Source organism: Clostridium pascui, from assembly GCF_016908015.1.
Classification (GTDB): domain Bacteria; phylum Bacillota; class Clostridia; order Clostridiales; family Clostridiaceae; genus Clostridium_AK; species Clostridium_AK pascui.
This window is the reverse complement of record NZ_JAFBDB010000005.1, coordinates 288,358-346,028: the sequence shown is the minus strand read 5'-3', so window position 1 is coordinate 346,028 and position 57,671 is coordinate 288,358. Positions and strand designations below refer to the sequence as shown.

At 30.6% G+C, this 57,671-nt stretch carries 55 protein-coding genes and 4 riboswitches (1 of these 59 running past the window's edge); of the genes, 46 read left to right on the top strand and 9 right to left on the bottom strand.

Annotation, left to right across the window (positions count from 1 at the left end):
- From metA to JOC70_RS14115, 10 genes are all read left to right on the top strand, one after another.
- On the top strand, nucleotides 1–300 hold the final stretch of the coding sequence (gene metA / locus JOC70_RS14160; RefSeq protein ID WP_204599540.1) for a homoserine O-acetyltransferase MetA. 606 nt of this gene lie to the left of the window's left edge; only the last 300 of its 906 coding nucleotides appear in the window; its start codon lies beyond the left edge, outside the window; its stop codon occupies nucleotides 298–300.
- A gap of 131 nt (nucleotides 301–431) precedes the next feature.
- A riboswitch (cobalamin riboswitch) is annotated at nucleotides 432–610 on the top strand.
- 692 nt (nucleotides 611–1,302) lie between these two features.
- Nucleotides 1,303–1,536, top strand: coding sequence for a nucleoside recognition domain-containing protein (locus JOC70_RS14155; RefSeq protein WP_243429141.1), 234 nt, complete (start codon nucleotides 1,303–1,305; stop codon nucleotides 1,534–1,536).
- 13 nt (nucleotides 1,537–1,549) lie between these two features.
- Nucleotides 1,550–1,978 carry a flavodoxin gene (locus JOC70_RS14150; RefSeq protein ID WP_204599539.1) on the top strand — a complete coding sequence of 143 codons (429 nt, stop codon included), beginning with the start codon at nucleotides 1,550–1,552 and terminating at the stop codon, nucleotides 1,976–1,978.
- Between the two features lie 188 nt (nucleotides 1,979–2,166).
- Nucleotides 2,167–2,351, top strand: a riboswitch (cobalamin riboswitch).
- A 223-nt stretch (nucleotides 2,352–2,574) separates the two neighbouring features.
- Nucleotides 2,575–3,933: an MATE family efflux transporter gene (locus JOC70_RS14145; protein ID WP_204599538.1), complete on the top strand. Its 1,359-nt coding sequence runs from the start codon at nucleotides 2,575–2,577 to the stop codon at nucleotides 3,931–3,933.
- A gap of 2 nt (nucleotides 3,934–3,935) precedes the next feature.
- A complete protein-coding gene (gene nikA / locus JOC70_RS14140; protein ID WP_204599537.1) occupies nucleotides 3,936–5,528 on the top strand; it encodes a nickel ABC transporter substrate-binding protein in 1,593 nt (530 codons plus the stop codon).
- Nucleotides 5,529–5,592: 64 nt separating this feature from the next.
- The gene (gene opp1B, locus JOC70_RS14135) at nucleotides 5,593–6,522 is read left to right on the top strand and encodes a nickel/cobalt ABC transporter permease (protein ID WP_204599536.1); all 930 of its coding nucleotides are present in this window, start codon (nucleotides 5,593–5,595) and stop codon (nucleotides 6,520–6,522) included.
- 3 nt (nucleotides 6,523–6,525) lie between these two features.
- The gene (gene opp1C, locus JOC70_RS14130; protein ID WP_204599535.1) at nucleotides 6,526–7,374 is read left to right on the top strand and encodes a nickel/cobalt ABC transporter permease; all 849 of its coding nucleotides are present in this window, start codon (nucleotides 6,526–6,528) and stop codon (nucleotides 7,372–7,374) included.
- Entirely contained in the window at nucleotides 7,374–8,201 is an 828-nt protein-coding gene (gene cntF, locus JOC70_RS14125) for a staphylopine uptake ABC transporter ATP-binding protein CntF (protein ID WP_341534902.1), read from the top strand. The genes opp1C and cntF overlap by 1 nt, the downstream gene beginning before the upstream one ends.
- Nucleotides 8,186–8,944 (top strand): ABC transporter ATP-binding protein, encoded by a 759-nt coding sequence (locus JOC70_RS14120; RefSeq protein WP_204599534.1) that lies wholly within the window; start codon nucleotides 8,186–8,188, stop codon nucleotides 8,942–8,944. The genes cntF and JOC70_RS14120 overlap by 16 nt, the downstream gene beginning before the upstream one ends.
- A 303-nt stretch (nucleotides 8,945–9,247) precedes the next feature.
- Complete coding sequence (locus JOC70_RS14115; RefSeq protein WP_204599533.1) at nucleotides 9,248–9,874, top strand: DUF1847 domain-containing protein; 627 nt, start codon at nucleotides 9,248–9,250, stop codon at nucleotides 9,872–9,874.
- A gap of 59 nt (nucleotides 9,875–9,933) precedes the next feature.
- On the opposite strand, the gene JOC70_RS14110 is transcribed toward JOC70_RS14115, so the two are convergent.
- Nucleotides 9,934–11,121: an MFS transporter gene (locus tag JOC70_RS14110; protein WP_204599532.1), complete on the bottom strand. Its 1,188-nt coding sequence runs from the start codon at nucleotides 11,119–11,121 to the stop codon at nucleotides 9,934–9,936.
- A 306-nt stretch (nucleotides 11,122–11,427) separates the two neighbouring features.
- Between JOC70_RS14110 and JOC70_RS14105 the strand changes: the two genes are divergently transcribed.
- A complete protein-coding gene (locus JOC70_RS14105; RefSeq protein WP_204599531.1) occupies nucleotides 11,428–12,147 on the top strand; it encodes a YjgB family protein in 720 nt (239 codons plus the stop codon).
- A 90-nt stretch (nucleotides 12,148–12,237) separates the two neighbouring features.
- Here JOC70_RS14105 and JOC70_RS14100 read toward each other — a convergent pair whose 3' ends face one another.
- Nucleotides 12,238–13,281, bottom strand: a complete 1,044-nt coding sequence (locus JOC70_RS14100; RefSeq protein WP_204599530.1) for a PocR ligand-binding domain-containing protein — start codon at nucleotides 13,279–13,281, stop codon at nucleotides 12,238–12,240.
- A gap of 363 nt (nucleotides 13,282–13,644) precedes the next feature.
- Between JOC70_RS14100 and JOC70_RS14095 the strand changes: the two genes are divergently transcribed.
- The 7 genes from JOC70_RS14095 (at nucleotide 13,645) to htpG (ending at nucleotide 21,104) form a co-directional block, all read left to right on the top strand.
- Nucleotides 13,645–14,196, top strand: a complete 552-nt coding sequence (locus JOC70_RS14095; RefSeq protein WP_204599529.1) for a DUF5317 family protein — start codon at nucleotides 13,645–13,647, stop codon at nucleotides 14,194–14,196.
- Nucleotides 14,197–14,298: 102 nt separating this feature from the next.
- Complete coding sequence (locus JOC70_RS14090; RefSeq protein ID WP_204599528.1) at nucleotides 14,299–14,766, top strand: hypothetical protein; 468 nt, start codon at nucleotides 14,299–14,301, stop codon at nucleotides 14,764–14,766.
- A complete protein-coding gene (locus JOC70_RS14085; RefSeq protein ID WP_204599527.1) occupies nucleotides 14,767–15,423 on the top strand; it encodes an accessory gene regulator ArgB-like protein in 657 nt (218 codons plus the stop codon).
- A 6-nt stretch (nucleotides 15,424–15,429) separates the two neighbouring features.
- Nucleotides 15,430–15,564 (top strand): cyclic lactone autoinducer peptide, encoded by a 135-nt coding sequence (locus JOC70_RS14080; protein WP_204599526.1) that lies wholly within the window; start codon nucleotides 15,430–15,432, stop codon nucleotides 15,562–15,564.
- Nucleotides 15,565–15,643: 79 nt separating this feature from the next.
- Complete coding sequence (locus JOC70_RS14075; protein ID WP_204599525.1) at nucleotides 15,644–17,362, top strand: bifunctional diguanylate cyclase/phosphohydrolase; 1,719 nt, start codon at nucleotides 15,644–15,646, stop codon at nucleotides 17,360–17,362.
- A 119-nt stretch (nucleotides 17,363–17,481) separates the two neighbouring features.
- Nucleotides 17,482–19,002, top strand: a complete 1,521-nt coding sequence (malQ, locus tag JOC70_RS14070) for a 4-alpha-glucanotransferase (protein WP_341534903.1) — start codon at nucleotides 17,482–17,484, stop codon at nucleotides 19,000–19,002.
- Between the two features lie 221 nt (nucleotides 19,003–19,223).
- Nucleotides 19,224–21,104, top strand: coding sequence for a molecular chaperone HtpG (gene htpG, locus JOC70_RS14065; RefSeq protein WP_204599523.1), 1,881 nt, complete (start codon nucleotides 19,224–19,226; stop codon nucleotides 21,102–21,104).
- A 38-nt stretch (nucleotides 21,105–21,142) separates the two neighbouring features.
- Here htpG and cls read toward each other — a convergent pair whose 3' ends face one another.
- Nucleotides 21,143–22,678 carry a cardiolipin synthase gene (cls, locus tag JOC70_RS14060; RefSeq protein ID WP_204599522.1) on the bottom strand — a complete coding sequence of 512 codons (1,536 nt, stop codon included), beginning with the start codon at nucleotides 22,676–22,678 and terminating at the stop codon, nucleotides 21,143–21,145.
- Between the two features lie 176 nt (nucleotides 22,679–22,854).
- On the opposite strand from cls, the gene JOC70_RS14055 reads away from it, so the two are divergent.
- From JOC70_RS14055 to JOC70_RS14040, 4 genes are all read left to right on the top strand, one after another.
- Nucleotides 22,855–23,307: a MarR family winged helix-turn-helix transcriptional regulator gene (locus JOC70_RS14055; protein WP_204599521.1), complete on the top strand. Its 453-nt coding sequence runs from the start codon at nucleotides 22,855–22,857 to the stop codon at nucleotides 23,305–23,307.
- 33 nt (nucleotides 23,308–23,340) lie between these two features.
- Nucleotides 23,341–25,263: an ATP-dependent zinc metalloprotease FtsH gene (gene ftsH / locus JOC70_RS14050; RefSeq protein ID WP_204599520.1), complete on the top strand. Its 1,923-nt coding sequence runs from the start codon at nucleotides 23,341–23,343 to the stop codon at nucleotides 25,261–25,263.
- A 53-nt stretch (nucleotides 25,264–25,316) separates the two neighbouring features.
- A complete protein-coding gene (locus JOC70_RS14045; RefSeq protein WP_204599519.1) occupies nucleotides 25,317–25,733 on the top strand; it encodes an acyl-CoA thioesterase in 417 nt (138 codons plus the stop codon).
- Between the two features lie 196 nt (nucleotides 25,734–25,929).
- Nucleotides 25,930–27,351: an MATE family efflux transporter gene (locus JOC70_RS14040; RefSeq protein ID WP_243429140.1), complete on the top strand. Its 1,422-nt coding sequence runs from the start codon at nucleotides 25,930–25,932 to the stop codon at nucleotides 27,349–27,351.
- 142 nt (nucleotides 27,352–27,493) lie between these two features.
- Here JOC70_RS14040 and JOC70_RS14035 read toward each other — a convergent pair whose 3' ends face one another.
- A complete protein-coding gene (locus JOC70_RS14035) occupies nucleotides 27,494–28,111 on the bottom strand; it encodes a TetR/AcrR family transcriptional regulator (RefSeq protein ID WP_204599518.1) in 618 nt (205 codons plus the stop codon).
- Between the two features lie 222 nt (nucleotides 28,112–28,333).
- On the opposite strand from JOC70_RS14035, the gene JOC70_RS14030 reads away from it, so the two are divergent.
- From JOC70_RS14030 to JOC70_RS14005, 6 genes are all read left to right on the top strand, one after another.
- Complete coding sequence (locus JOC70_RS14030; RefSeq protein ID WP_204599517.1) at nucleotides 28,334–30,043, top strand: methyl-accepting chemotaxis protein; 1,710 nt, start codon at nucleotides 28,334–28,336, stop codon at nucleotides 30,041–30,043.
- 143 nt (nucleotides 30,044–30,186) lie between these two features.
- Nucleotides 30,187–30,753, top strand: coding sequence for a dihydroxyacetone kinase transcriptional activator DhaS (dhaS, locus tag JOC70_RS14025; RefSeq protein ID WP_204599516.1), 567 nt, complete (start codon nucleotides 30,187–30,189; stop codon nucleotides 30,751–30,753).
- A 177-nt stretch (nucleotides 30,754–30,930) separates the two neighbouring features.
- On the top strand, nucleotides 30,931–32,523 hold the full coding sequence (locus JOC70_RS14020; RefSeq protein WP_243429139.1) for an oleate hydratase: 1,593 nt from the start codon (nucleotides 30,931–30,933) through the stop codon (nucleotides 32,521–32,523).
- Nucleotides 32,524–32,718: 195 nt separating this feature from the next.
- Nucleotides 32,719–33,774, top strand: coding sequence for an energy-coupling factor ABC transporter permease (locus tag JOC70_RS14015; RefSeq protein WP_204599514.1), 1,056 nt, complete (start codon nucleotides 32,719–32,721; stop codon nucleotides 33,772–33,774).
- Nucleotides 33,775–33,835: 61 nt separating this feature from the next.
- On the top strand, nucleotides 33,836–34,648 hold the full coding sequence (gene cbiQ / locus JOC70_RS14010) for a cobalt ECF transporter T component CbiQ (RefSeq protein WP_204599513.1): 813 nt from the start codon (nucleotides 33,836–33,838) through the stop codon (nucleotides 34,646–34,648).
- Nucleotides 34,645–35,400 (top strand): energy-coupling factor ABC transporter ATP-binding protein, encoded by a 756-nt coding sequence (locus JOC70_RS14005; RefSeq protein ID WP_204599512.1) that lies wholly within the window; start codon nucleotides 34,645–34,647, stop codon nucleotides 35,398–35,400. Before cbiQ ends, JOC70_RS14005 begins: the two co-directional genes overlap by 4 nt.
- Nucleotides 35,401–35,441: 41 nt before the next feature.
- Here the strand turns inward: JOC70_RS14005 and JOC70_RS14000 are convergent, their stop codons facing one another.
- Nucleotides 35,442–36,083: an oxygen-binding di-iron domain-containing protein gene (locus JOC70_RS14000; protein ID WP_204599511.1), complete on the bottom strand. Its 642-nt coding sequence runs from the start codon at nucleotides 36,081–36,083 to the stop codon at nucleotides 35,442–35,444.
- Between the two features lie 157 nt (nucleotides 36,084–36,240).
- Here JOC70_RS14000 and JOC70_RS13995 point away from each other — a divergent pair, with 157 nt between their 5' ends.
- The 18 genes from JOC70_RS13995 to JOC70_RS13910 all read left to right on the top strand — a co-directional run bounded on the left by JOC70_RS13995 (nucleotide 36,241) and on the right by JOC70_RS13910 (nucleotide 53,065).
- On the top strand, nucleotides 36,241–37,488 hold the full coding sequence (locus JOC70_RS13995) for an MFS transporter (protein ID WP_204599510.1): 1,248 nt from the start codon (nucleotides 36,241–36,243) through the stop codon (nucleotides 37,486–37,488).
- Between the two features lie 76 nt (nucleotides 37,489–37,564).
- The gene (locus JOC70_RS13990; protein WP_204599509.1) at nucleotides 37,565–38,110 is read left to right on the top strand and encodes a flavodoxin domain-containing protein; all 546 of its coding nucleotides are present in this window, start codon (nucleotides 37,565–37,567) and stop codon (nucleotides 38,108–38,110) included.
- 148 nt (nucleotides 38,111–38,258) lie between these two features.
- Nucleotides 38,259–38,453: a YwbE family protein gene (locus tag JOC70_RS13985; RefSeq protein ID WP_186430700.1), complete on the top strand. Its 195-nt coding sequence runs from the start codon at nucleotides 38,259–38,261 to the stop codon at nucleotides 38,451–38,453.
- Nucleotides 38,454–38,467: 14 nt separating this feature from the next.
- Nucleotides 38,468–38,707 (top strand): PC4/YdbC family ssDNA-binding protein, encoded by a 240-nt coding sequence (locus JOC70_RS13980; protein WP_204599508.1) that lies wholly within the window; start codon nucleotides 38,468–38,470, stop codon nucleotides 38,705–38,707.
- A 166-nt stretch (nucleotides 38,708–38,873) separates the two neighbouring features.
- Nucleotides 38,874–40,271 carry an MATE family efflux transporter gene (locus tag JOC70_RS13975; RefSeq protein ID WP_423880681.1) on the top strand — a complete coding sequence of 466 codons (1,398 nt, stop codon included), beginning with the start codon at nucleotides 38,874–38,876 and terminating at the stop codon, nucleotides 40,269–40,271.
- Between the two features lie 61 nt (nucleotides 40,272–40,332).
- Nucleotides 40,333–41,097, top strand: a complete 765-nt coding sequence (gene aroD, locus JOC70_RS13970; protein WP_204599506.1) for a type I 3-dehydroquinate dehydratase — start codon at nucleotides 40,333–40,335, stop codon at nucleotides 41,095–41,097.
- Between the two features lie 309 nt (nucleotides 41,098–41,406).
- Nucleotides 41,407–41,736, top strand: a complete 330-nt coding sequence (locus JOC70_RS13965) for a metalloregulator ArsR/SmtB family transcription factor (RefSeq protein ID WP_204599505.1) — start codon at nucleotides 41,407–41,409, stop codon at nucleotides 41,734–41,736.
- Nucleotides 41,737–41,749: 13 nt separating this feature from the next.
- On the top strand, nucleotides 41,750–42,124 hold the full coding sequence (gene arsD / locus JOC70_RS13960; protein ID WP_204599504.1) for an arsenite efflux transporter metallochaperone ArsD: 375 nt from the start codon (nucleotides 41,750–41,752) through the stop codon (nucleotides 42,122–42,124).
- A gap of 20 nt (nucleotides 42,125–42,144) precedes the next feature.
- Nucleotides 42,145–43,887 carry an arsenical pump-driving ATPase gene (gene arsA, locus JOC70_RS13955; protein ID WP_204599503.1) on the top strand — a complete coding sequence of 581 codons (1,743 nt, stop codon included), beginning with the start codon at nucleotides 42,145–42,147 and terminating at the stop codon, nucleotides 43,885–43,887.
- Nucleotides 43,888–44,022: 135 nt separating this feature from the next.
- Nucleotides 44,023–44,997 carry a DUF2087 domain-containing protein gene (locus JOC70_RS19540; RefSeq protein ID WP_204599502.1) on the top strand — a complete coding sequence of 325 codons (975 nt, stop codon included), beginning with the start codon at nucleotides 44,023–44,025 and terminating at the stop codon, nucleotides 44,995–44,997.
- A 19-nt stretch (nucleotides 44,998–45,016) separates the two neighbouring features.
- Nucleotides 45,017–45,676 (top strand): flavodoxin family protein, encoded by a 660-nt coding sequence (locus JOC70_RS13945; RefSeq protein WP_204599501.1) that lies wholly within the window; start codon nucleotides 45,017–45,019, stop codon nucleotides 45,674–45,676.
- 58 nt (nucleotides 45,677–45,734) lie between these two features.
- Nucleotides 45,735–46,487, top strand: a complete 753-nt coding sequence (locus JOC70_RS13940; RefSeq protein ID WP_204599500.1) for a MerR family transcriptional regulator — start codon at nucleotides 45,735–45,737, stop codon at nucleotides 46,485–46,487.
- A 105-nt stretch (nucleotides 46,488–46,592) separates the two neighbouring features.
- Nucleotides 46,593–46,766 (top strand): DUF4003 family protein, encoded by a 174-nt coding sequence (locus tag JOC70_RS19620; RefSeq protein WP_204599499.1) that lies wholly within the window; start codon nucleotides 46,593–46,595, stop codon nucleotides 46,764–46,766.
- A gap of 494 nt (nucleotides 46,767–47,260) precedes the next feature.
- On the top strand, nucleotides 47,261–47,713 hold the full coding sequence (locus JOC70_RS13930) for a potassium channel family protein (protein ID WP_204599498.1): 453 nt from the start codon (nucleotides 47,261–47,263) through the stop codon (nucleotides 47,711–47,713).
- Between the two features lie 461 nt (nucleotides 47,714–48,174).
- Nucleotides 48,175–48,816, top strand: coding sequence for a hypothetical protein (locus JOC70_RS13925; protein WP_204599497.1), 642 nt, complete (start codon nucleotides 48,175–48,177; stop codon nucleotides 48,814–48,816).
- Nucleotides 48,817–48,962: 146 nt separating this feature from the next.
- Complete coding sequence (locus JOC70_RS13920; RefSeq protein WP_204599496.1) at nucleotides 48,963–50,141, top strand: VanW family protein; 1,179 nt, start codon at nucleotides 48,963–48,965, stop codon at nucleotides 50,139–50,141.
- Nucleotides 50,142–50,259: 118 nt separating this feature from the next.
- Nucleotides 50,260–50,351, top strand: a riboswitch (cyclic di-GMP riboswitch).
- A 124-nt stretch (nucleotides 50,352–50,475) separates the two neighbouring features.
- Nucleotides 50,476–51,477 (top strand): ketoacyl-ACP synthase III, encoded by a 1,002-nt coding sequence (locus tag JOC70_RS13915; protein WP_204599495.1) that lies wholly within the window; start codon nucleotides 50,476–50,478, stop codon nucleotides 51,475–51,477.
- A 55-nt stretch (nucleotides 51,478–51,532) separates the two neighbouring features.
- The gene (locus tag JOC70_RS13910; RefSeq protein WP_204599494.1) at nucleotides 51,533–53,065 is read left to right on the top strand and encodes a methyl-accepting chemotaxis protein; all 1,533 of its coding nucleotides are present in this window, start codon (nucleotides 51,533–51,535) and stop codon (nucleotides 53,063–53,065) included.
- 84 nt (nucleotides 53,066–53,149) lie between these two features.
- On the opposite strand, the gene JOC70_RS13905 is transcribed toward JOC70_RS13910, so the two are convergent.
- The 4 genes from JOC70_RS13905 to thiC form a co-directional block, all read right to left on the bottom strand.
- The gene (locus tag JOC70_RS13905) at nucleotides 53,150–53,599 is read right to left on the bottom strand and encodes a GyrI-like domain-containing protein (RefSeq protein ID WP_204599493.1); all 450 of its coding nucleotides are present in this window, start codon (nucleotides 53,597–53,599) and stop codon (nucleotides 53,150–53,152) included.
- 76 nt (nucleotides 53,600–53,675) lie between these two features.
- Nucleotides 53,676–54,644, bottom strand: a complete 969-nt coding sequence (locus JOC70_RS13900; protein WP_204599492.1) for a helix-turn-helix transcriptional regulator — start codon at nucleotides 54,642–54,644, stop codon at nucleotides 53,676–53,678.
- A gap of 22 nt (nucleotides 54,645–54,666) precedes the next feature.
- Complete coding sequence (purF, locus tag JOC70_RS13895; RefSeq protein WP_204599491.1) at nucleotides 54,667–56,019, bottom strand: amidophosphoribosyltransferase; 1,353 nt, start codon at nucleotides 56,017–56,019, stop codon at nucleotides 54,667–54,669.
- Nucleotides 56,020–56,030: 11 nt separating this feature from the next.
- Nucleotides 56,031–57,344 (bottom strand): phosphomethylpyrimidine synthase ThiC, encoded by a 1,314-nt coding sequence (gene thiC / locus JOC70_RS13890; protein WP_204599563.1) that lies wholly within the window; start codon nucleotides 57,342–57,344, stop codon nucleotides 56,031–56,033.
- An 82-nt stretch (nucleotides 57,345–57,426) separates the two neighbouring features.
- Nucleotides 57,427–57,534: riboswitch (TPP riboswitch) on the bottom strand.
- Nucleotides 57,535–57,671: the final 137 nt, after the last annotated feature.

Here is a 57,671-nt window from a genome sequence, read left to right as displayed (position 1 = left end):
GAAGAATTAAATGAACTTGAAATTTTAGCTGAATCAATTGAAGCAGGGGTATATATAGTAGCCTCAAAAGATGAAAGGCAAATATTTATAACTGGACACTCAGAATATGATCCACTAACTTTAAAGTTGGAATATGATAGAGACATTTCAAATGGATTAGAAATAGATGTGCCTAAGAATTACTTCTTAGATAATGATCCCAATAAAGATGTTATTGTAAAATGGAGAGCTCATGCAAATTTACTATTTTCAAATTGGCTGAATTACTATGTTTATCAAGAAACACCATATGAAATTTAAAAATATCAAATTATATAATAATTATGGAAATTTTCTAGAGATTATTTTAATTGTATTATGAATTTAAGTAATATTTGGAAAATTTTATTGACAAATGAAATCTATAAACTATAATGAGAATTGGGAATAAAATTAAATAATTAAATCTAGGTGCTAATATTTTATTAGTGAAAAGGGAAGCAGGTGAAAATCCTGCACGGTCCCGCCGCTGTAACAGAGGAGCTTTACTGAATTGCCACGGAAGTTTTCGGAAGGTTAGATAAAGCTGTGATACTGAAGTCAGAAGACCTGCCTATATTTTTGCTACACTTAACTCTACGGTGAATAGAGAAGGTGTTTTTGTTTTGTATAAATAAAAGCCCTTCTTAATACGTATAGAGTTAAGAAGGGCTTTTTTATTAGTACAGCTGTGGACGGTGTAATAAAAAAACATTAGTTCGAGCAGTTGTACATATGGGGTACTTCTAAATGGAGATGATTTAATAATTATCCCTAGATTTGTTTCTAAGGAGGCCTTAATTCACAACACATAATATATTTAGCTAAGGTATTTAAAAGCATAAATATATGTGAAGATGCTCTATATTGAACAATTTGTTCGATATAGGGCATTTTTGTGTGCAATTTGAAATAGTTATACAGTAAATCTTAGTAAAGGTAAACAATGGTTCTATTTTAAAGACCTGATTCAAATAAGGCTTTAAGAAAAAATTTCAATTTAATACAATAAAATGAGTTAAAGGTATTTACAAGTATAAAGAAAAGGAGTATAGTAATAATATAAATGATATTGAATATCATTATCATTTAATAAAAACATATTGATAATTAATATAAAAAGATATGATGGGAGTGTAAAATTTGATAAGTTTAAGTGAAGTTGAAATCAACAAAAGAGTTAAAGTAGTTCAATCAAATGGTTAGGCATACCTATTTTTGCTGCCATAATGTTTTTTTATTTACCAAGCTTCCATAACCTTTGGAAATGGATTCTTAGGAGGAATGGTTGATGAAGTATTTGGATTCTTTCCTATGATACTTACTATGCATTTTCTTATAGCTTTACTTGAAGATAGTGGGTATATGGCAAGAACTGCTTATATAGTGGACAGATTCATGAATGTAGTAGGTCTTCATGGCAAAACTGCAGTTTCATTAATAATAGGTGGAGGATGTAATGTAGCTGTTATTAATATCTTAAATTCAAAACTAATATATAATAAAATAATTTTTTAAGGAGGGAAATAATATGAAAAAGGTAGTAATTATTTATTGGAGTGGTACAGGAAATACAGAGTCTATGGCAGCAGCGGTTATGGAAGGTGCTAAAATAGAAGATACAAACGTAAGATTGCTTAGTGTAGGTGAAGCAAAAATAGAAGATGTTTTAGAAGCAGACGCAGTAGCTTTTGGATGCCCATCCATGGGAGCCGAACAGCTTGAAGAGGCAGAAATGGAACCATTTATTGAGTCAATTTCAGATGCAGTTAAAGGTAAGGATACTATATTATTTGGCTCATATGGGTGGGGTAATGGTGAGTGGATGATAGAGTGGCAAGAAAGAATGGAGCAATATGGTGCAAAAATTTTAGTAGAAGGGCTTATTGTTAATAATATGCCTGATGATGAAGGCTTAGATAAATGCAAGAGATTAGGTGAGATATTGGCAAAAGCTTAAAATGAAGTTGATTATTAAGAAGATGGAGTTTTAGACTACTATGTAAAAAATTACATAGTATCAATAAATTTCCAATGTTTATAAAATTATCGACAAATTATTGATAAGTCATTGACAAAGTATTGATGTAAGGAGTATACTTATACACAAATGCTTGACAATATTTCCAATATTAAAGATATTTAAAAATTAAATATAAAATTTTAGATTCTTAATAAAGATTAATAGGGAAAGAGGTGAGAATCCTCTACAGCCCCTGCTACTGTAAGGCAGACGAAACTTTTATTAACCACTGTGATACTAAGATGTCATGGGAAGGGAAAGGAGTAGGTTGAAGCTAAGTCAGGAAACCTGTCTAAAATTATTTTAAGTAAATTTCTTCGGGGAGGGAGAAAGTTTCTTTAGCATGCTAATAAATATATTTATATTAGATTTATTATTATGTAAATTAGGAGCCTAACTCGAGAGTTAGGCTTTTTATTTTGCAATTTTAAATACTATATATTGTTATTTTATTATCATTGTTAAAATTAAGTTTAGGAGGTGACTATAGAAGAAGCTAGTATAAACTTAGAAATCTTAAACAGGAGGGAGATATGAGTTCTAAATTAACTCATAAGGAATATCTAATGTTAGCAATTCCTTTTATTATTTCTACCATTACGCAGCCTCTACTAGGTGCAGTAGATACTGCTGTAGTTGGAAGATTGTCTAATTCCACATATATTGGAAGTGTGTCCATAGGGACAGTAATATTTAATACAATATATTGGATTTTTGGATTTTTAAGAGTAAGTACTTCAGCGTATTCCGCTCAAGCTCTTGGATCTAATGATGATAAAGACGGGATGCTTGCATTTATTAGGCCAATGTTTATTGCCATTGTATTAGGTTTTACATTTATTCTATTTCAGAACATAATTGGAGATTTTGCATTATCAATACTTAAACCCAGTGAAGATATAAAAAATCTCGCACTTAAGTATTTTTCTATTTTAATTTGGGGAGCACCATTGGTACTTGGAAATTATGTTATTCTTGGATGGCTAATGGGACAAGCAAAATTAAAAGAATCATTATTTATGCAGATTACCACTAATGTAGTGAATATAGTGCTAGATTTATTATTAGTACAAGTATTTAATTATAATGTAGCAGGCGTTGCAGTGGCAACACTTATATCTCAAATAATAGGTTTTGGCATAGGCTGTATTTTAATGATTAACTGTGATAATTTTAGTTTTAAGAATCTAACAAAAGAAGTTATATTTGATAAACAAGCTTTTAAAAGTATTATGAAGTGTAATACAGATCTTATGATACGAACCATATGCTTATTAATTACTACGAACATGTTTATTGCAAAGGGTGCAGAGCTTGGTTCTGATATATTGGCCGCTAATTCCATATTATTTCAAATACAGTATATTATGGCGTATGCCTTTGACGGATTAGCTAATGCATCTAGTGTGTTTGCAGGTAAGGCAATTGGTAAAGACGATAAAGAACTATTTGATTTAAATATTAAGAGAAGTGGACAATGGTCTATGATTTTTGTAATTATTCTTACTTCAATGTATTTTTTTGGAAAGAGTGTTTTGATGACATTGTTTACCAATATAGAAGAAGTACTTAATTTAATATCGATATTTGATAAATATCTATTATGGTTTCCGTTATTTGCAGCTGTGGGATTGGTGTACTATGGAATATTTAGTGGGGCAACAGAAACTAAGCCTATACGTAATTCCATGATACTTAGCTTAATAGCATTTTTAATAGCAGATAAATTGCTTATATCGACAATAGGTATGGGTAATCATGGACTATGGATAGCCTTTTTAATATTTTGCTTAAGCAGGTCAGTATTTTTAATTATGTATTTACCTTATACGAGAAAAAGATTGAATTTTAAAAAATATTCAAATGTTAAATGTATAAAATTGGAGGGTTAAAAATGAAATTTAAAAAAATTATAGTACTTGCACTTACATCAGTAATGTGCTTTGCAGTAGGGTGCTCAAATAGTGCCAAGAAAAGTGAGGATAAAAAGAATAAAGATGAAATAGTTTATGCAAGTACAAAGGATATTAGAGACATAAATCCTCATCTTTATTCAGGGGAAATGGCAGCTCAAAACATGATGTTTGAATCCTTAGTAATTAATACTAAGGACGGTGTAAAACCTTGGCTAGCTGAAAGCTGGGAGATATCTAAGGATGGACGTGAGTATACTTTTCATCTAAGAAAAGGTGTAAGCTTTACAGATGGAGAAGCTTTTAATGCAAAGGTTGTTAAATTAAATATGGATGCTATTGTTGCAAATAAAGAACGTCATGCATGGCTTGATCTTGTAAATGAAATTAAAAGCAATGAAGTAGTTGACGAATATACATATAAGTTAGTTTTAAAACATGCATATTATCCAACTCTTGAAGAAATGGCACTTACACGTCCATTTAGATTCATTTCTCCTAAATGTTTTATTAATGGAACTACAAAAGATGGGGTAAATGGATACATTGGAACAGGTCCATGGGTGCTTTCAGAACATAAAGCTAATCAATATGCAACCTTTACAGTAAACAAAAATTATTGGGGAGAAAAACCAAAAGTAAGTTCTGTAAAATGGAAGGTTATGCCTGATCATCAAACAATATTATTAGGATTAGAAAAAGGAGAAATTGACCTTTTATTTGGTTCTGATGGAGATATGATTGACCTTGATTCTTTCAAGAAACTAGAGAAAGATGGTAAATATGCTGCTATAATGAGTGATCCAGTTGCATCTAGAGCAATTCTTTTAAATTCAAAGAAAGAAATTACTGGGGATGTGAAGTTTAGAGAAGCAGTTCAATATGCAGTTGATAAAAAGTCTATTGCAGAGGGTGTTTTAAATGGTTCAGAAGCAGTTGCTGACACATTATTATCTAAAACAATAAAATATTGCGATGTAGATTTAAAAACACGTTCATATGATATAGAAAAGGCAAAAAGTCTTTTAGAAGAAGCAGGATGGAAGATGGAAAGTGACGGATATAGATATAAAAATGGTAAAAAATGCGAAGTAACAATTTCACTTAACTCTAACAATGCACAAGAACGTACTATTAGTGAATATATTCAAAACGATTTTAAAGCAGTAGGTATTAGTCTTAAAATTTTAGGAGAAGAAAAACAAGCTTTTCTTGATCGTCAGAAATCAGGAGAATTTGATCTTCAATACTCACTTTCTTGGGGTACTCCATATGATCCACAATCTTACCTATCCTCATGGCGTATACCAGCTCATGGCGATTACCAAGCGCAAGCAGGTATAGAGAAAAAGAAGTGGTTGGATGAAACTATTACAGCTATTATGATTGAACAAAATGAAGATACTCGTAAGACAATGTATAAAGATGTTTTAACATATATTAATGATCAATGTGTATATATTCCTCTTACTTACTCTAGAACAAAAGTAGTACATGTTAACGGATTAAAAGGAGTTACTTTCAATCCATCTCAATACGAAATACCATTTGAAAAGATGTACTTTGAAAAATAATTAGATTTAATAAAGGCAAATTGTATATTTGCCTTTATTCTATATAATGTTTGGGAGAGATAAAATGAAAAATTATATAAGAAAAAGAATATTGAGTATAATACCTATATTAATAGGAATTTCATTTCTATCATTTGTGATAATTAATCTTGGCTCTAGTGATCCTGCAGAGGTTGCTCTTAGAGTAAATGAAGTAACACCAACAGATGAAGCAGTTCAGCAGATGAGGAATAAATTAGGATTAGATAAACCTTTTTTTGAAAGATATACAATATGGCTTGGGGATAGTTTGAAAGGTGATTTTGGAGAAAGCTATGTAAATAATAAACCAGTTATAGGAGAAATTAGACAGGCACTTCCAGCTACTCTTTCTTTAGCATCAGTATCTTTAGTAATTACTATTTTAATTAGTGTAACAGTAGGGGTGCTCTGTGCTGTTTATGAAGGTAGCATTGGAGATAAAATAACAAGGGGAATTGTATTTTTAGGTACTGCTATGCCAAGCTTTTGGGTGGGATTACTTTTAATATGGATTTTTTCAGTTAAGCTAAACCTTTTTCCTACAAGTGGAATGGAAACAGTAAGCTCTATTGTTCTTCCAGCAGTTACATTATCTCTTGCATATATTTCAACTTATGTAAGATTAATAAGAAATAATATGATACAAAATAAACAAGAAAACTATGTACTTTACGGAAGAGTTAGAGGTCTTAAAGAAAGTACAATCATAAAGCATATATTTAAAAATTCACTTCAATCTTCAATTACAGCCCTTGGAATGTCAATTCCCAAGCTTATAGCGGGAACAGTTATAGTAGAAAATATTTTTGCATGGCCTGGTATAGGAAGGTTATGTGTAACAGCTATATTTAATAGAGATTATCCTATTATACAGGCATACATACTTATTATGGCAGTGATGTTTGTTCTTTGTAATTTATTAGTTGATGTATTTAGTGCATCAATTGATCCGAGAATGAGAAAGGAGGCATAGAGTATGGTAGTGTGGAAACGACTTAAATCGGATAAACTTGCCATAGTCTGTATTATAATTTTATGTGTTATATTAATAGCTGGTATTTTAGCCCCAGTAGTTAGTCCTAATAATCCTATAGAAGTAAATGTAAAACAGAAATTTGCAGCTATGAGCATGAAATATCCATTTGGAACAGATAATTTAGGAAGATGTATATTGTCAAGAATGTTATATGGTATTCGTACAACGGTCATGTTAGCAATAGTCACTATGATAACAACCATTTGCATAGGTACTATTTTAGGAATGATTTCAGGCTTCTTTCGAGGATTTATAGATGAAGTTATTATGAGAATTTGTGATATTATGTTATCATTCCCAAGCGAAGTTATGATACTTGCAATAGTGGGAATACTTGGGCCAGGACTTTTTAATGTAGTAATTGCTAATATTATAGCTAAATGGGCGTGGTATACCAGAATGATTAGATCTATTATTATACAATATACTGATAAAAATTACATAAAATTTGCAAAGGTCTCTGGATGTAGTACATGGCATATTATGAAAAAACATCTAGTACCTGGAGTTGTTGGAGAAATTGGAGTACTTGCAACTCTTGATACAGGATGGGTTATTTTAAATATTTCAGCATTATCATTTTTAGGATTAGGTGTACAAGCTCCAACTCCAGAATGGGGAATGATGCTAAACGAAGCAAAAAATATTATGACAACTCACCCTACTCAAATGTTAGCACCTGGTATTGCAATACTTATTGTTGTTGCAGCATTTAACTTCTTAGGAGATAGTCTGCAAGTGGCTTTAGATCCTAAAAAACATAGTAAAATGAAAGGGGTGACTGAATAGTGAGTTTGTTAGAGGTTAAAAATCTTTTTATAGAAGATATAAGAAATAATGAAGCAATAGTTAGCGATGTGAGCTTTGAACTTAAGTGTAATACTTGCTTAGGAATTGTAGGGGAAAGTGGAAGTGGTAAATCTATGACAACTAAAGCAATATTAGGGCTTACAAATCCATGGCTAAAAGTTACTGGAAGTGCAAAATTTAAGGATATAGAATTACTAAAGGAAAATAGTGATACTATTCGTAAAATAAGGGGTAAGAATATTTGCATGATACTTCAAGACGCTATGTCAGCTTTTGACCCTCTTTATACCATTGGATATCAAATGATTGAAACCTTGTGTGAAAATATAAACCTTCCTAAAAAAGAAGCAGAAAAAATTTCTATTGAAGCTTTAGAGAAGATGTATATTAATGAGCCTAAACAGGTAATTAGAAAATATCCTCATCAGCTTTCGGGAGGTATGCTTCAAAGATGTATGATTGCCTTAGCTATGGCTATGAAACCTGATATTATAATAGCTGATGAGCCTACAACAGCATTAGATTCTATTAATCAACGTGAAGTAGTAGAAGAATTTAAGCGGCTTAAGGAAATGACAGGCACCTCAGTAATTTTTATATCTCATGACTTAGGCGTTGTACAGCATCTAGCTCAAGATATACTTGTAATGAAGAACGGAAAATGTGTAGAATGTGGGAAGGCTAGTGAAGTTTTTAAAAATCCTAAACATGAATATACTAAATATTTAATTGATACTAGATTAAGGTTTACAGATTCATTTCGCAAATCTATGATTTTGGAGGATGAAGTATGTTGCTGCAAGTAAAGGATGTTTATAAAAGCTATTCTAAAATTGGATTAACCAAGGGTAAAGATAAACTAAATGTTTTGCAAGGTATTAGCTTTTCAGTGAAGAAAGGCGATTGTGTAGGGCTTATAGGAGAGAGTGGAAGTGGAAAAAGTACTCTTAGTCGTTTAATATTAGGACTAGAAAAAGCAAATAGCGGAAGTATAACTATTGAAGGACAACCAGTGAAAAAATGGATAAAAGAAAATCAGGGACAAATGAGTGTAGTATTTCAAGACTATACATCCTCTGCAAATCCTAGGTTTACAATAAAAGAAGTTATAGCTGAACCACTTATTGCTCTTGGGAAAAATGATAAAACTCAAGAAAAAGTAAAAGAACTTTTAGATAGAGTAGGACTATCTGCATCTTTAATGGATAGATATCCACATGAATTAAGTGGAGGACAATTACAGCGTGTGTGTATTGCTAGAGCTATTTCTACAAGGCCTAGATTTATGGTGCTTGATGAAGCAATAAGTTCATTGGATGTATCAATACAAGCGCAAATACTTGAATTACTTAGGGATTTAAAGCGTGATTTGGATATGACATATTTATTTATAGCTCACGATTTACAGGCGGTGGCTAGTTTATGTGATGAAGTTCTATTTTTATATAAGGGAAAAATTGTAGAAAGTATCTCTAGTAATAATCTTGCAAATGCAAAAAATGAATATGCGCAAAAACTACTTAATTCAGTTATATCTTTTAGCGTATAATTAATACTAAAGGATTTAAATATATCAAAGCTTAAAATTCATTTTAATTAAATTTAAGCTTTGATATATTTTTATGATTGGCATTTAAGAGTGTATTGAAAATTTAAAAATGTTAATGTCAATAAACTAAAACTATATAAATTGTTGGATTGTGGTGATATTTAGGAGAACTTTAAGTATTTATTGCAAATTTTCTGAATATAATATTATAATTAATATATATAACTAAAATTTAAATTTTTATTATTTAAATTAAATAGGAGAATAAAAGTAAAAAAACAATTTTAAAATAGAGGTGGGAATATGTTATATACTTGTGGTATGTGCAGTGAACATAACTGTAAAAGGGGAGAGCTTCAGAAATTACCTAGCAATTGTCCATGTAATGAAAAAGAAGAACAGGAAAAACTAAAGAAGTTATATCTTCAAGAAGAAAACTATAAATTAGCATATAATTCTGCATTAGTTGAAGCGGAAGGATACTGTAAAAAAACAAGACTTGAAGAGATAATGGATTTTGCGAACAAATGCAAATATAAAAAGCTTGGAGTAGCATTTTGCATAGGTTTAAGTAATGAAGCAAAGATGTTATGTAAAATATTAAAGCATAATGGATTCGGGGTTGACTCAATAGTGTGCAAAAATGGAAGTATACCTAAAGATTTTTTGGAAATTAAAGATAGTGAAAAAGTGAGACCAGGAACTTATGAACCAATGTGCAATCCTATAGGACAGGCTAATTTTTTAAATAATGTAAAAACAGATTTGAATATTATGCTTGGATTATGTGTAGGACACGATTCTTTATTTATAAAATATTCTGAGGCACCTGTAACTGTTTTTGCAGTTAAGGATAGAGTGCTTGCACACAACCCTTTAGGATCACTGTATCTTTCAGAGGGATATTATAAAAACAAGTTGTATAAATAATGAGAAGATTATCAAAAGACTATAGCCAGGGATACTGCACTATAGTCTTAGTTTTTATATCAATCAGTTAATTCAATATTAACTCTTTTTGTCTTTATATCTATTTGAGGTATAGGTAAACTAATACTTATTATTGTTGCAATAATAGGTATTATTGCAAGAGAAGAAATTGCTGAATGAATGCTGTAGTTATCAGAAATCCATCCTAGTACAGGAGCAAATACGCCTCCAACACTTACAGCAAGCCCCAAAGTAACTCCAGAAGCTAAACCTATATGATTTGGTAAATATTTTTGTCCGTAAACTACCATTGGGCTATAAGGTGCATATAATCCTATAGCTATGGGTATTAGCATTAAAGTTGCTAGTTTCACATTTTGAATATTTATAAAGATAAATAAAAGAGGTATAAGTGATGCATAACCTATTACAATTATTCTTTTGTAGCCGAATTTATCTGCTAAACGACCAGCAACAAGAGTACTCATAGCACCAGTAACAATTAGTATAGTTAAGGCAGCACTACCAGCAGTTTTAGATTGGCCAAATACATTTATCCAGTAAAGTGGAAGGAAGGTATTAAGACCAAAGAAAATAACTGATCTACAGGAAATTGCTGCTCCAAGACGGAGAAATGAATTCCATTCATCTTTAACTGTTTCAGAAGAATTTAATACTTTATTAGTTTTAGTATTTTCATACTTATACAAGTCTGATCTCTTTACAAATAATATTAGGGAAACTATTACAGCAGGCAAAATTAGAAGCAGGGAACCATTCAAATCTGATAAAAGTATAATTGAGGTAGTAAGTATAGGACCTACAGCAAATCCCATATTGCCACCAGCAGCAAAGGTACTTACCCCTGTTCCTTTTTTTTCACCAGACATACTATTTACTATACGAGTGCCTTCAGGGTGAAAAGCAGCATTACCTATGCCGCTTATAGCAGCTGCAGCTAATATAAGTGGATAGCTTGGAAGTACACCTACAAGCCCAACGCCCATTCCTGCCATTAAAACACCTATAGGCATTAACCAAGGAATAGAAATTTTATCAGCATAAAATCCAAACAACGGCTGAATTACTGAAGAACTTATATTTGCAGCAAATACCAAGGTTGCAGCAGCAGCATAGCTTAAATTACGATTGGATATTAGAAATGGAAGCATTGCAGGCAGTGCCCCTTGAAATATATCCACTATAAAATGAGATGAGGCTAGTAAGCCTATGTAGCGTTTATTCATTTTATCGCCCCTTAACTAAAAAATATATTTTATATACTTACATAACTATTATAATACAATTTAGTAATTAAATGAATGACGGAAATTAACTATAAAGTTATGAAAGGTATAAGATTATAATAATATGGTAATAAAATTATCTGGAAATTGAGTTGTATGTTGACAAGGTAGCTTCTACAGTTGTAGGCTATAAATGTAGATTATGTTTGGAGGATAAAAGAGTGAAAAATGGATTAAAGTACCTTTAAAATTTTATTCTTTCAACCTTTGGCATTTTCTAGTAAAAATAATAAAAGGAGAATTATGATGAATTCGTTATTTCGTAAAAAGTCAATTACATGGAGCATCTTAGCCCTATTTTTGACCCTTATAGTTGGGTGTTCAAGTATAAAAAGTTCTTTAAACAATAATAAGAATAATGATTCAAACAAAACTGAGGTCTCAAATAACACTGATGTTAAATCAGAAGGAGCTATTGATAAACCTTCTCCAAATAATAGTGTAACAACAAATTCTGAAAATAGCTCCAATAAACCAATAAAACAAGATAGTTCACAAAAGATATTACTTGACAGTATTAAAAATTTAGCAAAGGTAGGAAAAATAATTAATTGTGATTTTCAAGTTAAATCTAATGTTATCGAAGATGTAGAAAAAAATTGGGGAAGAGCAGATAAAACAGATTGGGTTCCAAAGGCAAAGGGAAATTATGCAACTTATTCCAAATACAACATAGCATTTGGATTTAATAAGGGCTCTCAAATTTTTGAGGCTAGATCTTTTGATAGCAGATTAAAACAAATATCTTTATCAATGTTAAAAAAGGACTTTGGAACTCCAGAGTACGATGTTAAATACAATGGCGAAGAAATTATAGGTTACACAGTAGGAGAAGAATTTAAAGTTTTATTTGTATTTCCACAACCTACAAAGAATAGTAACGATCCTTTAATGGATCACTACTCTGTTTTATATCCAAGAGGAACTGTTAATAATATGGCAGATGATCCTGGAAGACAGTGGTGATTTGGAAGATAATTAATAATGCAATTATTTTATGATGAATTAAAAGAGTATACATAAATTTATTCAAATGAAATTTATGTATACTCTCCATTATTTATGATTTGCCATAGTATTTAGTTCATCAGCTAAACTTGTCAATTCTAATAAATTTGAAGTAATATCTTGGATTGCTGCCGTTTGCTGTTCGGTAGTTTGCAGTGTTTCATTTGAAGTTTCTATTGTTTTATCAACAGAATCTTGAATTTTCTTTGTAAGATCCATTATTTTCAAAGCAGTCTCTTTTGAGTTTTGAGATAAAGTCCTAATTTCAGTAGCAACTACCCCAAAACCTCTTCCAGCTTCACCTGCTCTTGCAGCTTCTATTGCAGCATTTAATCCCAGCATTTTTGTTTTATCTGCTATGATTTTTATTGAATCTAATATTGAGTTTATTTCTATGGAGATTTCCTTTACATTAACAATTTCATCACTTAAATTATGTTGATTAGTTGTTACATTTGATGAAGCTGCAGAAAGTTCTTCCATAGTAGCAGAGATTTGACTAAAGTTATCTGAAAGGGTTTGTGACATATTACTTAATTTAAGTTGTTCATAACCCATCTTTGAAAGAGCATTTGCTATAATAAATAACACCTCAGCAGCAGCTTGTACATTTTCCTGATTGGTCATATAGACTTTTTTAGCTGCAGCAACATATTTATCAGCGTCAACTCCTATTTCAGATGCTGTTTTTCTAAATTTATCTTCCACAGGAGCAGAAGTCAAAATTTGGCCGCCTAAAATTGTCCCTATTAAATGACCGTTAACTAGTATTGGTGCCGCAAAATCTATTAATCCTGCATGGCAGGTAAACACATAAGGTCTCCTTGTCCTAGCAGCTTCTTCACCAGCCTTTTTATGGGATATAGCACATCTATCATCACCTATTTTAGTGGAGTGAGTAAAGTCCATACAGAAACTTGTATAGCAACTCGGACGTGTTACAGGCTGTCCGTTTTTATCTACCGTAACACTTGCTATATTCATGCCAGTAGCAAAATTATCTTGGAAGGTTTGAAGTAATTTTATATCAATAACATCCTTGATCTCAAGTGCAGAAATTTCTAAATCGCCGTTTTCAAGTTTTTTAATCATTCTAAATCCTCCAATCATATTTAAGTTTTTTAATGTTTAATTATCGATGATAAATAATGAAAAAACAGCATTATATATTAACAAAAAGTTAATTAAATGTTAATAAATTGTTAACTGAGTTGTATTTTATTATATTATAACTTTTATATCCATTCAATATTATTTTTATGTTAATATTGAATATAAATTATTTAATAAAAATAATTAGACTTTTTAACAAATAAGTGGAATAAAATTTAAAAAATTGATATAATAAGCTTGAATAGTAAGGGAAATATGAGATAATAAGTATATAACTACAATTATAGGATAATTGTACATAAATAATACATAAATTTACAGAGAGAATGCGAGATTAATAATATGATAGAAGTTATATTGGTAGCACTATTAGTTGCAAAAATAAAAGGATACAGTTTAAAGCCATTTTTTAAATCTCGGGCTATGTACCCTATATTTATATATGAGCTAATATATATTTTTTTACAAGCTACAATTTTTTTTGGAGATTATAGATTTGTAAAATATGCAAGTATAATAAAATCCCTTTATCTGTGTTTATATCTAATTCCTATAATAAAATATAAAAAATACTATAGTTCTATAATTGGATGTATATTTATTTTTATTGGGAGTACTTTAAATAATATTGTTATAAAAGCTAATAACGGAAGTATGCCTGTATTTCCTACATTATCCTATTGGACAGGCTATGTAAAAGAAGATTCCTTTAGTAAGGTTAATGACTTGCATGTTCTGGGAAATTCGGGGATAAAGTTAAAGTTTTTATCAGATATAATCGATATTGGTTATAGTATTTTAAGTATTGGTGATATATTTATAAGATGTTTTGCTTTTATTATTATTTTTAATTTAATAAAAGAGGTAAATAAGGAAACAACTCGAATATATTAACTATGTATATGCAATAAGTTGAAAGTCTAATAATACTTAAAGTATAGATAAAATAATTAATATATATAGTAATATATGAAATTATTAAAGGAGAAATAAAATATGTTGAAATTAACTCCAATGGAGTTTCTCGTTAGAGGATTACCAGAAGCATTTTTATTTATTATTGCTGCATATGCATTTTCAAAAAAGGTTATTAATATTAGAAAATATATAATATCAAGTATATTATATGGAATTATGACATATTTGGTTAGATTTCTCCCCATTCATTATGGTGTACATACTATAATCAATGTTTTTGCACTTATAATAATTACTGTAAATATAAACAAAATTGATTTAATTTCATCAATACGATCAGCTGTAACTACTATAATTCTACAGTTCATATGTGAGGGGATTAATGTGCTTATAATACAGTATATTTTTAATACGGATATAAATTATGTATTTAGCGACCCAGTTTTAAAAACGTTATACGGAATCCCGTCCATTATAGTCTTTGCATGTGTTGCTATAATATACTATATAAGATTATTGAGAAGAAAAGAGTTGAAATGTATTTAAATGGAAAGAATATCGAATAGTATTGCAAACAAAGTTGCAACAGAATTAAATATGGATAATGATAAAAAAGAAGTTATTGCTTATGGAACGTTTGCATTGCTGCAGACCTTTCTTTCTATACTTCTTGTTGGTATATTTGGCTTCATATTTCATGTTGCTTTTGAAGCACTAATAGTATTATTTACAGCAAGTATACTTAGAAAATATTCAGGAGGAGCTCATGCGAGTTCGGCAGGTAATTGTACTTTTATTGGAGTAATTATATGCATTGGACAAGCTTCGTTAATATCCCTTATAGTAAATAACTGGATAAATTTTAAGATAGCTTTAATCGTAGAATTAGTGGTATTTACATGGTCTTATTATATGGTTTATAAGTTAGTTCCTATAGATAATCCATCAAAGCGTATTAAGAGTGAAGAGAAAAGAAGACGAATGAGAAAAGGATCTTTTACCACTTTAAGCATTTATTTATTAATTGTTATATTTATAATGATACTATATTTTAATATTGAAAGAACAATACTTGTTGTATATTCACTATGTATAGTTGGAGGCGTAGTGTGGCAAATCTTTACTCTTACAAAATACGGTCACTTAATATTAGCTAAAATAGATATATTTTTAAAATATCTATTAAATATAGGAAGGAAGTGAAAAAATATGAAAAAACTAAATTCTAAATTTTTAGCTTTAATTGCAACCCTAACTACTATTGTTGCTGCTTCTGTGGCTACATCTGCATGCTCTTGGTTTACATACCAACCTGAAGAGCCAAAGTGTCTTAGAGACGAATAGTATAATAGTCAATAATATAATAAGGTGAAAATTTTCACCTTATTATATTATTTTTACAGTAAAGTTGAGGTAGTAGATAATGTCAAATTTTGAAGTTGATAAACATAAAAGAATATATGAAATACTATCCGTAGTAAAGTTATCATCATTATTATTTTCATCCATAGCATTTTTAAAGAGCTATTTTAATAATAATAAGTCTATGGTAGAAAGTATACAGAGTTACTATAGTTATTTATCTTATGTGATATTGGTGATGGTGTTATCTCTAATTTATATCATATGGATATTTGCAACTGTTAAGAAAAATAATTTGAAATATAATATGCATATACAAGTTGTAGAAAACATAGTGTTTATTACAATATTTTGTGCTGCAATACTTATCTCAGGAGGATATGAGAGTAGCTATAAATTTCTGTTTTTATTTATTATAATAACTACTACTATACAAGCAGGCATGAAACAAGGACTAGTAGTGGCCGTCATTTCTTCCGTTATTATATTGACAATAGATATTGTGGGCATACAAGGGGTAGAAGTGAATAAGTATTTTGAAGATGATTTAATTTTAGCAGGAGTGTTTATTCTCACTGCATGGCCTCTTGGGTTTTATGTAAAGATGGAAAGTGAACACATTAAGGAACTTCAAAGGTTAGTAAACCAGGATGGACTCACTGGTGTATATAATCATAGATTTTTTCATGATGTATTAAGAGAAAAAGTTACATCATATGAAAAGGAAAATATGCCTATTTCTATGATATTCATTGATATAGATTATTTTAAGCATTATAATGACCTTTATGGACATCAAAAGGGTGATGTAGTACTTAAAGGTATAGGGACAATATTGAAAAATAGTGTAAAAGAAGATGATATTGTCGCTAGATATGGGGGAGAAGAGTTTTCAATAATATTACCTAATACTTTAGAAAAAGATGCAATTAGTATTGCAGAAAGCATAAGACGTAAAATAGAAAAGACTTACTTTGAGGGAGAAGAAAATCAACCAAATGGTAAAATAACAGTTTCCATGGGAGTTTCTATATATCCTGATAAAGCGAAAAGTGATGTTGAACTTATTAAAAGTGCAGATGATGCTCTTTATCGAGCTAAGTTTTTTAATAAAAACAGGGTTGAATGTTATACTTCGATACTTGATGAATTAAAAAATGATATAGAAGAAAGGCATATAGATCTTGTTACATCCATAAAAACTTTGATAAGTGTTATTAATGCAAAAGACAGATATACATATGGACATGTTGAAAGAGTTGTAATTTACAGCAAAATGCTGGCTAATAAACTGGGACTCGACGAAGAAGATAAGAAAAAACTTATATACGGAGCTTATATGCATGATATTGGTAAGATAAATATTCCTAAAGAAGTTCTAAATAAAAGAATGGCATTAACTAGCGAAGAATGGGAAATGCTTAAAGGCCATCCGTTAAATGGAGTAGAAATAATAAAACCTGTTGAATCACTAAAAGATATTTCCCCGCTTATACTGCACCATCATGAAAGGTATGACGGGAAAGGATATCCAAGTAATCTTAAAGGGGAACAGATACCTTTTCTAGCGAGAGTCTTAACAGTTGTGGATAGTTTTGATGCCATGACATCTAATAGGCCATACAATAAAAGAAAAACTTATGATGAAGCTATTGATGAGTTGAAAAGATGCAGTGGTACTCAATTTGATCCAGTTATTACTCGGGCATTTATAGATGTAATTCTTGAAAATAACTGCAATGTCGGGTATGAACCTTCATTAGATTTAAAGTCATCTTAAACCAATTAAATAAATTTAAAACAGGTTAGTCAAATAAAAATGACTAGCCTTTTTGTTACTAGAAAGTTAAGTGTGATTTGAATAAAATGCAGTATAATCAAATTTATAAGTAATATAATATTGTAAAGTTAGATTATTATAATGCTGATGTAGTAAGGGGGGACAAAATGAGAAGCAGCGGAATATTACTACCAATTGCTAGTTTACCATCAAAGTATGGAATAGGATCATTTTCGAAAAATGCGTATGAGTTTATAGATAAGTTAAAAAAGGCAGGGCAGAGTTACTGGCAGATACTTCCTTTAGGTCCTACAGGATATGGGGATTCACCATATCAATCCTTTTCTACTTTTGCTGGTAATCCTTATTTTATTGATCTAGGAACGCTAATAGATGAAGGTTATTTAACTAGGGAAGAATGTAATGCCTATGACTTTGGGGATGATGATAGATACATAAACTATGAAAAAATATATTTATCAAGATTTAGGATATTAAAAACCGCATATGTCAGAAGCGATATTATTAAACGAATAGAATTTCAGGAGTTTGTGAGTAAAAACTCTTACTGGTTAGATGATTATGCTCTTTATATGTCAATTAAAAATCATTTTTTAGGTATTAGTTGGAGTAAGTGGGAAAATGATATCAAAATTAGGGAAACTGATGCAATGGAAAGGTTTAGAAACAGGTATTCAGATGAAATTATATTTCACAAGTTTCTACAATTTATTTTTGCAGTGCAATGGTTAAAGCTAAAAAACTATGCTAATAAATGCGGTATTAAAATTATTGGAGATATCCCAATTTATGTTGCTTTTGATAGTGCAGATGCATGGTCTCATCCAGAATTATTTCAACTGGATGAAAATAGGAATCCAATTGCAGTTGCAGGGTGCCCACCAGATGCGTTTTCAAAAACAGGACAGTTATGGGGCAATCCCCTTTATGATTGGGATAAGCATAAAAGCACTTCTTACACTTGGTGGGTTCAAAGGATTGCACATTCGTTCAATCTATATGATGTTGTTCGTATAGATCACTTTAGAGGTTTTGATGAGTATTATTCTATACCCTATGGTGAAATTACAGCAGAAAATGGCGTCTGGAAAAAGGGACCGGGCTATGATATTTTTAAAGAGTTAAAAGTTAAGCTTGGTAGTTTGAACATAATTGCTGAAGATTTAGGATTTTTGACAGAAAGTGTTTTAGAGCTTGTTAAGAAAACGGGATATCCAGGAATGAAAGTATTAGAATTTGCTTTTGATTCTAGAGAAGAAAGTGATTATCTACCGCACAACTATTATAGAAATTCTGTAGTTTATACTGGAACCCATGATAATGAAACCATTTTAGGGTGGTATAAAAACCTTAACCCTCAGGACAAAAAGTTTGCCATAGACTATTTAGATATTGCCAGTGAAAAAGATATTAATTGGAAGTTTATTAGATCAGCGCTTTCAAGTGTTGCTGATTTAGCAGTCATACCAATGCAAGATTACTTGGGATTAGGTAACAAAGGGAGAATTAATACACCAGCAACAGTTGGGGATAACTGGAGATGGCGGCTATTAGAAAATGAATTTACCACTGAACTGGCAGAAAAGATACGGAAGATTGCAAAATTATATGGAAGATAAAAAGTGGAAGATTTTACTGCGGTTCTAGGATATTTCAAGGTGAATTGATAACTGGACAATCAACAAAGATGATTTAATGGAACAAGTAGGATAAGTTAAGAGGTATTGACATAAGATTTTAATTGTGATATATAAAAATTAAGGGTTAGCACTCGTCGAGCAGGAGTGCTAATAATAAATGACAAAGTATATGATTTTTATTACGAAGGGAGAAGATTTAATTGGAAACAAAAGAATTTAAGGCGGAATCTAAAAAACTTTTAGACATGATGGTTAATTCAATTTACACGCACAGGGAGATTTTTTTAAGAGAACTTATTTCTAATGCTAGTGATGCAATTGATAAAATTTATTACAAAGCGCTAACAGATGATTCTTTAACATTTGAAAAAGATAATTACTATATTAAATTAGATATAAATAAGGAGGATAGAATACTCAAGATTTCTGATACTGGTATAGGAATGACAAAAGAGGAGCTTGAAGAAAACCTTGGAGTTATAGCAAAGAGTGGATCCTTAGCATTTAAAAAGGAAAATCAACTTAAAGATGGCTATGATATAATTGGTCAATTTGGTGTAGGATTTTATTCTGCGTTTATGGTAGCTGATACTGTTACTGTTATTAGCAAATCCTTTGGAAGTGATACAGCTTACAAGTGGGAATCTAAGGGTGCAGAAGGTTATACTATTGAACAATGTGAAAAAGATTCAATTGGTACAGAAATTATACTTAAGATAAAAGAAAACACAGAAGATGAAAATTTTGATGAATACTTAGAAGAATATAGATTAAGATCTATCATTAAGAAATATTCTGATTTCATTAGATACCCAATCAAAATGGATGTAACTAAGAGCAGACTTAAAGAAGGCAGTGAAAAAGAATATGAAAGTTATAAAGAAGAAGAAACTATAAACAGCATGATTCCTATATGGAAAAAAAATAAGAGTGAGCTTACAGATGAAGACTACAGCAATTTTTATGCTGAAAAGCACTACGGCTTTGATAAACCATTAAAACATATCCATATTAAAGCTGAAGGAACAGTAAGCTATAATGCAATTTTATTTATTCCAGAAAAAATGCCGTATGATTTTTACACAAGAGAATATGAAAAAGGGTTAGAGTTATATTCAAATGGCGTTATGATTATGAATAAGTGTGCCGATTTATTGCCAGATTACTTTAGCTTTGTAAAAGGTATGGTGGATTCAGAGGATTTATCTCTTAATATATCTAGAGAAATGCTTCAACATGATAGACAGTTAAAGCTAATTGCTAAAAATATTAAGTCTAAAATAAAAAGTGAATTAGAAAATACACTAAAAAATGAAAGAGATAAATATGAAGAGTTTTATAAGTCCTTTGGAAGACAGTTAAAGTATGGTGTATACAGTGATTTTGGAAGTAACAAAGAGGTGCTTCAGGACTTATTAATGTTCTATTCATCAAAAGAGAAAAAGATGGTTACTTTAGGTGAATATGTTTCTAGAATGCCTGAAGAGCAAAAATATATCTATTATGCTGCAGGGGAATCAATTGAAAGAATTGAAAAGCTTCCACAAGCAGAACTTGTATCAGATAAGGGATATGAAATACTATTCTTTACTGATGACATAGATGAATTTGCTGTAAGAATGATAATGAGCTACAAAGATAAAGAATTTAAGTCTGTATCAAGCGGTGAATTAGGCATAGAAGCAGAAGAAAATGATAATTCTTCAAGTGTAGATGATAAGGAAACAAAAGAAATATTTGAATATATGAAAAACATTTTATCTGATAAAGTAGCTAGTGTTAAAGCATCAAAAAGATTGAAAAATCATCCTGTATGTCTTTCTAGCGAAGGGGAACTTACAATAGAAATGGAAAAAATATTAAATTCCATGCCAAATAATGAAAATGTGAAAGCAGATAAAGCTTTAGAAATAAATATAAATCATGATGTATTTAAGTCATTAAAAGAAGCTTATGAAAATGACAAGGATAAACTTAACTTATACACAAGTGTTCTATATAACCAAGCACTTCTTATTGAAGGATTACCTATAAGTGATCCGGTAGAATTCACTAATAATATTTGCAAACTGATGAAGTAATACATAAGGAATTTCGCAAAAGCGAAATTCCTTATTTTTTACATCAGCGGTGCAAATACACGTAAAACTAATGTCATAATCTTTTTATACCAGGGTAAATTTCTATATTGATTTAAATCAACAAATTTACATTTTTTCAGTGTATCAATAAAATCACCCTTAATATCAAGAATACTACTTGTTTTGTACATCCATACTGCACATTCAAAGTGAAGATAAAGACTTCTGTAGTCAAGGTTAATGGTACCTATTATAGCAAAGTCATCGTCTACTACAATAGACTTAGCGTGAATAAAGCCAGGGGTATATTCATAAATCTTTACGCCACTTTCAATTAAAGGTTTATAATATGAACGAGTTACTGTATGAACATAGGCTTTATCGGGAATAAAAGGAGTTACAATTTTAACATCCACTCCACGTTTTGCTGCCAAAGATAGAGCAACAGTCATTTCATGGTCAAGAATTAAATAAGGAGTATTAATGTAGATATAATCCTTTGCATTGTTAATTAAGTTCATATATACGGATTCACCTAAAGCTTCCCCATCTAAAGGACTATCACCAAAAGGAAGTATATAGCCATCCTTTTCAAATGCTTTTACATCAGCGGACAAACACTTATACTTTTCATAGTCTTCATCTGTATTGTTCAAATAGTTCCACAGAGAAAGAAACATAATTGTAAAGTTCCAAGCGGCTTCACCTTGAATCATAATGGCAGAGTCTTTCCAATGCCCATATTTTTCACAGGCGTTTATATATTCATCTGCAAGGTTAACACCACCTGTAAAGGCTGTATGGCCATCAATCACAACAATTTTACGATGATCACGATTATTTATTCTTATTGAGAGTACTGGAATGAGAGGATTAAAAGCACAACACTTAATCCCAAGATTTTCTAGATGTTTGTCATATTTATATGGAAGTTTTGTTAAGCAGCCAAAATCATCATAAATTACACGAACATCTACGCCTTGATTTACTTTTTCTATGAGAATATCTAAAATAGAATTCCACATAACTCCTTCTTCGATAATAAAATATTCTAAAAATATATATTTCTGTGCTTTTTTTAATTCTTGTTTTAATCTTTCAAATTTCATCTCCCCAGGTGTTAAATACTCTGAAAATGAATTTGGGTATACAGGACATAAAGAATATTTTTCTATATAACGTGCTTGATTTGCCGCATTTTTATCCTGAGATTCAATTTCATTTAAGGTGTTTTTATCCATATTTAAAATATTAAACATTTTACTATACATTGATTTCATTTTTTGTTTATTACGGTTACTAATTTGGTTCCCGCCAAACATCAAATAAAAAAGTCCGCCAAAAATAGGAAACAACATAATTGGAATTATCCAGGCTATCTTATATGCAGGGTTGTATTTATTGTTAATAATCCACAGTACTGCAATTGCGCTGAGTAGAGAGCTGATAGTATTAAAATAAATGAAATATTCCCCAAATTTCCAAATCATAATAACAAGAGTAAAAATCTGAACAAGAATAGCACATCCAATTAAAAATGCTCTGCTAAAAAGTAATCTTAATAATTTTTTCATACGCATGACTTCCTTTTGAATTATAATTTATACTATAAATGAAAACTTTAATAAACATTTATGACTAATTTATTAATTAACTGTTCTGTATATTGACAATATAAATTATAAAACATATTATTTATGTTGTATATATAATGTGAAGAAAGTTTACAAAAAGTTTGGAGGAATATAATATGGAGGTTATGGATTTTAATAATACTATATGGAATCTGCTTAGAGATATATCGGTAAATATGGACAGTATTTTCCGTCCTATGTATGATAAGCATGGGCTAACTGCTATGCAGGCAAGAATACTTACAGATGTTAGAGAACAGGAACAAACAATTGGAAACTTAGGGAAAAATTTATGTGTAGCAGGGGCAAATATTTCAGCTATGTGTAGAAAGTTAGAAAAAGAAGGGTTTTTAAATCGTGTACGAGACAAAATGGATGAAAGAGTTGTAAAAGTCCACTTGTCTGAAAAGGGAGAAAGTGCTATTTTAGATATTGAAGCCTTGCTTACAAGAAAATTTGATGCTTGTTTAAAAACAGAATCTACAGAAAATATAAATGACATTATTGAAGGATTACAAAAGCTAAATGTTTTATTACAGAAGATAAACAATTCAGATATGAGTTTATAGTAAAATTAATTAAGATAAGGAGTACTAATAAAAATGAAAAATATAAAAAAACTTAAAGGTCCTCTGTTTTATTATTATATACTAGCATTTATAGGGCTTATGATGCTAAATACATGGCTTATGCCTAATCTTCAAAAACAACGTATAGTTGAAGTTGATTATGGAACATTTTTAACAATGGTAAATGAAAAAAAAATAAATACTGTTGAAATACAGGATACAAAAATTACATTTAGTTCTAAGGGTGATGAAGAAAAAACTGTATATGTTACAGGAAAGTTAGATGATCCTAATCTTGTAAATAGTTTGAAAACTGCTGGAGTAAAATTTTCAAAAGTAATTCCTAAAGAAAATTCTCCACTTACTAATTTTTTAATGAATTGGATTTTACCAATGGTTTTTTTCATAGGAATGGGACAGATACTTGGAAGAATGATGCAAAAGAAAATGGGTGGCATGGGAAATAAAATGAGTTTTGGAAAAAGTAATGCCAAAGTGTACGTTGCTGCACAAACAGGTAAGACCTTTGGAGACGTTGCTGGCCAAGATGAGGCAAAAGAAGCGCTTACTGAGATTGTAGACTTTTTGCATAGACCTGATAAATACAAGGAAATTGGAGCAAGACTTCCAAAGGGAGCACTATTGGTTGGTCCTCCAGGTACAGGAAAAACACTTCTTGCTCAGGCAGTTGCTGGTGAGGCAAAAGTTCCATTTTTCTCTATTTCCGGATCTGAGTTCGTTGAGATGTTTGTAGGTATGGGTGCAGCAAGGGTAAGAGATTTATTTAAACAGGCACAAGAAAAAGCTCCTTGCATTGTATTCATTGATGAAATTGATGCTATTGGAAAAAAGCGTGATAATTCTGGTATGACTGGAAATGACGAACGAGAACAAACACTTAATCAATTATTGACTGAAATGGATGGATTTGATGGGGGCAAGGGAGTTGTAATTCTTGCTGCAACTAATCGTCCTGAAATACTAGATAAGGCTCTTTTAAGGCCTGGTAGATTTGACAGACGTGTCCCGGTAGAGCTTCCTGATTTAAAGGGACGAGAAGAAATCTTAAAGGTTCATACTAAAAAAATTAAAGTAGATAAAAATATTGATTATAATAAAGTAGCAAGGGCAACCTCTGGAGCATCAGGTGCTGAACTTGCAAACATTGCAAATGAGGCAGCATTAAGAGCGGTAAGAAGCAACAGAATAGAGGTAAATCAATCTGACTTTGATGAATCTATTGAAACAGTTATTGCTGGATATCAACGGAAGGGAGCTGTTGTTCCAACAAAAGAAAAACTCATTGTTGCTTATCATGAAATTGGGCATGCCTTGGTTGCTGCAAAGCAAAAGAATACTGCACCTGTTCATAAAATTACTATTATCCCTAGAACCTCTGGTGCACTCGGATATACTATGCAGGTGGAAGAGGGCGAACGTGTTTTAATGTCTAAAGAAGAAATGCTTAATAAAATTACTACTTTTACTGGTGGACGTGCTGCAGAGGAAATTATATTCGATTCTATTACCACAGGTGCTTCCAATGATATTGAGCAAGCAACAAGAATTGCTAGAGCAATGGTTACACGTTATGGTATGAGTGAAGATTTTAGTATGATGGCGCTAGAAACTGTATCAAATCAATATCTTGGAGGAGATGCATCCCTTGCTTGTTCTGCTGAAACTGCAGCAAAGGTAGATGCAGAAGTTTTAAAGATAATTAAAGAATCTTATAAAAAAGCAATTGATATTTTAAATGAAAATAAAGATAAGCTTCATGAATTGGCAAAGTATTTGTGGGAGAAAGAAACTATATCAGGTGATGAATTCATGGGAATTTTAAATGGTGGCATCACAGAAGTTTTAGATAGTGATAAGACTGAAGTTTTAAATGATGATAAATCTGAAGTGTTGGAAGATGTCGAAACACAAGTTTTAAATAAGAGTAACACGTAAGTTGAAAAAATATAGAGTGAACCTTAAGTACTAATGAAAGGAATGAGTTTTTTATGTATAAAAGTACAACAAGACTAAAGGTTAGGTATGCAGAAACAGACCAAATGGGAATTGTGCATCACTCTAACTATTATGTATATTTTGAAACTGCAAGGGAAGATTTTATAGTTGGATCAGGTGTTTCGTATAAGGATATAGAAGATATGGGCATAATGATGCCACTGGTTGAAACACAATGCAGATATATTGAAGGAGCTAAATATGCGGATAATCTTATAATTGAGACTTCTTTAGAAGAGCTAAGTCCAATTAAGGTGGCATTGCAATATGACGTTATAAGAGAAAAAGATGGTAAACTTATTGCAAGTGGAAAGACTCTTCAAGCGTTTGTGAACAAAGAGAATTTTAAAATACTAAATATTAAAAAGAAAAATCCGGAACTTTGGAGTAAATTAGAAAGCCTTAAATAAATATAATATAGTAACCCTGAAGAATACTCTTCAGGGTTTTATTTTTATCATAAATGGATTATGTATAAAAAAGTAAATTATTCAAAGATAAACCTTGAGTAAACGTATAAAAATAAGTTTTTCAAGGTTTTATTATGGGAAATATGTTTTAAAGTGCTGATAATGTATTGTACAATAAAAAGTGTATAAATAAGTTATGGAAAGAAGAATGATAATGACTGACTTAGAATATAAAAATACCTCTAAAAACAAACTGTTTATGTGGCTTAAAAATTCTACAAGAGCTGATGTTATTAATATTGCATGGCCTGTTCTTGTAGAACTTCTTTTAGGATCACTTTTTAGTATGATAGACATGATGATGCTTGGAAGAATAACTGATAATGGAGTAGCAGCAGCTTCTGTTGCAGCTGTAGGTATAACAAATCAACCTTTATTTATAGGATTATCTCTTGTTCAGGCACTAAATGTAGGTGGTACAGCTATGGTTGCTAGATATCTGGGCAGCGGTAAGAATGAAAAAATAGAAATTACACTAAAACATGTAATGTTGTTAAGCTTGATGATGTTAGCAATACCTCTATCAATCCTTGGGATAATGTTTACTGAGCCTATTATGAAGTTTATGGGCGCACAATCTGATACTTTAGGAGTTGGGAAAACTTATTTTAAAATTATTATGATAGGATTCATATTTCAATCATTTAGTATGTCTATATCAGCATCACTTCGAGGAATTGGCGAAACAAAAATACCTATGAAGATAAACTTGAAAGCAAATTTTTTAAATGTTATTGGTAATGCACTTCTTATATATGGTCTTTTGGGATTTCCAAGCCTTGGCATTACTGGAGCGGCAATATCTACTGCTATATCAAATGTAGTTGCAAGTATACTTTTATTTAGATATGTTATAAAGAGTGAAAGTATCATTAGGCTTAATTTAAGAAAGCCTTTTAAATTTGATAAAAATATAATGTATAATTTAATAAAGATAGGCGTACCTGCTTCTTTAGAACAAATGGCTTTAAGGGTAGGCGTGCTTTTATTTGTAAAAATAGTTGCAGGACTTGGAACCATTGTTTACGCAGCACATCAAATATCACTAAATATATTAAGTCTTTCATTTCAGCCAGGTCAGGCCTTTGGTATAGCAGCTTCATCCTTAGTAGGTAGAAGCCTTGGAACTAAAGAATATTCTCTGGCTGAAAATTATGCAAAAGAAACACGAAAAATTGGATCAATGATATCTACTTTTATGGCTGTAATATTCTTTTTCTTTGGTCCGCAGCTTGTAGGATTATATTCAAATGATCCAGAGATTATAAAGAAATCATCTATAGCCTTAAAAATAATAGCATTAGTCCAACCATTTCAGTCATCTCAGCTTATATTAGCAGGAGGACTAAGAGGAGCAGGAGATACATTTTGGCCTTTAATAGCTACATTTTTTGGAGCAATACTAATCAGAGTTGCACTTGCACATATATTTGTCAACATATGTGGATATGGACTGACAGGAGCCTGGATGGCGGTATTTGTAGATCAATTTGTAAGATGGCTATTTGTTTATGTAAGATTTAAAACAGGGAAATGGAAATATATAAAATTAAGATAAGTATATCATCATATAACTAGGGCAATAAATTAAAATATAGTATCAGCATTATGTAGGAGATTTACTAAGTTTAATTTAAACTTAGTAAATCTCTTAATAATTTGTAGATTTCAGTAAATCAAATTTAAAAGTGTAACTACATTTAATCTTTAGCGTTTTTTAAACCTGATACTTCTAAAGGTCCGAGCATAGATAATTTTGATAATACTAGTGCTATATCTCTTGGAGACTTTTCTATATCGTTTTCAAGCCAGTACATAATTACTCCAAGGTGAGCTGAGAGTACGTAGGAAATAAAATAATCTTTTGAAACTAACATATCCTGCGAATTGTATTTATTAGCTAGGTGCTTTTCGAACAAATTAACATTTATAAGATTTTTCAGTTTAATCCTAAATATAGGATCTCCCTTTGGTCCTAAAATAGCTTTAATAAAACCTGCATTTTCTTTGATATACTCAAGAAGCTTTATTAAAAATGGATTGGGTTTATTCATGATATTCATATTTAACAAATCTAAACAATCTACATTTTGTGCATGCTCTTGAATTTCTTTTATCAATTCATCCTCAACTTGCTCTAATAAATCATATTTGTCAGCGTAATGTATGTAAAATGTTCCTCTATTAATATTAGCCCTTTTGGTCAAGTCTGTAACAGATATCTCGTTAAATCCCTTTTCTTTAATTAAATCTAATAACGTATATTTTATTATTTTTTTTGTGTGAATTGATCTTTTATCTATAGAGTCTTTTGACATTAGAATATTTCCTCATTTCATAGTTATTCTATTGTGAAGTTAATACTTTGAAATTAATTGCTATTATTAAGAAACTTATAAATATTATAATATTTATAAGTTTCTTAATCAACAATATGTCTATAAAAATACAATTATAAATATATAATTAATAAAATTAAAGTAGATTATATATCGGACGATAGTATAGTTAAATATTTTATTAAGTTAGGGGGAAAGTAATTGTTAAAAACTATTAAAGGCAAATTGATTATCCTAATTTCAATGTTAGTAGCTTCATTAATTTTTATAGGAGTTTTTTCTGTAAATAACTTGAAGACACTTAATAACCACTCTACTATTATTGCTGAAAATTTCATACCAAAGATAATATACTCAGAAGATTTAAATACGATGACGTCAGACTTTAGGATTTTGGAATATGAACACATACTAACAACAGATAATAGTACAATGAGTACAAAAGAAAACGAAATGAAAAGTAGAAAAAACGAAATTGAAAAGTTAATGTCTTTATATAAAAAATCACTTAGTGGGGATAAAGATAAAGAAACTTATGGAATTGCAGAAAAGCAGTGGAGTGAATATATGAGAGTTCATGAAACTGTAATACAACTTAGTAGAAGTTTAAAAACTAATGAAGCTATGCAAATTATGAATGGAGAAGGCAAGAAATCTTTTGACATGGCTTCACAATCCTTATTAGAACTTGTTGATTTTAATAAAGAAATGGCTAGAACTGCAAGCAATGATGGCAATAAAATTTTTTCAAAAGCAATGCTTATATCAATAGCAGTTATTTTCATTTTAACTATACTTTCAATAATTTTTGCATCAGCAATTATATCTGGGATTTTAAAGTCTTTAAACCTTTTAAAAAGAGAGCTCTCTGCACTTGCTGAAAGAGGAGGAGACTTAACTCAACAAATTAAAGTTAACTCTAAAGACGAAATCGCAGATTTGGCTAAGGCATTAAACTTATTTTTATCAAATTTAAGAACTATTATTAGGGAAGTTAAGATTACTGCTGATAATACTTTGAGAATAAATGAAGTTATTAGTGCAAATTCAAGTGAACTTATGGAAAATGTACAAGAAGTGTCTTCTACTACCGAAGAACTTTCGGCAGGCATGGAAGAAACAGCTGCATCAGCTGAGGAAATTGCAGCTACTACTCAGGAAGTTGAAAGAGCAGTGCAATCTATATCTCAAAAATCTCAAGAGGGTGCAGAAGCAGCTGGGGAAATAAACATAAGAGCTATTGAAACAAAGGATAGAGTTATTGAAGCTCAAGATAAAGCAAATACCATATTTGTTCAAACTAAGGTAGAATTAGAAAAAGCAATTAGTGACTCTAAGGTGGTTGAACAAATTAGCATTTTATCTCAAGCAATAATGGAAATAACAGCTCAAACTAATTTGTTAGCTTTAAATGCAGCTATTGAGGCTGCCAGGGCTGGTGAAGCTGGTAGGGGATTTTCAGTAGTTGCAGATGAGATAAGAAAGCTTGCAGAACAATCCAAAGAAACTGTAATTCAAATACAGAACATAACTGAAAAGGTAATACAATCTGTAGGAAGTCTTTCAAGTAGTTCAAATAATTTGTTGCTTTTTATGACTGAGAATGTATCTAATGAGTATAAATCTATGTTAAATGTAGCGGAAAAGTATAGTGAAGATGCATCTTTTGTAGACAACCTAGTTACAGAATTCAGTTCTACTTCAGAAGAATTATTAGCATCTGTTCAAAATGTTTTACAAACAATTGAACAAGTAGCAGAAGCAGCAGGTGAGGGGGCTTCTGGAACAACTAATATAGCAGAGAAAATAATACATGTAAATGAAAAAACTAATGGAATAGTTGAAAAGACAAGAGAATCTATGGAGATTGCAAATAATTTAAAATTAGAAATGTCAAAGTTTATTGTTTAATTAATCAATTTATAATCATAAAAACACATAACAAGTTATAGGATAAACTTTAAAGTTTATCCTATTTTATTGAGGAAAGTCTTTCATTTAGGTATAATTTCAAGTGTGATTGTATATTAATTTTTGGAATAGTGGGTGATTAAATGTCTAGTTCTTTAATAACGAAAAAGGCCATTGCCAATTCCTTAAAGGAGTTAATGAAGAATATTCCTTTAAATAAAATATCCGTTAAGCAGATTGTGGAAAGCTGTGGACTTAACAGACAAACATTTTATTATCATTTTCAGGATATATATGAGTTAACCGAGTGGATTTATAGGACAGAAGCAGTTGAGAGTATATCCCAATACAGGAGTTATGACACATGGACAGACGGACTTTATAAAATTTTTATTTATATAGAAGAGAATAAAGCATTTTGTATTAATACTTTAAATTCTTTAGGAAGAAATCATTTAGATACGTATCTCTATTCAGTTACCAATGAATTACTTATGGGAGTAGTTAATGAAGTTTCTCATAATATGAATGTTAAGGAAGAGGATAAAAAGTTTATTGGTAATTTTTACACACATGCATTTACTGGACTAGTCATCCAATGGATGAAAGAAGGAATGAAGGAAAATCCTAAAAATATAATTGAAAAGCTTAGTGAATTAATTGAAGGAAACTTTATAAGAGCTTTGCAAAGATATGAAAATAAGTCGTGATAAATTCTAAAATTGTCACGACTTATTTTTTTATACATTTAAAGAGGAATGTATAAAAATTATACAGGCTATATTTTTTGATTATACCTATTTGGAAGCAGAGGTATTATATTTATCTTGTTGGAAAGTTAGATAAGGTGTTTTGTAGAGAATCTAAAATTTATGGAGGGTATCTATATGAAAAGAGAATATGAAAATAAACAAATATATTTTGTGGGTGGCGGATTAGCATCACTTGCTGGAGCTGTATATTTAGTTAGAGATTGTGATTTCCCGGGCAAGAATATTCACATTTTAGAAGGAATGAATATTCTTGGAGGAAGTAATGATGGGGCAGGAAATGCAAATGATGGATTTGTTTGTCGTGGTGGAAGAATGCTTAATGAAGAAACTTATGAAAATACATGGGAGCTGCTTTCTTCTATACCATCCTTAGAAAGAAAAGGAATGTCAGTTTGTGATGAAATTCTTGATTTTGATCATGCACATCCAACTCATGCAAACGCAAGGCTTATAAATAAGGATGGAGAAGTAATTGATGTTATATCTATGGGATTTGATGATGCTGATCGTATGGCGCTGCTTAAACTAATGATTACTCCAGAGGAAAAGCTAGATAATTTACGAATATGCGATTGGTTTGCGAGTACACCTCATTTTTTTGAAACAAACTTTTGGTATATGTGGCAAACAACCTTTGCATTTCAGAAATGGTCAAGTTTATTTGAGTTGAAACGTTATATGAATCGTATGATATTTGAGTTCTCACGTATCCAAACTCTTGAGGGTGTAACGAGAACTCCTTACAATCAGTATGACTCTATTATATTACCTATAAAAGCTTACTTAGAGAATTTTGACGTTGATTTTACATTGAAATACACTGTTAAAGATTTAGATTTTGAAGAGGGGGAAGGAATTACTGTTACAGCAATTCATTATGAGCAGAATGGAAAAGAAGATGTAATTAAACTTAATAAAGGTGATTTATGCATTGTAACAAATGGTTGTATGACTGATAATGCAAGCTTAGGAGATTTTAATACTCCAGCAGAAATGAAAATAGAAAATCCTATCTCTGGGGATCTTTGGGCTAAAATTGCATCAAAGAAAGAAGGACTTGGAAATCCAAAACCTTTCTTTGATAATGCAGAACAGACAAACTGGGAGTCTTTTACTGTAACATGTAAAGGTGATAAGCTTCTTAAAATGATTGAAAGGTATTCTCGTAATAAATCTGGCAGCGGAGCATTGATGACATTTAAGGATTCTAACTGGCTTATGTCTATAGTAGTTGCAGCACAACCTCATTTTAAGAATCAACCAAAAGACACTACAATTTTCTGGGGATATGGTTTGTATACTGGCGAAGAAGGTAACTATGTGAAGAAGCCTATGAGGGATTGTACTGGTGAAGAAATGTTAATTGAACTTTTAGGACATTTACATTTCGAAGAGAATATTGATGAAATCATGGATACTATAGTTAATGTTATACCATGTATGATGCCTTATATTGATGCACAGTTTCAACCGCGTGCAATGAGCGATCGCCCAAAGGTAGTGCCTGAAGGGTCGACAAATCTTGCAATGATTAGTCAATTTGTTGAAATACCAGAGGATATGGTTTTTACTGAAGAATACTCAATTCGTGCTGCGCGAATTGCAGTATATACTTTACTTGGTGTGAAGAAGAAAATTTGTTCAGTTACTCCTCATAAATATGATATTCGAACTCTACTAAAAGCTTTAAATGCTTCATATAGATAACTAGGTAAAGCACTCTTAAAATTACTGCAAGATTAAAGTGAAAATTGACAATTGTAAAAAAATATGATACAATTATTTACAGTTGAAGTTATGAAAGTTTATACGGACAACTTGTATATACAGGAATAAAACTCATAGAGGGTTGCAATTAAAGTTGCCCTTTATGAGTTATTATTTTATTAGGAGTGTGATGATATGCACATGGCAGATGCCCTAATTTCTCCAATTGTTGGGGGAACGATGTTTAGTGTAACAGCTAGTATTACTACTTATTCAGTGAAAAAAATGCAAAATGAGTTAGATGATAAAAAGATACCTTTGATGGGTGTTATGGGAGCTTTTGTTTTTGCAGCTCAAATGATTAATTTCTCAATTCCAGGTACTGGATCAAGTGGTCACATTGGAGGAGGATTACTTCTTGCTATTTTACTTGGACCATATGCTGGATTCCTAACAATGGCATCAGTGCTCTTAATTCAAGCACTTTTCTTTGCTGATGGAGGTTTATTAGCTTTTGGTGCTAATGTATTTAATCTTGGATTTTACACATGCTTTATTGCATATCCATTAATTTATAAAGGTATTATGAAAAAAGACTATAGTTCTAAGAAAATTTTTAGTGCATCTATAATTGCGTCAATAATTGGACTTCAAATGGGAGCTTTCAGCGTTGTTCTTGAAACATTGTTTTCTGGAAAGACTGAGTTGCCTTTTGCTAATTTTGTTATTTTAATGCAGCCTATTCATCTTGTTATTGGAATTGTAGAAGGACTTGTAACGGCAGCAGTAGTTTCATTTGTTTGGAAGGCGCGTCCTGAAATTATTGAAAAGTATTCCTTAAAACAACCATTAGGCAATGTTTCAATAAAAAAGGTTTTTATTATGATAATAACAAGTGTTATAATAGTAGGTGGTATTCTTTCTTCATTTGCCTCTAGTAATCCAGATGGGCTAGAATGGGCAATGATTAAAACGGCAGGTACATCAGAACTAAAAACTACAGGAAGTGTTCATGCAAAACTTGCTGAAATACAAAATAAAGTAGCTTTTTTACCTGATTATAGTTTTAAAGCTTCAGAAGCTATAGATAAAAAGGAAAGTGAAGAGAAGGAAGAAGTAGTGGCAGGTATTAATGCTCAAACAAGTGTGTCAGGTATTTTAGGCGGAATTATGACTTTAGTTCTTGCTGCTTTAACTGGACTTGTTATTACTTTTTTTAGACGTAGGAAAAGAAAAGCAAAACCAATATAAATTAGCAAGTGGCGAGGGGAGTAACCTCGCCAATATTTTTATTTAAGGGATGATCTGCGATATGGAGAGTATAACTAAATCAATTTATAATATTCGCTTATTAGATGAATTAGCTGCTAGAAACACAATAATCCATAAAATAAATCCTATTGTAAAGTTACTGGTGACAATAACATATTTGTTGGTAGTATTATCCTTTGGAAAATATGATATTATAGGACTATTACCATATGTTTTTTATCCAATTATAGTTTTTATTTTGTCTGAAGTACCGTTTTCACCTATGTTTAGAAGATCTCTTATTGTTTTACCTTTTGTTATAGGAGTTGGCATATTTAATCCATTATTTGATACAAAAACTTATATTATAATATGGGGGATTCATATTTCTAATGGGTGGATTTCTTTTGTATCACTGATAATAAAGAGTAGTTTAACAGTTTTGGCAGGATTACTTCTAATAGCTACAACTGGAATCGAAAAAATATCATTAGCATTAAGAAAGATATTTGTACCAAAAATTTTCGTCACTCAGTTTGTTTTAACTTATAGATATATTTCTGTATTGTTAGAAGAAACGGAACAAATTATAAAAGCATACCATTTAAGAGCACCAATGCAGAAGGGGGTATCTTTTAAAGTTTCAGGGTCGCTTTTGGGGCAGATATTATTACGAGCATTTGATAGGGCTAATAGGGTATATGATGCAATGATATTAAGGGGATTTCATGGAGAATATTTTTTTGATGTAGATAGCGACTTATCAATTGGTTCTATAGCATATTTATTTTTATGGGTGATATTTTTTTTTACAGCGAGACTATTTAATATTCCAGAATTATTAGGAAATATTATAACAGGGGTGATAACATGAACCATAATTCTATATTTTGTAAGGATGTATATTATTCCTACCCCGATGGAAAAAGGGCACTAAATGGAATTACATTTGAGATAAGTCACGGAGAATCTGTAGGAATCGTAGGGGCCAATGGGGCAGGTAAATCAACACTTTTAAATTTACTATTAGGAATTATTTTTCCAATGAAGGGTCAAGTTGATATTGGTGATACTATGATATGTAAGAGAACCCTGCCTGCAATTCGTCAAAAGATAGGATTGGTGTTTCAAGATGCTGATAATCAGCTTTTTATGCCATCCGTATATGAAGATGTGGCATTTGGACCACGTAATTATAAGCTAGATGAAAAAGAAGTACATAAAAGAGTTATGAAGGCTCTTGAAACCGTTGGAATAGCACATATTAAAGATAGGCCGCCCTACAAGTTATCCGGTGGAGAAAAGCGTGCAGCATCTATTGCAACTGTGCTATCCATGGAGCCGGATATCCTTATAATGGATGAACCAACGACAGCATTGGATCCTAAATCAAGGAGAAGATTAATATCGCTGTTAAAAGAATTTACGCATACAAAAATTATTGCAACCCATGACATGGATATGGTTTGGGAAACTTGTAGAAGAACGATAATAATCAGTGAAGGAATTATTATTGCAGATGGATTAACAAAAGAAATTTTATGTAATGAGGAATTAATGAGTAAGAGTTCTCTTGAATTACCATTATGTCTTCAGAGCTGTCCAATTTGCGGTAGTAAAAAATAACTTGCCAGGTGCCTGGCACCTGGCAAGTTATATCTTGATGCTTATAATTTTAACACTGGACCATGACCAGGTACTATATAGTTAATAGAAAGATTATATAATGTATTCTGTAGTATTTTAAGAGCTGCAGGGCTTGGAATTTGATGTTCAACTATTCCTGATACTTCATTTTTTAAGTTTGAGGATACAATTGAATCCTCTAATTTACCCATTCTAATAAAGAGATCACTACTAAATAAAAGTCCTTTCTTTGTTTCAAAGGCTAATAATCCGTCCCATAGATGCATTTCTGATGGATAAGATATAAAGCTAAGATTAGTTTCAGCCAAAGATAAAGTTTCTTTAGGAGCTGCTATTTTTACTTTTACATCCATGCCAAAGCCAGTAAGCTGACGAGCAGTTATTGCAGAACATATACATATAGCTTCAGGATAATGCTTTAAAAGTAGTGTTAATCCACCACATTCATCACTTTCAAAATGAGAAACAAAAACATAAGATAACTTCTTATCACCTAAAATACTCTTTAACTTAGGAATAAGTTCCTCTGTCATTTGATAACTTCCAGTATGTATGAGTATAGGTTTTTCCCCTATGAGAAGAAATTGATTAAAGGACAAATTTATGAGTTCGTTATAGGTATTAAACATGTAAAGACTATCAAAGATTTTAATTTGATTCATAATTAAAGACCTCCTATTTAGAAAAATTTATACTTCTAAATTTTGAATAACTCTATTTTATTTCATGTGTTATATAATATACATATTGATTAATAACTATTATAATATATTTGACATGCCTATTGTTATAACAAGTTAGTGAATTGGAGGAAAAGTTTTGAAGGTTAATACAAGTAAGTCTTACAGCAAAAATTATTATATACTATTATCAGTGATATTTATTGGATATTTAGTATTTGGATTTTCGGAAAATATAAAGGGACCAGCCATACCGCGTATACAGACGGATTTTTCACTTAATGAAATGCAAATAGGAATACTTTTGGCACTTAATTCATTAGGTTATCTTCTTGCATGTAGTTTTACTGGAGTACTAACAAAGAAGTTTGGAATAAGGTTTTCTAATTTGATTGCTTTTGGAACAATGGCTCTTTCGGGAGTTTTTATATTTTTATCAGTAAATTATCCCACTCTTTCAGCATCTTATTTCTTAATGTATATAGGTAATGGAATATTGGAAATAGCTCTTGGAATATTAGCAGCGAAGGTTTTTACTAAAAATACGGGTATGATGATGAATTTGGCACATTTTTTCTATGGATTAAGTTCAACTATAGCACCCATGGTTGCTACTGGAATTATGAAAGTATATGCCTTAGATAGAAGCTTTAGTTGGCATGAAGTGTATTTAATAATGCTTTCTTTATCAGTAATACCACTAATAATGGCTTTATTTACAAAGTTTCCAGAGGATGATATTGAAGAAGAGGAAAATATATCGTTTAAAGAATATACAAAGGATCCTGCTGCATGGATGTTAGTAGTTATTTTATCATTTGGAGTAATTTCAGAACTTGCAGTTGGTGGGTGGCTAGTTAATTTTCTTGAAAAAGTTTATAAATGGAATATAAATGCTTCCTCGGGATTACTTTCGGCATTCTTTTTTGCATTTACTCTTTCAAGACTGTTACTTGGACCATTTACAGATAAGATTGGACTTACAAAATCACTTGTAATTTTTTCGGGAGCCTCAGGGATTATTACTCTTATGGGAGTAATTGTTGGACAATCTGCTGCGTTTTTATTTGCTCTTGCGGGGGTAGGTATAGCACCAATTTATCCTACGGTAATGGCTCTTTTATCTAAGCGATATTCTAATAATAGCAGCACAGCTGTTAGCTTTACAGTAACACTTATGGGGATAGGAAGTGTTATAGGAAATTTTTTAGTAGGTGGTATTATAGATTTATTTAAAAATATCTTTACAAAAATATATGGTGTGGAAAATGGACTTATAATAGGTATGAAGGCTGGATATGCCTTTGTAGGAGTTTGTGCACTGCTATGTTCTATTAGTTCAATGATACTTTATAATTTGTTAAAAAAACAAAATCAAATTATTTGAAGTATGCTTAAGATATTGGAGATATTAAGTAATTTAATATATAATATATTATATATTGAAGGTGGGGGAATAAATTATGTCAGAACAAACTAAAAAAATCCTTGTAATTTATAAATCCAAGTATGGAAGCACAAAACGTTATGCAGAGTGGATAGCCAGCGTGGTAAATGCAGATTTACTTGAAAGCTCTAAAGTAAAAGCTGATGACTTAAACAAATATGACACCATAGTTTTTGGCGGTTCTTTACATGCAGTTGGAATTAGTGGAGTTAAGATAATTACTGATAACATCAAAAAACTTATGGAAAAGAAAATCATAGTATTTGCAGTAGGATGTACACCTGAAAGGGCAGATGATATTAATAAGGTTTTTAATGCGAACTTTAAAGAGGAGATAAGGGAAAAAATAAATTTCTTCTATTTAAGAGGTGCTTTCAATTATGAAAAATTGGATTTTGTTGATAAAATGATGATGAATGCACTTAAAATGAAGTTAAAAAGAATGAAGGAAGACGAAATTACTGGGGATGTTAAAGGATTATTAGAATGTTATGATAAGCCAGTTGATTGGACAGATAAAAAGTCTATTGAACCTATTGTTCAATGTATAAATAAGATATAGAATGCAAAATGTTAAGTCCTTGAGTTTTCAAGGGCTTTTATTATTTGAGGGAAATTACACCTTAGAGATACAATTATATGATAACTATGTTATAATAAATAGCGGTATAAATAAGAAAAGACTACAAAGAATATGAGGGAATAAAATTATGGATGGAACTAATAGAGCAAATATAAAAATAGGATTAAAGGTTTTGGTTGTGCAAAAGCAAGATCAACGCACAGGCAAACTAACTGAAGGAATAGTTAAAAAAATACTTACTAATTCACCAAACCATCATCATGGAATTAAAGTTATGCTTGAAGATGGTATAGTTGGAAGAGTTCAGCAAATAATAACTTAAGAGGAGTGTTAATAGTGGCAGATTTTAAATTTGATATTAAACAAAATTTAGGGGTCATATCAGAAAGTACAAAAGGTTGGAAAAGAGAAGTCAATGTGATGACTTGGAATAAGAAAAAGCCAAAAGTGGATATTCGTGAGTGGGATGAAAATCACGAAAAAATGGGAAAGGGAATCACATTAAATAAAGAAGAACTAAAAGAACTTAAGGAAATTTTAAATGGAATTGACCTTGATGAATTAGATATAGAATAGATGATTAATAATAACTGCTAAAAATTTTGTAGCAGTTATTATTTTGTATATGAGACAAATACTTAATAAAAAAATGTAAATTTTTTCAGTGGTTTAATAAAATTGCTTTATTTGATGTATAATGTATATAGAATTTGATATCAATATAAGTAAGAAGGGAAAAACATTGAAATTAATAAGGAAAGATGTTGCATATTTAGCAATACCTATCTTAACTGAGCAAGTATTTGTAATGTCTCTTGGCATGGTAAATACTATTATGGCTGGCCATATTGGAAAAGAAGCGGTTTCGGCAATTGGTATGGTAGACTCAATTAACAACATATTTATTGCTTTCTTCTCTGCATTAGCCGTAGGAGGAACTGTTGTCGTGGCTCAGTATATAGGACAACAAAATAATAAACTTGCAAATGAGTCTATGAAACAAGCGTTATACTCTGGATTAATAATATCTTTTATTGTAACAATTTCTATATGGATATTTCGTAAACCTATCATAAGCACACTTTTTGGTAAAGCAGAGGGAAAAGTTATAAATAATGCTTATATATATTTAGGAATAACTCTTCTGACTTATCCCATGGTAACACTAAATCTAATTGCAAATGGAGTCCTCAGAGGATCAGGCGATACTAAAACACCTATGAAAATCACAATGTTCATGAATATTATAAATGTAATTTTAAGTTATCCATTAATTTACGGGTTATATATAAAAAATGACCATTTTAATATAAATATTCCTAGCATGGGTATAAAGGGAGCGGCACTTGGAATTGCTATTGCAAGAGTAACTGGTGCAATTATTCTACTAATTGTTTTATTTAGAGGAACAAGAATTATAAAGCTTACTAAAGTATTTAAGTTCAAGTTTAATAAGGAATTACTAAAACCTATATTTGGAGTAGGAGTTCCAGCTAGTGTGGAGTCACTGCTCTTTAATGGAGGAAAGCTTATTACACAAATTTTTATTGTAAGTATGGGTACAGTATCCATAGCTTCTAATGCTATTGGAAACTCTATTGCTAATATGCTTAATATACCAGGGAATTCTCTAAGTATTGCTGCAATTGCCATTGTTGGTCAGTATATGGGGAGGGGAGATAGTAACGAGGCTGAGAAATGCTTATCGTATCTTACCAAAGCATCAACTGTATGCTTAGTTATATTAGGTGCTTTATCAGCTCCTTTCTCAAGGATATTAGCTTCACTTTATACAAGTAATAAAGATATAATTTTATTAACATCAAATCTTTTAAAGGTAAATGCGTTATTTATACCTTTATGGTCTGTTTCATTTGTTTTGCCTGCTGGACTTAAAGCAGCAGGAGATGCAAAGTATACAATGGTTACATCTATAATAGGAATGTGGGTATTTAGAATTACTATGGGGTATGTTTTAGGAATTCCTCTTAAAATGGGACTTATAGGAGTTTGGCTCGGAATGTATATAGATTGGTTTGTTAGAGGAATTTTGTATTATTTAAGATTTAGGAATGGAAAATGGAAGGGGTTTGTTTTAATAAAATCAGATGATTCATGTAAATTGGAGAGGGGAATATAATTTTATAATAAGATAGAATGAATTCGGAGGCTGAATAAGCCTCTACTTTAAGGAGGTCAATATGAATACAGTAAAGATAAAAAATGTAGTAATAGGTGACGGTATTCCTAAAATTTGTATATCCATAGCAGGAAAAACTAAAGAAGAAATAATTGAACAAGCTTTAAGCTTTGCTAATATACACGTAGATGTTGCAGAATGGAGAGTAGATTGGTTTAATGATGTTTTTGAGATAGAAAAGGTCAAAGATGTTTTGAAGGATTTAGTAACTGCTTTAAACAATATTCCGTTAATATTTACTTTTCGTACTTCTAAAGAGGGTGGAGAAAAGGCAATTGATTTTAAAACATATGATAAGTTAAATAAAGCAGTAGCAGCAACAGGACTAGTCGATATGGTAGATGTTGAAGCATTTACAGGAGATGAGATTGTAAAAGATATTATTAAAAGTGCACATAGCTCAGGAGTAAAAGTTATTGCTTCAAATCATGATTTTGGAAAAACACCATCTAAAGATGATATAATTTACCGCTTAAGAAAAATGCAAGACCTAGGCGCAGATATTCCTAAAATTGCAGTAATGCCAAAATCAAAACTAGATGTTCTAGAATTATTAGAAGCTACAGTAATTATGTCGGAAAAATATGCAGATAGACCTATAATTACAATGTCTATGTCAGGAATGGGTGTCATAAGCCGTTTATCAGGAGAAGTATTTGGTTCTGCATTGACATTTGGTGCAGCTAAAAAGGCATCAGCTCCTGGACAAATAGGTGTAGAAGATTTATACGATGGATTGCAGTTAATACATAAATACTCGAAATAACTAATTAGTACAAAACATAAGGGTGTATTGCGTAGGGATCCTAAGGATAAAAACTCCTGTGGTTGAATAAAAACTCTAGATTCTTAAAATGGTGCATCTACGCGGCAAGAGGTGATTGGTTAGAACCAATCGCCTTTTTATGTTTAAATAATGTGAAAACAAATAAAGGTTAGTTGCATATATTAAGTATACATAGAGAATAATAGATATAATGGTTAATGTTATGTTAAATTGTATAAGAAATATTGACTATACATAGATAGTGTTCTATATTATATATAGATATATATCTATATAAGGAGTGGTTAGGTGAATTTAAATTATGATGATAATGCAAAAATATTCAAGGCACTTTCAGACTCTAGCAGACTTAGAATAATTGATATATTATCCTGTGGAGAAAAATGTGCTTGTGATATATTAGAGAATTTTAATTTTACTCAACCTACGCTTTCTCACCATATGAAGGTTTTAATTGATTGTGGCATTGTTCAGTGTAGAAAAGAAGGATTATGGAGTTATTATTCTTTAAATAGTTGTAACTGTAGTAAGTTAATGTTATTTCTTATGAATCTTGTAACAGATACAGAGGATTGTATTTGCAAAGATAAATCAAAATGTCAATGTAAAGAAAGTTAAGGAGATGTATATTATGAAAAAGATGATTATTTTTGATCCTGCTATGTGCTGTTCTACTGGAGTTTGTGGACCTGTTATTGATCCGCAGCTGCTTAGAGTATCGACTGTATTGAATAATTTAAAGAGCAATGGAGTTATTGTTGAAAGATATAATTTAACAAATAACCCACAAGCCTTTGTAGATAATAAGCTTATCAATGATTTGCTAAATAGTGAAGGAGTAGATGTACTACCAGTAACACTTGTTGATGGAGAAGTGGTTAAAACTAAATCATATCCAACTAACGAAGAGTTTTGTAAAATGCTAGATATTCCAGAGAATTACCTTAAAGTTTCAATAAAAAAGATGAAACCTAAAAGTTGTAATTGCGAAGATGGATGCTGCTAATAAAGAAGGAGCGTGGAGAAATGCTGGAAAGTTTCAATCCTAATAATATAAAATTGACTAAGTATTTGTTCTTTACTGGAAAAGGTGGAGTTGGAAAGACATCAACAGCTTGTGCAACTGCTATTATGCTAGCAGATCAAGGGAAAAGAATAATGCTTGTAAGTACGGATCCAGCTTCAAATTTACAGGATGTTTTCGACACAGAATTAAACAATAAAGGTGTTCAGATAAAAGAAGTTCCAAACCTTATAGTGGCAAACTTTGAGCCTGAGGTAGCTGCAAGGGAATATAAAGAAAGCGTGGTAGGTCCATATAGAGGGAAACTTCCTGATGTAGTAATTAAAAATATGGAAGAACAGCTCTCAGGCTCATGTACTGTTGAAATAGCTGCGTTTAATGAATTCTCGAATTTTATTACAGATGAAAAAGTTAAGGATAAATTTGACCATATTATATTTGATACAGCACCTACAGGTCATACACTTAGAATGCTACAGTTACCATCAGCATGGAGTAACTTTATTAGTGAAAGCACCCATGGTGCATCCTGTTTAGGTCAGTTAGCAGGACTTGAAAGCAAAAAAGAGATTTATAAGAGTGCAGTGAAAACATTAGCAGATGAAAGCGCAACAACACTCATACTTGTTTCAAGACCAGAAATTGCCCCATTAAAAGAAGCTGAAAGAGCATCAAAAGAATTGCAAGATATAGGGGTTAACAATCAAATTCTCGTTATAAATGGTATCCTTAAAAATCCTGATGATAATTTATCAAAAGATATTTTTAACAAGCAGCAAAAGGCGCTTAGGGATATACCAGAGCATCTAAAAAAATTGGTTGCATTTAAAATTCCATTAAGACCATACAATGTAACAGGACTTGAAAATATAAGAGCCTTTTTGAAAGAAGATAATATTAAGTACATTAATGAAAAACTACAAGTTAATGAAATCCCAAAGTTAAATTCTATTGTAGAGGATTTATATAATTCTAATAAGAAGGTTATTTTTACAATGGGTAAAGGCGGGGTAGGCAAAACTACCATTGCTGCAACAATTGCATTAGGTTTAGCTAAGAAAGGCAAGAAAGTTCATTTAACTACTACAGATCCAGCAGCACATTTGAAGTTTGTTTTACATGAAAGCTATGGTATTACAATTAGTAGCATAGATGAAAAAAAAGAATTAGAAAAATATAGAGAAGAAGTTTTAAGCAAAGCTAGAGAAACAATGAGTGAAGAAGATATTGAATATGTAGAAGAAGACTTAAGAAGTCCTTGTACTCAAGAAATTGCTGTATTTAGAGCATTTGCTCAAATTGTTGAGAAATCGGAAAATGAAGTAGTTGTTATAGATACAGCACCAACAGGACACACATTGTTACTGTTAGATTCAACAGAAAGCTATAATAGAGAAATACAGCGTTCACAAGGAGATGTGCCAGAATCAGTTAGGAAGCTTTTACCTAAACTTAGAAATTCAGATGAAACAGAAGTAATAATTGTAACCTTAGCTGAAGCGACACCTGTTTATGAAGCTATGAGGCTTGAGGAAGATTTAAAACGTGCAGGTATAAAAAGTAAATGGTGGGTAATAAATTCAAGTTTATATGCTGCAAATACTACAAATAATATTCTTAAGGCTAAGGCTAGCAATGAGATTGTTTGGATTAATAAAGTTAATGAAATCTCAAAGGGCAACTTTGCAGTAATAGAATGGAAAGCGGAAGAAATTAAAGATGAAAAACTTTTAGAACTTTTATAGTATAGTGCCACCCACATGGCAAGTGGCAAGTTGAAAAAAGCGATTGGTTAAAACCAGTCGCTTTTTTAGTATAATTGACAATAATAAATAATAATGTTAATATGTCTATGAAAATAATAGACGGGAGAGAAAAAAGTGAATGAATTAATTCGTAATGCAACTATAGATGATTTTAAAAGAGGATATGTTTGGAACAGCAAGAAAGCAGAATTTATTTGCTTAATATGTGGGGTAAACATAGGTAACGATGATAATGATGTAAATTCTCACATTGTAGAACATGGTAATCCTATTGAAAGATTACTTTTGTTAGATAAAAAGTATACTGGACTTACTGAAATTCAAAAAGGATTCTTGGAGATGGTATCAAATAAATATAGTGATAAAGAAATTGCTGTAAAACTTGCTTGCGCAGAATCAACAGTAAGAAACATGAGATTTGCTTTAAGAGAGAGAGCAAGACAAGCAAGAGCTTTTTTAGCCATTATGGAGTTAACTGATGAAGAAATGCCAACAGTGACACAGCCTAAGCTTCGAAACTTTCCTGCCAGGGAAGAAAAAAGAAAAGCTTTATTACCAAGGTTTACTGATTTATTTGAGCCAAATAAAGAGTATACGGAAATGGAAGTAAAAAAGATTATTAAACCTATTTATGAAGACGATGCAATTATACGCCGTTATTTAGTGGATTATGGTTATCTAAAGAGAACTAAGGATGGAAGTAAATATTATAAGAATTGTGAGGGAAATGTAATGGATAAGATGGAGAAAAAAGAACTTATTAATGAGTATAAACAGCAAGAGATAGAAATGGGGATAATTGAAATACACAATAAAACTACAGGATATTCTTATGTAGATATATGTAAGAACTTATATAAGCCCTTTGAAGGAATTAAATTTCAGTTAAATATGGGAAGATTTAAGGTGAAAAACTTACAAGAGGACTGGAAAATTTATGGAGAAGACAGTTTTACATTTGAAATTGTGGAAAAACTTAAGGTACAGGAAGGTGCTACAGAAAAGGAAAAATTGGATGATTTGAAAGAACTTTTACAGATGTGGGTTGAAAGTCAGGGAGAAAATTTTAAGTTATATAAAAAAATATAGTAAAATGGAGAGTGTGACAATGAAGATCGTGGTAATCAATGGTAGTCCTAAAGGTAAAGCTGGTAATACTAATGTAATGGTAAGTGCATTTTTAATGGGAGCAAAAGAAGCAGGAGCAGAGACTGCAAGTATATTTTTAGCTGAAAAAGAAATACAGCACTGTAGAGGTTGTCACATGTGTTGGGAGAGAGGTCCTGGGCAATGTGTAATTAGTGATGATATGTTAAGTGTACTTTCACTTCTTGGATGGGCAGATATTATTTTATTTGCTACACTGGTATATTTTGAGAATGTTTCTGGTATGCTAAAAGTTTTTATGGATAGAATGACAATGATAGGAAGTCCTCATTCTAAAAAAGATATGAAAGAAGAAAATCAAAACTTAAAGCCTACAAAAGCACAGGGGCCTAAACTAATGATGATGTCTAGCTGTGGCCATTCTGATAAATCTGAGTTTCAAGTGATTTCACTTTGGATTAATCGAGTTGCTCAAAAGATGCACATGGATTTGATAGGAGAAATTTATTCTACACGAGGGAAACTTCTTAATAATCGACCAGAAGAATTGCAATCTTCAATAGATGATTATCTAAAATTTTTAGAAAAGGCAGGGAAAGAGATTGCCGCTGAAATGAAACTGTCAGCAGTTACTCGAGAATTATTAAAAAAATCTTTTTAATAAATCCTTGACTCTTACCTTAGGTAAGAGCTTAAGATTATATACGAGGTGAGAAATCATGGAATACACGGTTAAAGAAATTGCAGAGTTAACAGGAGTAACAGTGAAAACACTCCATCACTATCACAAAATAGGATTATTAGTACCATGCAAGATGACAGAAGCCGGCTATCGTCTTTATGGAGTGGAAGAGCTGCAAAGATTACAACAAATATTGTTTTATCGTGAACTTGATTTTTCTCTTAAAGATATAAAAAAGGCTCTTGAAGATGAACCAAGTCGAATTGAGTGTTTGATTGATCAACAAAAACTGCTTATTGCGCGCAAGCAGAGAATGGATTGTGTATTAAACACCATTGAAGAATCGATTCGTCTTACTAAGAAAGGAGAAAATATGGATAAATCAGCAATGTTTCAAGGTCTCAACAAAGAGGAATGGGGGAAGGTGCTTACAGAACAAAATGAGTATCTTAAAGATAAATATGAGTATGATATGTTAAAATCTGAAGATATTCAAGTGGAACAGTTAAATGAGCAAGCTTTAGAAGCACAGGAATTTATCAATTATGTTGCTAATGCACTAAAGAGTGGAATCAAAGCAGACGATGAGGAACTGCAAAAGAAAATTAAACGGCATATAGCATTTTTAAATAATCATGGTGCGAGTATGGATGCAAAATCATTTATGAATGTTTCAAAGTTCTTTTTACAGGATGATTTTCACAGGAATATGTTAGAAAATCAGAAGATAGGTCTTTCATATTATCTTTATACAGCATCAGAAATGTATTCAACACAAAATAACATTTAAATATATGGCTGTAAATGAACTTGTGTTCATTTATAGCTTTTTATTATATATATAGATTATACTAAAGAAAACTTAAGGTTTATATATACTTAATTGAAATTATATATGTATGAATGGGATTATAAAATTAGAAGGACAAGAGAATTCTTCGATAATATGAAGAAAAATCACTTTCTATTAACATCAGCAGATGATTATGTTTTTGTTGCGGTTTTAGCGGTAACGCATTTAGAAGCGAAAGAAACATCAAAAAGACTGAAGAGTGCTAGAAGTATTTAAATAATGAAGTTTTTTATAAAGGGAATAATCTGAAGACTTTATCTCATGTTTTAGATATAGGAAGAGTTTTTAGTAATAGGTAAAGCATTAAAACTATATATTATATAAAATAGTAGTTTTAGGGAGGTAACATCATTAATATCATTGCTTATAATTTGGTAATTCTGGCTATTTCCTTATTATGTTTTTGTATAGTATATCTAATTGATGTGAATGTTATAAGTGGCATATTTATTAACTTATTATGCTCTATATTAATACTTTTATGCAGAAGCTATTTCTTATTTTATATAAGCTTGTTAGTTATAATGATAATATCATATCGATACTATAGTAAAAAAAAGAAGAAAATAGATCATAATGAATTGTGCTGTACTTTTACACTTAATTTAATTAATATAGCCATTTCTTCTTATACATTATTTAAAATTGTATATTACTATCCCATAAAAGTTTTTATACAAGAATATATATCGATTGTTGAGATTATTTTAATGGAATTTATACCTACTGCATACATGATAATGATATACATGATTGTAATAATACTAATATTATCAGCTAATAATCATTTGTCAGTACACGGTAAAAATAATATGCAATTTACAATAATAAAAACATCAGCAATGGTTATTTCTGTTGTAATACTTATAATTGCAGCCAATGCTATTGTATACTTTATTATACACAATTTTCCGTTTAGTCAACTTAATTGTATATTTGATGGAAATTTTCTTAAGGATCCTATTAATCACTACTATAGAGTATCTAAGCCATTTTCAGATTGTATATGGTTTAGTGCAACTACTTTTTTTACTGTAGGATATGGTGACATGCATCCTGTAGGTAATATAATGTATTTTATTTCGATAATGGAAATGATAAGCGCCTACATACTAGGAATAATAATTATACCTATTTTATTATTTAAGGTATCACGCAAGTAAAATTATAGGTGGTAAATTCTCTAAAGTTAAATGGGAGTTAATCTAAAAAAGCTTAAACTAGTAAATGAATGATGTTTAAGCTTTTTTAGTATGTATTAAAACGACATTCATAATAAGTTAGAACAAATATTATATGAAATATAATTAAATTAATAAAATAATTTAAAAATATTAAAAGTCGCTAAAATGACTTCGATATATATAATATGGATGTGATTATAGATGATAATAAAATTTTTTTTAATTGGAGTTATGTTTTCTTTAATTTCACTGATTTTTTGTAGGATTATATTCAAATTTTTTCAAAACAAATTGTCTAAAACACAATATGGATTTACAGATAAGTTTCAGTGTATTTTCTTTTGTTTAATCATGTTTGCATTAGGCATAATGATAGGTAAAATGATTGTCTGGAAACTTATATAGTTATAGTAAAGTTTTAATATTGAGGAGTGTATGCCATGTCAAAAGTAATGTCTATTTTAGAAAAGTATAATTTGGTAGAAAAAGTTAGTAAAGAGAAGTCGGAATATACTGATTCCGAGTTGAAAAACAATATTAAACTTGATGAAGCGATAAATAATGGTCATAACGTTGTGAATGTGGAAGCTAATGACTACAAAGAAGAAGTTAAAGTTGTTGAACCAGTTATTGAGGATAAATCTTCGACAGTTGATAATAATATATATAAAAAGAAAATGACTATAGATGATATATATTCCTTACATGGACTTGAAAACAGCAATATTAATACAGTTTTCATGCTGCAAAATTTAATCAATGCTTTGCCACAAAATCTGCCCAAAGATATAGTGAAGCAATCGGTTATAAATATTATTGATGCTTCCAGGATGGATTTAAACAAACTTCTCTCTGATGGAGATCAAAGATTGAATTTATTGGATGAGGTAATAGATTGCTATTACAAACAAACTAACAACAATATTGCTAAGTATAAAGAAGAAATAGCCAAGCTATCAAGTTTAATTAATGATTATCAAGAACAAATAAAAATTAATGAAAATATGCTAGAAGAGCAAATATACGAAATTAAGTACGAATCTCAAAAAATAGGAGAAATTATTAACTTTTTTTCAAAATAGATTTATAATATATTTTTAATTTTAGGGTAAATTATGAGGGAATGATGAAGGAAAAATATCGTGTTACTTTAGATTTTAAAATTTTAGTATTTCGGTTTATTTCAAGTTTTTTAGGTTTAATAATTGGTTTTATGTGGAGACTAGGTATGGAAAATGAGAGATGGAATCAGTTGATTTATAGTGATATAAAAATAGCTGATATTGATCTAGGTGGTAAAACTAAAGATGAAGCAAGAAATATAATTAATACTCAATACATAGATAATATATATAACAAGAAACTATATGTAACCATTGATGATAAAACTTACTCCATAAACAAGCTTCAGTTAATTAAGAGTTACAGTGTTGATAATGCCATTGATAAAGCATTTAACTTCGGAAAGGATTTAAATATAATTAAACAACATGAGCTTATAAAGATTGGTAGTAATAAGTCGTATGATTTAGATTTTACTTGTGATGATGAAGTAATTAGGGCATTTATAAGTAAAATTGAAAAAGAAATCAATAAAAATCCTATAAATGCAATAATAAAAATCAATACTGAAAGTAAAATACAAATACAAGATGATATAAAAGGTGCTAAAGTTGAAAAAGAAAAACTTTATGAGCATATTAAGAGTAGTATAGAATCAGGAACGAGCGGTGATATTTATATAAAGGCACCCGTTAAAGAGGTGGAAGCTGAAATTAAAAAGTCTAAACTTTCTGGTGTTAATACATGCATATCATCGTTTAGTACAAGCTTTAAATCATCATCTTTTACGAGGGCTAATAATATTAAAGTTTGTATTAATGCTATAAATGGTACAATTTTAATGCCAGGTGAGGCTTTTAGTTTTAATGATGTAGTAGGAGAGAGAACGAAAGAGAGAGGGTATATGGAGGCTCCAGTTATAATTGATAATAAAATTGAATCAGGGATAGGTGGAGGTATTTGTCAGGTGTCATCTACTCTATATAATGCCATTTTAAAAGCAGGAATACAAAATATAGATAGAATAAATCATTCATTACCGTCTTCTTATGTAGGACTTGGACTTGATGCTACAGTTGATTGGCAAAACATAGATTTTAAATTCGTAAACACACTTAACTATCCAATATATATAGAAGGGCATACTGAGAATGAAAATTTATATATTAATATTTTTTCGAATTCTGATTTAAGTAGGAGGATATATGTAATTGAAAATGATGTGAATAGGGATGATAATGCCTATAAAGTAAAAGTCATAAGAAAAACATATGAAAATGGAATGCTCATTAATTCCGAATTTATTTCTAATGATATTTATGTGCCAGTATCTTCTAGTCTCTAGTATAAATAAACTTGAAAAACTACCATTACAAAAATATACTAAAGAAGTAATAAATAATGCCGATTATATACTTATACATTAAAATCTATGTAAAATATGTTAATAGAATCCAAATAAATATTGAAAATAGCAAACTTATTGAAAAGTAGGGACGCAAAGCTATGGGTCTAATGGATGAATTATCAATCCTATGATTGCCAGGTTGCCAAAGTATTTTAATAAAACAGTGTCTTGTAAATAAAGTTTATAATAAAGTGCTAAAGGTGTCCTTGTAATTAAGGTTCCTTTAGCATTTTTTGTTTTTAAATATTAGCAAATCAGGGAGGCCGTAATTATGTTTAAAAATGTTTATATAAAAGGAATAGGAAGTTATCATCCTAAGAGGCTAGTTAAAAATGAATACTACATTAATCATTTTAAACGTTATGGGGCAGAAAAACATGTAGCTGGACTCATGAAAAAGCTTGGGAGAAGTTCAAGAACTTTAGCTGCCAAAAATGAAACAAGTATAAGCATGGGAATTGAGGCTGCTAAAAATGCTCTTTCAAATGCAGGACTAACGTCATCGGATATTGATGCTATAATAGCAGTTTCTGATACTCCAGAATATTTAACTCCATGCTGTGCATTAATATTAAAAAATAAGTTACAAGCAGAAAATGTTACTAATGTATTTGATGTAAATAATGACTGCGTAGGTATGCTTACTGGTATAGATATTGCATCAAAGTATTTAAAAACTGATAAAAAATACAAGAGAATCTTAGTTGTTGGATCAATGCTTATAAGTCCTTTTGCACGTGAAGATGATATGGTTGTTTATTCATGTCTCGCAGATGGTGCAGCTGCTGTTGTGCTAGAAGTAAAGGAAGAAAAAGAAGAAAGAGGACTGTTAGGATCTAGAGTATTTACAGATGATACATATAATGAAACAATTAGATTTCCTGCATGCGGGCTATCCAATATTCCAAGTACTATTAAAGCACATGATAAAAAAATGGAGTGGAATCCCTTTGATTTTGGATTTCTTTCAGACAAATGGACAGAATTAATAACTGAGTTATTAAAAGAAAATGAATATAGACCCAAAGACGTTTCTCATTATTTTATGTCCCAGTTTTCTAAATCTGATATAGAATTAACATTAAATAAGCTAGAAGCTTCTTTAAATAAAGCAACATTTGTTGGTGATAAATATGGATATACTGGTTGTACGAGCCCTATTATGGCTTTAGATGATAGAGTAAAGAAAGAAAAGTTTAATAAAGATGATATTTTAGTATTTTGCTCAGTGGCTGGTGGATATATAATGACTGCATTATTATACAAATGCTAGCTAAATTTATTAGGTATGCTATAGAAATATATTATTAAAAGGGGGATAAGAATTCATGGCTAGTAATGATGGTATTGTAGGCAATTATCAAAAGAGAACTCTAAGATTTGTTTTAGTTCTCTATTCTATAAGTGCTTTAGCAGCAAGTATAACTTTTGCATGTATGAAATTTTTTGGATTATATGATGAGGTGAAATGGAATTATATTGCGGCATTTACAATAATAGTACTGTTGGAGTTAATAATGTTTAGACTTATCTATAAATCAATAGTGAAAACTAGTGATAATTGGATGAATCAGTTGAATAAGTTCAAGCCGCTTATATTAGTAATATCATATATTAATTATTTGTATATTACACTTATGATTCCATCAAAGGAATTATGGGTAAGTGTTTTTTACTTTATAATAATAGGAGCATTATTTTTAGATAATAAAATGAACATATTGTCTATAATCATAGGTTTAATATGTCAATTTATAATATTTAAATTTAATCCTTCAATTTTGCCACATGAACAGGTAATTGTACGAGAGCTAATTATAAGAAGTGTGGTTATAATACTTATTTCCTCTGGAATTTTTATTTTTACTCTTTTTGCCTCTATGCTGCTTAAGGATGTAGAAGAGAATGAAGAGATGCTTAAAGAAAAAAATGATAAAATTTCAAATTTACTTAGCAAGATAGCTGAATTTTCAAATGGGCTATTAAAATCAAGCAACTTACTATCAACTATGATTGAAGAAGAAACTAACTCAATTCAAGAAATTGCTAATACTAGTCATGAGATAAGTATAGATTCAAAGGAAATGTTAGATAAGTCATATAAAAGTAAGGAAAGTTTACAAACATTACTAAATATAAATCAAAAAGTATCTTTAAAAGCAAAAGATACTAAAAATGTTTCTGTAAATTTAGTTAGTGTTTCCAACGATAATGAAGAGTCTTTAAAAAGTGTACTAGGTATCATGGATGGCATAATAAAGAGTATAAAAACAACTTATAAGGCTACAAAGGTTTTAGAAGAAAAATCAGGACAAATGGATGAAATATTATCGGTTATAGGTAGTATTTCAGAGCAAACAAATTTATTAGCATTAAATGCTAGTATTGAGGCTGCAAGAGCAGGTGAAGCAGGTAGGGGATTTGCTGTTGTTGCAGACGAAGTTAGAAGACTTGCAGATAGTAGCCAAAAGTCATTAAATGATATAAGTACAATTGTTAACGAATTCAAAGAAAAGACAAATCAGGTACAAGAATTAATGGAAGATAATAATGAAAAAATAGGTGTAGGAAATAAATTTTTAAATGAAACAGTCTCTAATGTAATTAGTATGATAGAAGATTTAAAGTTATCTGGAGAAAACATAGATGAAATTAATAAATTGACAAGTAACTTACTTAAAGAAACAGAAAACGTAGTAATCTTCAACTCTGATATAGTTGAAAAAACACAAAATACTATAAATATGTTTAGTACAGTAAGTGACTCAGTAAGTGAGAGTGCGGCTACAAGTGAAGAAATAGCTACTAGTGCTGAAGAATTAAAAAATATAGCAGTTGCAATGAATGAATTAATTAAATAACTAGTAATATTAAAAAAGGTTGTAAAACTATCTTTATGTAATAAATAGTTTTGCAACCTTTTAAGATGCATAAAAAAATAAAAATCACTTAATTGGCACATATATATCAAATTCACCATTGCACATAAATCTATTATCATATAATTCTAGTTGAGGTCTGTGATCTATCTGATACCCTGAAGTTGGAAGCCACTTGGTAAATATTTCATTGTAGAATTCACCTAAATCTTTTAGTGCTCCCCCATAGGTATATACAATATATTTGCCCTCTGGAACAATCTTTATCTCCATACCTGATGGAACATCTTCAAAACTGTCTACTTCTGCGCAAGCAGTATAGTGAAATCTCGCATCTGAATCTGGTTCGTCATCGCATATACCGTAGCACAGCATAGATTTACTTTTTTGCTTTATATCCTTGTAGCTTTTGTTAAATACGTCCCAAAGGTTTGGAATTTCTCCATTTTTATTATTTCCAAAGTAAGTTAGGCCTACTGCCTTGAAGCCGTTGATGATTACTATTTTATCTTCCATAATTAGTATCTCCCTTCTTTGATTTGATAGATTAATTATATCAAACAATCCTTGCCAACATTGTGGCAAGGATTTATTAGAATTTATACAAATTAAAAATTTTTTTTGTTTTTTCTATTATATATTCTCTAAGTTCAAGAGGCTCTAAAACTTCTATCATATCACTTAAGGGAAAAATTACATTGCAGGCAGTTTGAAAACTTATCATATCAATTTCATAAAACCATTTATCATCTGCTTGGACAAAAGAACTTACATAAAACCCATTAAGAAGTGCTTTTTTTTCTTCACTCAATTTGATCTTTACTAAATATGTATTATGATTTATCTTATGAGATTCTTGATTTAAAAATTGTTGCTTGCTAGTTTCCCAAAACTCTTCAAGACAAAAGTTTTTAGGCATATTAAAACTTTCATCAAGTACCTCAATATCATTAATTCTGTTAAGCTTAAAAATCCTGATTTGTTTTTTTGTTTCACAAAAGGCTGTTACATACCATTCAGAATTTTTTACTACAGCACCATAAGGGCGTATAATTCTTTCTGATATTTCACTATCATACCTTTTATAGTGTATTTTTAATTTTCTTAAATTTAGTATGGATTTTTTTATTATATCTACATACTTATTCTCAATTTTTTTTCCCCGCCATGGGTCTGAATCAATAAAAAATCTTTCCTTAGCTTTAATAATTTCCTCTCTATGTTCCTCCGAGACACTATTTTCAAGTTTAATAAGGGCGTTTTTCAGTTTTTGAGCCGTTTCTGTATTCTTTTCTGGTCTGATACCCATGCTCGACAACAAGAGGTTAACAGCATCTCCGCTTTCTAAAGCATTCGAATTGATTTTGTAGTCCTTTATAAAAGAGTAACCTCCATTAGGACCTGGAATTGACATGATTGGAATACCGGCTTCACACAATATATCAATATCTCTATATATGCTTCTCTCCGAGGTTTCAAGTATTTTAGCTAAATTGCCTGCTTTTATTGTTCCTCGTGAATCAAGCAACATAATAATTCCCAAAAGTCTGTGAAGTCTCATAAATCAACACTCCTAATATATATTACATAAAACACTTTAGACATGCACTTTTTTTATGATCTAAAGTGTTTAAAAAACCATCTATGCTTATATATCCTAAACTATTTACTCCGATAAATCCAGTTATTTCTTCTAAGTTCATATGAGAACCTATGAGTTCTTTTTTATTTGAAATATCAATTCCTAAACAGCATGGAGATTTTATTATGGGTGAAGCCAGTCTATAATGAATTTCCTTTGCACCTGCTTTTTTAAGAAGAGAGATGATTTTTTTACAGGTTGTACCTCTAACCATGGAATCATCTACAACTATAACTTTTTTACCTTGAATATTCTCCTTAATAACATTTAGTTTCAAAGACACAGCTTCTTTTCTTTTGGATTGGCAGGGTTTTATGAAACTTCGACCTATAAAATTATTCTTAACGAAGCCTAAGGTATAAGGTATGGATGAGGCTTTAGAATATCCTAAAGCAGCAGGAGTGCCAGAATCAGGCACTCCTATCACAATATCAGCAGATACAGGATATTCCTTAAATAAAGTCTCACCAGCTTTGAATCTGGAGTTATAAACACTAGTGCCATCAATCTTACTATCTGGTCTAGCAAAATATATATATTCAAGAGCACAGGTATTACATAGAGCATTCTTGATAGAGCTTAAAGTTTCTATTCCGATATTGTCAATTTTAAGTATTTCTCCAGGATCAACATCCCTTATAAATTCTCCACCAATCATATCCAAAACACAACTTTCTGAGCATACAATATAACCATCTTTGAACTTTCCTATACATAAAGGTCTGATGCCATCACGGTCACGCATAGCAAACAGCTTATCCTTTGTAAGCATAACTGCAGCATACCCACCTTCGAGATGGTTTGATATAATTTGTAAAGTTTTTTCTATAGAAGAATCATAGTATTTTTCAATAAGTTTTAAAATAACCTCAGAGTCAGTAGAGGTATTAAACTTTAATCCACAAGCTTCCAATTGCTTTTTTAACTTAACTGCATTTGTAATATTACCATTATGTGCTAAAGCTATTTCACCAAAAGAATGTTCATCTAATATAGGCTGAGCATTTATAGCAGTACTTTCACCAAAGGTAGAATATCGTACATGGCCTATGGCAGAAAAACCATTTATATTATTGAGATTATTTTTAGCAAATACTTCATTTACTAAGCCCATATCTTTATGACAAATGAGCTGATATCCATCTGAATATGTTAAACCGCAACTTTCTTCTCCTCTATGTTGTAGTGCATTAAGTGCAAAATAAAGTATAGAAGATAAATTAATTTCTTTATTAGAAAATACTCCTACTATTCCACATTCTTCTTTATATTTATCAACATCATTTATTTGCATTCTATCACTTCCTAGTTATCTTCTCTTAAAATATTGATATCTTTTCCCTGCATTATTTTATTCATATTTCTCATAGAGCACATTTTTCCGCACATAGTGCAGCTGTCCTCATGCTCAGGAGAAGATTCTTTTCTATATCTTCTAGCTTTTTCTGGGTCAATAGAAAGCTCGAACATTTTCTCCCAATTAAGTTCTTGTCTTGCTTTACTCATTTCATTATCCCAGTTTCTAGCACTAGGAATATTTTTGGCTATATCGCCAGCATGAGCAGCTATCTTTGAAGCAATGATACCTTCTTTAACATCCTCTAGATTAGGTAATCTTAGATGCTCTGCTGGAGTTACGTAGCATAGAAAATCAGCTCCACAGCTAGCAGCTAATGCTCCTCCAATAGCACTTGTGATGTGGTCATAGCCAGGGGCTATATCTGTAACTATAGGACCTAATACGTAAAATGGAGCACCATGACAAAGTTTTTTTTCAAGCAGCATATTTGCTTTAATTTCATTTAATGCCATGTGTCCAGGGCCTTCTATGATAACTTGAACGTTTCTTTCCCAAGCTCTTAAAGTTAATTCTCCTAGTACCATTAGTTCTTTTATTTGACAGGCATCGGTAGAATCATTGATAGAACCAGGTCTACAAGCATCTCCAAGACTTAAAGTTAAATCATATTTTTCGCATATATCTAATAACTCATCGTAATATTCATAAAAAGGATTTTCCTTGTTATTAAGTTCCATCCAGGCATAAAGAAGAGAACCTCCTCTTGAAACAATGTTTGTAAGTCGTTTATTTCTTTTAAACACATTTGCAGTTTCTCTATTTATACCAGCATGAATAGTTACAAAATCTACACCATCTTTTGCATGCTTTTCTACAACATCTAAAAATTCCTTTGCAGTAATATCCTTTAATTCTTTATCATAAAAACCCACAGCGTCATATATTGGTACAGTTCCTATCATAGCAGATGATGAAGTAACAAGTCTTTGTCTAAATTCTTCAGTTTTTCCAAAGGAGCTTAAGTCCATTATAGCTTCAGCCTTCATGTCTAAAGCTAGCTGTACTTTTTTCATTTCTTCATCAATATCGCAGCAATCCTTTGATATACCTAAATTTACATTTATTTTTGTTCTCAATCCTTCTCCTATACCTTCTGCATCTATGGATTTATGATTCTTATTAGCTGGTATAGCAACTTTACCTTCTGCAATAAGCTTTTTTAAAACTTCGATATCCATATTTTCCTTTTTCGCTACTATTTCCATCTCTTTTGTAATAATACCTTTTTTAGCTGCATCCATTTGAGTTGTATACATAATTTAAACTCTCCTTTATTATTTAATTATTTTTGACAAAAATAAAATGCAAGCCTATATAGGGCTTGCAACAAGAATACAAATGTATAGTTGAAAAATGCTCCCTACGTTGGAATTATCCAAATCAGGTTATGAGGGTCAGAGATAGCATCTCTTTCTCAGCTTATTAGCATAAGCTCCCCTTGCGCTAGACCTTTTCAAAAAATAAGTATTAATGTTTATTATCTTCATTTTTGAAATGGTCTAATTATTAAATTTTAAAAGCAAACTAAAAAGAAGCTTTACCATATGGCAAAGCTTCCTACAAAATCATATTATAAAAATCAATTA

Bases quoted from the DNA above. Each gene is read 5' to 3' on its own strand.
- JOC70_RS14075 (WP_204599525.1), top strand. From the start codon at position 15,644: ATGTCAAATTTTGAAGTTGATAAACATAAAAGAATATATGAAATACTA.
- JOC70_RS14085 (WP_204599527.1), top strand. From the start codon at position 14,767: ATGGAAAGAATATCGAATAGTATTGCAAACAAAGTTGCAACAGAATTA.
- JOC70_RS13915 (WP_204599495.1), top strand. From the start codon at position 50,476: ATGTTTAAAAATGTTTATATAAAAGGAATAGGAAGTTATCATCCTAAG.
- JOC70_RS14005 (WP_204599512.1), top strand. From the start codon at position 34,645: ATGAACCATAATTCTATATTTTGTAAGGATGTATATTATTCCTACCCC.
- JOC70_RS13900 (WP_204599492.1), bottom strand. From the start codon at position 54,644: ATGAGACTTCACAGACTTTTGGGAATTATTATGTTGCTTGATTCACGA.
- JOC70_RS13905 (WP_204599493.1), bottom strand. From the start codon at position 53,599: ATGGAAGATAAAATAGTAATCATCAACGGCTTCAAGGCAGTAGGCCTA.
- JOC70_RS13940 (WP_204599500.1), top strand. From the start codon at position 45,735: ATGGAATACACGGTTAAAGAAATTGCAGAGTTAACAGGAGTAACAGTG.
- JOC70_RS13930 (WP_204599498.1), top strand. From the start codon at position 47,261: ATGGAATTTATACCTACTGCATACATGATAATGATATACATGATTGTA.
- opp1C (WP_204599535.1), top strand. From the start codon at position 6,526: ATGGTAGTGTGGAAACGACTTAAATCGGATAAACTTGCCATAGTCTGT.
- JOC70_RS14035 (WP_204599518.1), bottom strand. From the start codon at position 28,111: ATGTCAAAAGACTCTATAGATAAAAGATCAATTCACACAAAAAAAATA.
- JOC70_RS14155 (WP_243429141.1), top strand. From the start codon at position 1,303: ATGGTTGATGAAGTATTTGGATTCTTTCCTATGATACTTACTATGCAT.
- ftsH (WP_204599520.1), top strand. From the start codon at position 23,341: ATGAAAAATATAAAAAAACTTAAAGGTCCTCTGTTTTATTATTATATA.
- JOC70_RS14120 (WP_204599534.1), top strand. From the start codon at position 8,186: ATGTTGCTGCAAGTAAAGGATGTTTATAAAAGCTATTCTAAAATTGGA.
- JOC70_RS13920 (WP_204599496.1), top strand. From the start codon at position 48,963: ATGGAAAATGAGAGATGGAATCAGTTGATTTATAGTGATATAAAAATA.
- JOC70_RS14090 (WP_204599528.1), top strand. From the start codon at position 14,299: ATGTTGAAATTAACTCCAATGGAGTTTCTCGTTAGAGGATTACCAGAA.
- JOC70_RS13985 (WP_186430700.1), top strand. From the start codon at position 38,259: ATGGATGGAACTAATAGAGCAAATATAAAAATAGGATTAAAGGTTTTG.
- JOC70_RS14045 (WP_204599519.1), top strand. From the start codon at position 25,317: ATGTATAAAAGTACAACAAGACTAAAGGTTAGGTATGCAGAAACAGAC.
- cls (WP_204599522.1), bottom strand. From the start codon at position 22,678: ATGAAAAAATTATTAAGATTACTTTTTAGCAGAGCATTTTTAATTGGA.
- JOC70_RS14150 (WP_204599539.1), top strand. From the start codon at position 1,550: ATGAAAAAGGTAGTAATTATTTATTGGAGTGGTACAGGAAATACAGAG.
- JOC70_RS19620 (WP_204599499.1), top strand. From the start codon at position 46,593: ATGTATGAATGGGATTATAAAATTAGAAGGACAAGAGAATTCTTCGAT.
- JOC70_RS14015 (WP_204599514.1), top strand. From the start codon at position 32,719: ATGCACATGGCAGATGCCCTAATTTCTCCAATTGTTGGGGGAACGATG.
- JOC70_RS14100 (WP_204599530.1), bottom strand. From the start codon at position 13,281: ATGATTAAAAAACTTGAAAACGGCGATTTAGAAATTTCTGCACTTGAG.
- dhaS (WP_204599516.1), top strand. From the start codon at position 30,187: ATGTCTAGTTCTTTAATAACGAAAAAGGCCATTGCCAATTCCTTAAAG.
- arsA (WP_204599503.1), top strand. From the start codon at position 42,145: ATGCTGGAAAGTTTCAATCCTAATAATATAAAATTGACTAAGTATTTG.
- JOC70_RS14040 (WP_243429140.1), top strand. From the start codon at position 25,930: ATGGAAAGAAGAATGATAATGACTGACTTAGAATATAAAAATACCTCT.
- JOC70_RS13925 (WP_204599497.1), top strand. From the start codon at position 48,175: ATGTCAAAAGTAATGTCTATTTTAGAAAAGTATAATTTGGTAGAAAAA.
- JOC70_RS14115 (WP_204599533.1), top strand. From the start codon at position 9,248: ATGTTATATACTTGTGGTATGTGCAGTGAACATAACTGTAAAAGGGGA.
- JOC70_RS13945 (WP_204599501.1), top strand. From the start codon at position 45,017: ATGAAGATCGTGGTAATCAATGGTAGTCCTAAAGGTAAAGCTGGTAAT.
- JOC70_RS14095 (WP_204599529.1), top strand. From the start codon at position 13,645: ATGATAGAAGTTATATTGGTAGCACTATTAGTTGCAAAAATAAAAGGA.
- JOC70_RS14105 (WP_204599531.1), top strand. From the start codon at position 11,428: ATGAATTCGTTATTTCGTAAAAAGTCAATTACATGGAGCATCTTAGCC.
- JOC70_RS14020 (WP_243429139.1), top strand. From the start codon at position 30,931: ATGAAAAGAGAATATGAAAATAAACAAATATATTTTGTGGGTGGCGGA.
- JOC70_RS14055 (WP_204599521.1), top strand. From the start codon at position 22,855: ATGGAGGTTATGGATTTTAATAATACTATATGGAATCTGCTTAGAGAT.
- JOC70_RS14145 (WP_204599538.1), top strand. From the start codon at position 2,575: ATGAGTTCTAAATTAACTCATAAGGAATATCTAATGTTAGCAATTCCT.
- aroD (WP_204599506.1), top strand. From the start codon at position 40,333: ATGAATACAGTAAAGATAAAAAATGTAGTAATAGGTGACGGTATTCCT.
- JOC70_RS14110 (WP_204599532.1), bottom strand. From the start codon at position 11,121: ATGAATAAACGCTACATAGGCTTACTAGCCTCATCTCATTTTATAGTG.
- arsD (WP_204599504.1), top strand. From the start codon at position 41,750: ATGAAAAAGATGATTATTTTTGATCCTGCTATGTGCTGTTCTACTGGA.
- cbiQ (WP_204599513.1), top strand. From the start codon at position 33,836: ATGGAGAGTATAACTAAATCAATTTATAATATTCGCTTATTAGATGAA.
- nikA (WP_204599537.1), top strand. From the start codon at position 3,936: ATGAAATTTAAAAAAATTATAGTACTTGCACTTACATCAGTAATGTGC.
- JOC70_RS14000 (WP_204599511.1), bottom strand. From the start codon at position 36,083: ATGAATCAAATTAAAATCTTTGATAGTCTTTACATGTTTAATACCTAT.
- JOC70_RS13990 (WP_204599509.1), top strand. From the start codon at position 37,565: ATGTCAGAACAAACTAAAAAAATCCTTGTAATTTATAAATCCAAGTAT.
- JOC70_RS14080 (WP_204599526.1), top strand. From the start codon at position 15,430: ATGAAAAAACTAAATTCTAAATTTTTAGCTTTAATTGCAACCCTAACT.
- purF (WP_204599491.1), bottom strand. From the start codon at position 56,019: ATGCAAATAAATGATGTTGATAAATATAAAGAAGAATGTGGAATAGTA.
- JOC70_RS13910 (WP_204599494.1), top strand. From the start codon at position 51,533: ATGGCTAGTAATGATGGTATTGTAGGCAATTATCAAAAGAGAACTCTA.
- opp1B (WP_204599536.1), top strand. From the start codon at position 5,593: ATGAAAAATTATATAAGAAAAAGAATATTGAGTATAATACCTATATTA.